Origin of the sequence: Sphingomonas sp. SUN019 (genome assembly GCF_024758705.1) — a bacterium.
GTDB lineage: Bacteria > Pseudomonadota > Alphaproteobacteria > Sphingomonadales > Sphingomonadaceae > Sphingomonas.
Genome location: NZ_CP096971.1, coordinates 341,010 through 396,043, shown reverse-complemented (window position 1 = coordinate 396,043; position 55,034 = coordinate 341,010). Strand labels below are relative to the sequence as shown.

Sequence of the window (55,034 nt, the reverse complement as noted above, 5' to 3'; positions counted from 1 at the left end):
CCGGACCGGTTCGGACGTGATGCTGCTGCGCGAACCGTGCGCGACAAACCCGAAATGGACCGAAATCACCGCGCGGAATTTCAGTCACGCCCGCCGGCACGTTCCTGAATTGCGTAACTGGCGGCGATCATGCAGCCACCGGACGGTTAACGAGACGCCGCTAGAATGGGCTGCATCGGGGCGGCGGCACGGTCCAGCAGTTGTCCTGAAGAAGACCGGTTCGATGCGGACACTCCCATCGCATCGCGCCGACCAGAAGAGCGCCCCGGCGACAGATGGTCCCTTTCGCCGGGGCGTTCGCTTATTGGTCGAGGAAGGACCGCATCTTGCGGCTGCGGCTCGGGTGCTTCAGCTTGCGCAGCGCCTTCGCCTCGATTTGCCGGATGCGTTCGCGGGTCACGCTGAACTGCTGGCCGACTTCCTCCAGCGTATGATCGGTGTTCATCCCGATCCCGAAGCGCATCCGCAGCACGCGTTCCTCACGCGGGGTCAGCGACGCCAGGACGCGCGTGACGGTTTCCTTAAGGTTCGCCTGGATCGCGGCGTCGACCGGGATGACCGCATTCTTGTCCTCGATGAAATCGCCAAGGTGGCTGTCCTCCTCATCGCCGATCGGCGTTTCGAGGCTGATCGGTTCCTTGGCGATCTTCATCACCTTGCGGACCTTTTCGAGCGGCATGGATAGGCGCTCGGCCATTTCTTCCGGCGTCGGCTCGCGGCCCTGTTCGTGGAGGAACTGGCGGCTGGTCCGGACCAGCTTGTTGATCGTCTCGATCATGTGGACCGGGATGCGGATCGTCCGCGCCTGATCCGCGATCGACCGCGTGATCGCCTGGCGGATCCACCAGGTCGCATAGGTGCTGAATTTGTAGCCGCGGCGGTACTCGAACTTATCCACCGCCTTCATCAAGCCGATGTTGCCTTCCTGGATGAGGTCCAGGAACTGAAGTCCTCGATTCGTGTACTTTTTCGCGATCGAGATCACCAGCCGCAAGTTCGCTTCGACCATTTCCTTCTTGGCGATCCGCGCTTCGCGTTCGCCCTTCTGGACCATGTTGACGATGCGGCGGAACTCGCCCAGCGCCATGCCGGTCTGCTGCGAAATCTCGGCGATTTCCATGCGGATGCGATCGACAGCATCGCCTTCGTTGACCGCAAACGCGGTCCACTTCTTGTCGAGACCCTGCACGGTCGCGATGAACGTGTCGTCCAGTTCGTGACCCATATAGCGGTCGAGGAAATCCTTGCGATTCACCTTATGCCGCTCGGCTAGCCGCAGCATCTGCCCGCCCAGCGCAGTCAGGCGCCGGTTATAGCTGTAAAGCTGATCGACGAGATATTCGATCTTGGCGTTGTGGAACTGGACGCTCTCGACTTCGGCGGTCAGTTCTTCGCGCAGCTTGTGGTATTTGCGCTCGTCGCCCGTCGACAATTCCCCGCCCGCGCTCATCGCGTCGAGGCGTCCCGCCTGCATCTTCGAGAATTTCTTGTAGATCGCGGTGATGTTTGCGAACTTTTCGAGCGCCTGCGGCTTCAGCGTCTCTTCCATCTGCGCGAGGCTGAGGGTGTTGTCCTCCTCCTCGTCATCGGATGGGCGTGGCGTGCGGCGCTCGGTCATGTCGTCGTCGTCTTCGGCGACCGGCGCTTCCTCGGGCTCTTCTTCTTCCTTGAAGCTGGTGCCCGCGGTCTTTTCGCTGATCTCGCCGGTATCGTCCTCGGCGGCGGCGACCTGCTCGGCCGACGGACCCTTCGACAGCATGGCGTCGAGATCGAGAATCTCGCGCAGCTGCATCGTGCCTTCGTTCAGCGCGGTCGACCAGTCGATGATCGCGTTGAACGTGATCGGCGATTCGCACAGGCCCAGGATCATCGTGTCGCGACCGGCCTCGATCCGCTTGGCGATCGCGATCTCGCCCTCGCGGCTCAGTAGCTCGACCGCGCCCATCTCGCGCAGGTACATCCGCACCGGATCGTCGGTGCGATCGATCGTTTCCTTCTTCTTTTCCGGAAGCGGCGAATTGTCGTCGGTAGCGGTGGCGTCGACCGGTTCGGCGTCGTCGTCGTCGGCGCGTTCCTCCGGCTCGCCGTCTTCGCCGGCTTCCTCGTTCTCGACGATGTTGACGCCCATCTCGTTCAGCGCCGCCATCGCATCTTCGAGCTGATCCGAGGTCAGCTGATCCTGCGGCAACGCTTCGTTGAGCTGGTCATAGGTGATGTATCCGCGCTTCTTGGCGCGGGCGAGCATCTTCTTCACGTTCGCGTCGTTGAGATCGATCAGCGGCGCATCCCCGTTTTCGGCCGTTTCGGGGGCTTCCGCCATGTTCGTCTTCGCCATCAATAGTCCTCGGTACCAAGCGCGCGGGCGTCTTCGTTCGCCTGCACGAGATTTGCAAGCCGCTCGTCCAGCGCCCGTTGTTCGTTCAACAACGCCACCTGCCGCGCAAAGGCTTCATCGGTAAAGCGCGCCTGCATGGCGGAAGTTGCCTCCGCCAGCGCCGCGTCCACCTCCGGTCGGGCGACAAGGATCGCGATCGCTTCGTCCAGATCGTCTCTGGCGCGCGCCGCGTCCCCCACCTTTTGCGTGAAACTATATGGCATCGTGTCGGCTCTCAGCAGGTCGGAAGCGACCGTTTCAAAACCGGATTTGGCCAATATGGTGACGAGGCGGCGGCTATCAAGCGCCCCCTTGTCGCGGAGGTCTTCCAGCGCGACGTCCACCACAGCCTCGAATAGCCGCCCGAGCGCGCCGTCCACGAAACGCAGGCCGCCCAGGAGCTCCATATGCCGCGCGATCTCTGCCGGGTGGCGAATCAGCCCGGCGAGTACGGCTTTCGCCAGCACGCGATCGATGCCGCCTGCTGCGCGAACCGCCTTGGCGTCATTGGTGGTGGGGGGCGGGGGCGGGGTCCATTTGCCCTTGGCGTCGCGCTTGCCCATCGGGCCGCGGGGCACGAACGCGGGACGGACGCGGGTGAAGGCGTCGTCGAAGCGGTTGCGGAACTCGGCCTGATATTCGCTGCGCACCGACGGGTCGGCGATCGTCTGCGCCAGGTCGGACAGGCGGCGTTTCAGCCCGGCGCGTTGTTCGGGAGTGACCGCGGGTTCGGCGGCGAGTTCGTGTTTCCACAGCCGATCGACGAGTGGTTCGGCCTCGCGGACCAATGCCTCGAACCCGATCGCGCCCTTCGCCTTGACCAGATCGTCGGGGTCTTGCCCCTGGGGCAGCGTAACGAACGACAGGCTGCGGCCCGGCGCGAGCATGGGCAGCGCGCGGTGGGCGGCGCGCAAGGCGGCCTTCTGTCCCGCCGGGTCGCCATCGAAGCACAGCGTCGGCACATCGACCATCCGCCACAGCCGCTCCAACTGCGCCTCGGTCAGCGCGGTGCCGAGCGGGGCTACCGCTTCGCCCAGGCCCGCCTGCGCCAGCGCGACGACGTCCATATAGCCCTCGACCACGAACACCCGCGCGGTCTTGCGCACCGCGGACGCGGCGCGATCGAGATTGTAGAGGATGCGCCCCTTGTCGAAGAGCGGGGTGTCGGGGGAGTTGAGGTATTTCGGCTCGCCCTCTCCGATGATGCGCCCGCCGAACGCGATGACGCGCCCGCGCGGGTCGCGGATCGGGATCATCAGGCGGCCGCGGAAGCGATCATAGGGTTCCTTGCCCTCCACGCTGATGAGCAATCCGGCTTCGATCAGCATCGGGTCGCCAAATTCCTTCAGCGCGGTGCGCAGTTTTCCCCGGCTGTCGGGCGCGAAGCCGAACTCGAACGCACGCCGCGTCGCTTCGGATACACCGCGCCGGTCGAGCAAGGCGCGGGCCTCGCCCCCGGCCAGCCCATCCAACTGCGCCTCGAACCACGCCGCTGCCGCGGCCATGACGTCGTGCAGGCCCTTCTGCTGCTCTGCCCGTTCCGCCGACTGCCGATCGGGCGCGGGGACGTCTAGCCCCGCGGCGGCGGCGAGTTCCTTCACCGCATCCATGAAAGGAAGCCCGCGCTGGTCGGTCATCCACCGAATCGCGTCGCCATGAGCCGAGCAGCCGAAACAATGGTAGAAACCCTTGTCGTCGTTGACGTAGAACGACGGGGTCTTCTCGTTATGGAACGGGCAGCAGCCTTTGTACTCGCGGCCCGCTTTGGTGAGTTTGGTGGTCTTGCCGATGAGGGTCGACAGCGAGGTGCGGGCACGGAGTTCGTCGAGAAAGGCGGGCGTGAGCGTCACCTTACGCCAGCGCCGCTTTCACCAGCCCGCTCGCCTTGCTCATGTCCAGTTCGCTAGCGTGGCGTGACTTCAGCTCGGCCATGACGCGGCCCATGTCCTTCATGCCGGACGCGCCCAGTTCGGCCTTGATCGCCTCGATTGCGGCCTTCGTGTCGGCTTCGCTCAACTGCGCGGGGAGGAAGCGTTCGATCACGGCGACCTCGGCTGTCTCCGCGTCGGCCAGTTCCTGACGTCCGCCGCTTTCGAACATCGCGATCGATTCGCGACGCTGCTTGACCATTTTCTGCAGCACTTCGACCACCAGCGCGTCGTCGTCCGCCACCGCGCCGCCGGTCCGCGCCTCGATATCGCGGTTCTTGATCGCCGCCTGCATCAGGCTGACGGCGTTCCGGGTTTCCTTGTCGCCGGCCTTCATGGCGGCGATCTGGGCGGCTTTGATGTCGTCTCGAATCATGGGATCTTCTCTTAACAGATTGACGCACCCGAGGGGCAGGTTTAGCGGGCGGGGCTTAGCGACATCGTTGATCCACACAAGGAGTGCCCGCCGATCATGGCCGACGCCAACCCTAGCCATGCGCCCGTTCCGCCGGGCGCAACCGGGTGCCTGGTCCTTGCCAGCGGAGAGGTGGCGTGGGGGCGTGGTTTCGGGGCGGAGGGCCATGCGGTGGGGGAGGTGTGCTTCCACACCGCGATGACCGGCTATCAGGAGATCATGACCGATCCGTCTTTTGCGGGGCAGATCATCACCTTCACCTTTCCGCATATCGGCAACGTCGGCGCGAACCCGGACGACGTGGAGGCGGATACGCCGCACGCGCTGGGCATGATCGTGCGCGAGGACGTGACCGCGCCGTCCAGCTTCCGCAGCGTCGAGCGGCTGGACGGCTGGATGAAGCGGCACACTCGGATCGGGCTGGCGGGCATCGACACGCGGGCGCTGACCCGACGGATCAGGGGCGCGGGCGCACCCAACGGAGTGATCGCGCATAGTGCTGAGGGCGTGTTCGACGTGCCCTTCCTGATCGAGCAGGCGCAGTCGTGGCCGGGGCTGGAGGGGATGGATCTGGCCAAGGAGGTCACGCGCGAGACGCATGGCGGCTGGGACGGCGGCGTCTGGCGGCTGGGCTTCGGATACGGAAAGTTAGCGGAAGGTGAGTCCAAGACGATCAACCGCCCGCATGTCGTCGCGATCGACTATGGCAGCAAACACAATATCTTCCGCAACCTTGTTCAGGCCGGAGCGAAGGTATCGCTAGTTCCCGCTGGCGCGTCTTTCGAGACGATCATGGTGCTGGAGCCGGACGGCATCTTCCTGTCGAACGGCCCCGGCGATCCCGCTGCGACCGGCGAGTATGCCGTTCCGGTGATCCGGCGGCTACTGGAAACGGGAAAGCCGCTGTTCGGCATCTGCCTTGGCCATCAATTGCTGGCGCTGGCGGTCGGCGCAAAGACGACCAAGATGTTCCAGGGCCACCGCGGCGCGAACCACCCGGTCAAGCGGCTGAGCGATGGCGCGGTCGAAATCACCAGCATGAACCACGGTTTTGCGGTCGAGCGCGACAGCCTGCCCGCGGGAGTGACCGAAACGCACGTGTCGTTGTTCGACGGATCAAATGCAGGAATCGAACTGAACGACCGACCGGCATTCTCGGTCCAGTATCATCCCGAGGCGAGCCCGGGGCCGCAGGATAGCTTGTACCTGTTCAAGCGGTTTGTGGGAGGATTGCGGTGATCGCTTCGATGTTCTTGCTCTCTGTATTGCTTGGATTGTCTCAGGCGACGCCGTCGCAGACGACGCCGCAAGGAAAGATGTTTTACATATCACCCGAGCGCTGGTCCTACTCATGTCCCGAGAACGTCCGCGGCGCAGACGGACTGCCGCTATGCAGTGCCCGCTACGACTCCTATCCAGCGCTGATGGTCGCTCGCGTTGACCAAGGTATGACATTGACCATCCCGGCAAAGTGTCGGCGGGCAGTCAATCGATTCGGAGAGGAAGTCGACGTCTACAATGATTTTAGCGTCACGGTATCATTGAAAGCGGATGTAGCCGTTCAGGACATCAGTACTGCGATCGTTAATTATCTTTCGAACTTGCCACACGGCATCAAGCGGGTGTGTGGCAAGGATTACGGAAAGGACAGGTATGAGATCAACGACGATGATTTACAACCGATGATCGAGGCAGTCTTCATTAACAAGAAATCGCCGTTCTAATATGCCCAAACGCACCGACATATCCTCCATTCTCGTCATCGGCGCTGGTCCCATCGTGATCGGTCAGGCGTGCGAATTCGATTATTCGGGTACGCAGGCGATCAAGGCGTTGCGCGAGGAGGGGTATCGCATCGTCCTGGTCAATTCGAACCCCGCGACGATCATGACCGATCCCGAACTGGCCGACGCGACCTATGTCGAGCCGATCACCCCGGAGGTGGTCGCGAAGATCATCGAGAAGGAACGGCCGGACGCCGTTCTGCCGACGATGGGCGGGCAGACCGCGCTGAACACCGCGCTGGCGCTGTTCCGCGACGGTACGCTGGAAAAGTTCGGCGTCACGATGATCGGCGCGGACGCCGATGCGATCGACATGGCCGAGGACCGGCTGAAGTTCCGCGATGCGATGGACCGGATCGGGCTGGAATCCGCGCGTTCGGCGATCGCGCACAACGAGGCGGAGGCGCTGGAGGGGCTGGAGAAGGTCGGCCTGCCCGCGATCATCCGTCCCAGCTTCACGATGGGCGGATCGGGCGGCGGCATCGCGTACAATCGCGAGGAGTTCATCGCGATCGTTCGCAACGGGCTGGACCTGTCGCCGACCACCGAAGTGCTGATCGAGGAATCGCTGCTCGGGTGGAAGGAATATGAGATGGAGGTGGTCCGCGACCGTGCGGACAACGCCATCATCATCTGTTCGATCGAGAACATCGACCCGATGGGCGTCCATACCGGCGACAGCATCACGGTCGCGCCCGCGCTGACGCTGACCGACAAGGAATATCAGATCATGCGCAACGCAAGCATCGCGGTGTTGCGTGAAATCGGTGTCGAAACAGGCGGTTCCAACGTCCAATTCGCGGTCAACCCGAAGGACGGGCGGCTGATCGTGATCGAGATGAACCCGCGGGTATCACGGTCGTCGGCGCTGGCGTCCAAGGCGACGGGCTTTCCGATCGCCAAGGTCGCGGCGAAGCTGGCGGTTGGATATACGCTCGACGAGATCACCAACGACATCACCGGCGCAACCCCGGCCTCGTTCGAACCGACGATCGATTACGTCGTGACGAAGATACCGCGCTTCGCATTCGAAAAGTTCAAGGGTGCCGAAGCGGTTCTCGGGACCGCGATGAAGAGCGTCGGCGAAGTCATGGCGATCGGGCGCAATATCCATGAATCGCTGCAGAAGGCGCTGCGCGGGCTGGAGACCGGATTGTCGGGCTTCAACACCGTCGACCGCCTTGTCGACGCACCGCGCGCCGAGATCGAGGCCGCACTGGCGGTCGCGACGCCCGACCGGTTGCTGGTCGCGGCGCAGGCGCTGCGCGAGGGGTTCACCGTCGCGGAGGTCCATGCCATCGCGAAATACGATCCGTGGTTTCTGGAGCGGATCGCGGAGATCATCGCGGCCGAGGCCGAGGTGATGAAGGACGGCCTGCCGATCGATGCACCCGGGATGCGGCGATTGAAGGGCATGGGGTTCAGCGACAAAAGGCTCGCGTATCTGGCGCTGCAATCGGCCAATTTGCGCGGAATGCGGCGCGGGATCGCGCGCGGATCGGGGCTGATCCATGAGGCGGTGAAGGCGATGACCGGCGGCGTGACCGAGGACGAGGTGCGCGAACACCGGCTGAAGCTGGGCGTGCGGCCGGCGTTCAAGCGGATCGACACCTGCGCAGCCGAGTTCGATGCAAAGACGCCGTATATGTATTCGACCTACGAAGCGCCGATGTTCGGTGAGCCGGAAAACGAGGCGATGCCGAGCGATCGGCGGAAGATCGTCATCCTGGGCGGCGGGCCGAACCGGATCGGGCAGGGGATCGAGTTCGATTATTGCTGCTGCCACGCTTGCTTCGCGCTGGCGGACGCGGGCTATGAAACGATCATGGTCAATTGCAATCCGGAGACGGTGAGCACGGATTACGACACCTCCGATCGGCTGTATTTCGAGCCGCTGACCGCGGAGGATGTGCTGGAAATCCTGCATGTCGAACAGCAGAACGGCGAGCTTGTAGGCGTGATCGTCCAGTTCGGCGGGCAGACGCCGCTGAACCTGGCGAGGGCGCTGGAGGCGGCGGGAATTCCGATCCTTGGCACCAGCCCCGACGCGATCGATCTGGCGGAGGATCGCGAGCGCTTCGCGGCGCTGGTCAGCAAGCTGAAATTGCTCCAGCCTTCGAACGGCATCGCGCGCAGCCGCGAAGAGGCGCTGATCGTCGCCGAACGCGTCGGCTATCCGGTGCTGATGCGCCCCAGCTACGTGCTGGGTGGGCGTGCGATGGAGATCGTCGACGGACCGGCGCAGTTGGAAAACTATATCCAGACCGCGGTGCAGGTGTCGGGCGACGCGCCGGTGTTGATCGACCAGTATCTGCGCGATGCGATCGAGGTCGATGTCGATGCGATCTGCGACGGCGAGGACGTCGTCGTCGCGGGCGTACTGCAGCATATCGAGGAAGCGGGCGTCCATTCGGGCGACAGCGCGTGTTCGATCCCGCCCTACAGCCTGTCCGACGAGACGATCGCGGAGATAGAACGCCAAACGCGCGCGCTGGCGCACGGCCTGTCGGTGAAGGGGCTGATGAACATCCAGTTCGCGGTGAAGGACGGGCTGGTATACCTGATCGAGGTCAATCCGCGCGCATCGCGGACGGTGCCGTTCGTCGCCAAGGCGATCGGCGCGCCAATCGCGAAGATCGCAGCGCGCGTGATGGCGGGGGAGAAACTGAAGGATCTGCCGGCGATCGACCGCCATATCGATTATTATGCGGTGAAGGAGGCGGTGTTTCCGTTCTCGCGCTTCCCCGGCGTCGATCCGGTACTGTCACCGGAGATGAAGTCCACCGGCGAAGTAATGGGGATCGATCGTGACTTCACGATCGCCTTCGCCAAGTCGCAGCTGGGCGCGGGAACGATCCTGCCCCAGACCGGTGCGGCGTTCATCAGCGTGAAGGACGGCGACAAGGCGTCGATTGCGATTGCCGCACGCACCCTGATCGATGCGGGCTGGACGATCGTCGCAACCGGCGGGACCGCGGATCATCTGGAGCGTGCGGGGCTGGCCGTGGAGCGCGTGAACAAGGTGGCGCAAGGCCGGCCGCACATCGTCGACCGGATCAAGGACGGCGGGATCGACCTGATCTTCAACACGACGGAGGGCTGGCAGAGTTTGAAGGACTCCCAGCCGATCCGTGCATCCGCTTTGGGACAGCGTATTCCGTACTTCACCACGGCTCCGGCAAGTCTTGAGGCGGCAAAGGCAATTGCGGCTTCGGCGACACAGAACCTTGAAGTCAGGCCGCTTCAATCCTATTATTCGCACCCGCACAATTGATCCCCGGACAATCTGTTGGTGTGCGGGCGACCTTATCAGGGGGTCGCTCGGGAATGGGGCTTTGACGAAGGACTAAGCATGGCGACCGTCGAGAAGATGCCGATGCTGCAGGAAGGCTATGAAACGCTGAATGCGGACCTGAAACGCCTGAAGGCCGAACGCCCGACGATCGTCGATGCGATCGAGGAAGCGCGCGCGCACGGCGACCTTTCTGAGAACGCCGAATATCACGCCGCCAAAGAACGGCAGGGTCAGGTCGAGGCGTCGATTTCGGACATCGAGGACAAATTGAGCCGCGCGCAGATCATCGATCCGAAGGAGCTGTCGGGCGACAAGATCGTGTTCGGCGCGACGGTCACGCTGAAGGACGAAGACGACAAGCCGGTAAAGTATCAGATTGTCGGGCAGACCGAAGCGAATGCCAAGTCCGGTCGAATCAGCTACAATTCGCCGCTGGGCCGCGCGCTGATCGGGCGCAATCTGGACGACGAGGTCGAGGTGACGGTGCCGTCGGGCGATCGTTATTACGTCGTGTCGAAGATCGAGTTCATCTGACCGAGCAACTGACCGCGTTCATGCCCGCGATGCCGAGGGCGCTGGGCGAGTTGATCGCGGGTCATGACGCGGCGGCGCAAGCGGGCGGCTAATCGGGATGCGCCGTCCTGCTGCTCACCGCACGTGATCGTGAACGTTTGTACCTGAAGCATGGCGCGGGCCGCTTCGCCGCCGACGTCATGGACGAGGCGGCGCGGCTTGCGTGGCTGGCGGGCCGTATTCCGGTTCCCATCATTCGTCAGTTCGTGGCGGAGGCGGATGTCGCATGGCTGCTGACGACTGCGCTGCCGGGGCGCACGGCCGATCAATGGCTGGAGGACGATCCGGACGCGCTGGGTGAAATCGTCGTATTGTCCGCTGATTTCCTAAAGACGCTGCACGCGCTGCCGGTCGATGACTGTCCGTTCGACGCGGGCCATCGCGTGCGGATGGCGGCGGCTCGGCGCAATATCGACGCGGGGCTGGTCGACGAGAATGATTTCGACGACGATCATGCGGGTTGGAGCGCCCTGAAGGTCTGGGACGAACTGGTCGCGATGTTGCCGATCGCCGCCGACCGGGTGGTCACGCATGGCGATTTTTCGATGGGCAACCTGCTGTTCGATGATGGTCGCGTGACCGGGTGCATCGACGTCGGCCGCGTTGGCGTCGCGGATCGCTATCAGGATCTTGCGATCTTCTGGCAGAATCTTGCGGAGCACGGGACCGAGTTCCAGTCCGCTTTCCTGCGCGCCTACGGGATCGATACCATCGACCCCGACAGACTGCGCTTTCATTGCTGCCTCGACGAACTGTTCTGATCGCTTACTCAGCCTTCTTGATCAAATCGGGTTCGAGCAGGCGGTGGAGGTGCACGACGACGTATTTCATTTCGGCGTCGTCGACGGTGCGCTGCGCTGCGCCGCGCCACGCCTTTTCGGCGCTGGCGTAATCGGGAAAGACGCCGACGATCTCGATCGAGTTGAGATCGTCGAAGTCGAGCGTGCGCGGGTCGCGCACGCGGCCGCCGAAGACGAGGTGAAGTTTGCTCATGCGGGTTTCCTGTAGGGGTCGGCGCCGCCCTTAGCGCGACCGCTGCACGGATTGAACCCGGCAGAGCATAGTTACTTCGTTTTTGCGGCGTCCTTCCCGGCCTGCGTCGCCGCGGTGCCAGCGCTGCTGGCAGCCTTTACGACGCCATCGAACAGCGACTTCACCTGATTCTTCGCTGCCGAGCGCGTCAGGCCAAGTCCGTCCAGTTCTTCCTTGCCCGCGGCCTTTGCCGCCGCGATCGCCGCGGTCGCTGAAGCCGCAACGCGCTTGCCGACCGGCGCGAGCAATTCTTTTTCGCGGCGTCCGCGCGGGATGACCGCCGCGATCAGCGCGCCGAGCGCGAGGCCGCCGACGAGCACGCCCATCGGATTGGTCTCGATCGTCTCGGCGGTCTGGCGCGCCGCTTCACGAGCCTTGTCGCGCGACAGATCGACCGCGTCGTTGGCCTTAGTGCGCGCGGACTCATAGGCATGCGAAGCCTTGTCACGGGCGTGATCGATGCCGTCGCGCAGTTTCTCGCGGGTGGTGTCGTGGGCTTCGGTCATGACGGTTTCCTTTTCACCGGCAAGGGCCGGGGTCTTGTCGTTCGAACGCGTGAATGGGTTGCGGGTTTCGGCGTTGTCGCACGTTTCGGCAGCACATCGGCGACCAGCGCCTTCACCTTGTCGCGCGCCAGCCACAGGCCGACCAGCGCGGCGGTCCCGGCGATGATGCCGGGATTGCGTCGCGCGGTGTCGACGCCACTGCGAAGCGCGCGTTCGCTGCTGTCGGCGATGCTTTCGACCGTGTCGCGCGCGATCGTGCGCGGGTCGAGCCGGGTTTGAAGCGTTTCCACCGTGCCCGACAGACGCGCGCGCGCCGCGGCGACGCGGGCTTCGGCGGCGGTGACGTCATTCATTCACGGCACTCCGGGAGGCGAGTTTGGATTTGCCGATAAGGCCCAGGATCGCCGCGACGACGATCACAACGCCGACGACGATTAGCGTGGCGATTCCGGGGCCGGTGTGCGGTGTAAGGGTCAAAATCAGGCCAATCAGCAACGCGATGAAGCCGCCAAACCCCAACGCGCCAGCCGCGCCGAAAAAGATCGCCGCGCCACGGTAGCGCCCGACCGTCTCACCCGCGCGCGCCTTCAGGACGCCGACTTCGGCGACCGCCAGTTCGCGCGCGTCGCCGACCAACTGGCCGATCAGCGTCGTGATGCCCGTCTCTGTTTCCCCCGGAGTCATGCGTCAGGCGTCGCGCTGGTCCAGACCGGCCGTGAGCAGGCGCGCCACCACGAAACCGACGGCTGCAGCGGCACCGATCGCTACCGCCGGGCTCTTTCGCACCAGTTCGCGGGCGCTTTCCACCAATTCGTCGACTGATTTCTGGTCTAGCGTGGAGGAGAAACCCTGCACGCGATCGGCGGCGGACCGGGCGTACTGGCCGTATTGCGCGCCAAGCTTTTCGTCGACCTGACCCGCGGCGTCGGTCAGCAGCTTCGACAATTCGGTCAGCGCGCCGGTCGCCTTCGCCTTGCCGTCGTCGGCCAGCGTGCGCGCCTTGTCGCCCGCCTGCTCGCGGAATTTGGCGGTATTGTCGGCCAGCGTCTGCTTTGCACCCGCGAAGGTGCCAACGGTTCCGCCTTCTGCGCCCTCAAACGAAACGCCGGCGTTCTTCAGCGGCGCGGCGGGTCTGAACTCCGTACCCGCGGGTGGCGGAATGATGTCTGCATCGGTCATCGGCTTCGGCGTATCGGCCATCGCAAGATCCTTCCCTTGATCGTTCCAAGAACCGTCACGCCATGACGCTGGTTCCATCGCGATTTGCCGCGGCGCACCCTAATCGTTAGGGGCCGCGGCACATTCTTCGAAATCCAGATCGTAGGGGGTTCGTTTCGTGACCGCAATCATCGACATCCACGGCCGCATGATCCTCGACAGCCGCGGCAATCCCACGGTCGAGGTCGAGGTGATGCTGGAGGACGGCAGCGTAGGCCGCGCCGCGGTGCCATCGGGCGCATCGACCGGCGCGCATGAGGCGATGGAAAAGCGCGACGGCGACAAGACGCGCTGGATGGGCAAGGGCGTCGACGCCGCGATCACCGCGGTCAATGGCGAGATCGCCGATGCGGTGATGGGGCACGATGCCGAGGACCAGATCGAACTCGACCAGATGCTGATCGATCTCGACGGGACCGAGAACAAGAGCCGGCTGGGTGCGAACGCGATCCTCGGCGTCAGCCTTGCCGCCGCCAAGGCCGCGGCGGATGCGCGCGGGTTGCCACTGTACCGCTATATCGGCGGGGTAGGGGCGCACGTCCTGCCGGTGCCGATGATGAACATCATCAACGGCGGCGAACACGCCGACAACCCGATCGATTTCCAGGAATTCATGGTGATGCCGGTCGGCGCGCCGACGCTGCTGGAGGCGGTGCGGTGTGGATCGGAGATTTTCCACACGCTGAAGAAGGGCCTGAGCGAGAAGGGCCTGGCGACGTCGGTCGGCGATGAGGGCGGCTTTGCGCCGAACCTGGCCAGCACCACCGACGCGCTGGATTTCATCATGACCTCGATCGAACGTGCGGGATATCGGCCCGGCGACGACGTGATGCTGGCGCTGGACTGCGCGGCGACCGAATTCTTCAAGGACGGCAAATACGACATATCGGGTGAGAACAGGATCCTCGAACCCGCTGCGATGGCGGAATATCTTGCCGACCTCGTCGCGCGCTATCCGATCCTGTCGATCGAGGACGGGATGGCCGAGGATGATTTCGAGGGCTGGAAAGCGCTGACCGACCTGATCGGCGACAAGGTGCAATTGGTCGGCGACGATCTGTTCGTCACCAACCCTAAGCGGCTGCGGCAGGGGATCAAGGACGGTCTCGCCAATTCGCTGCTGGTCAAGGTCAACCAGATCGGCACGTTGTCGGAGACGCTGGAGGCAATCCGCATCGCCGAACGCGCGGGTTATACCGCGGTGATGAGCCATCGGTCGGGCGAAACCGAGGATGCGACGATCGCCGATCTGGCGGTTGCGACGAACTGCGGACAAATCAAGACCGGCAGTCTGGCGCGGTCGGATCGGTTGGCGAAATACAACCAGCTGATCCGGATCGAGGAAGAGTTGGGCGACGTCGCGCAATATGCCGGGCGCGATGTGCTGCGGAACCGCTGAAATCGCTTGATCGGGACGGGGGTTTGCGCGAGATCGTTAGTTAATGCGCCGCAAACCCTCCACCTTGCTGACCACGCTTCGGCGGGCGTTGTTGCCTGCTGCTGCACTGACGGTGATGGCGTTCTTCGGGGCCTACGCGGTGCTGGGGCCTAACGGCGTACTGGCGCTGGGCGATTACAAGAAGCAGCTTGAAAAGCGCGAACGCGCTTATGCCTCGCTGGACCACCGGCGCGAGGTATTGCGGAACAAGGTTGCGCTGCTCGATCCGCGCCATGCCAACCCGGACATGGTGGATGAACTGGTGCGCCGGGAACTGAACGTCGCGCATCCGGACGAGGTGATCGTGCCGCTGCGGTGAGTTCGGATTTGCGGACGTCGTTTTCAGTATTTTCCGCACACAGCGCCACCCCGGCGAAGGCCGGGGCCCAGTTGCACGCGAATAGTTAGCTTGTGCAGTACTCTCCATGACGACCTGTGTAACTGGGCCCCGGCCTTCGCCGGGGTGGTAGACGGGCCATTACCTCCCGCCCAGAAACGTCAGCAGATCCTGCGTCAGCCGGTTGCTTTCCGTCACCGTCAGCCCGTGCGGCGCGTCGTCATATTCGACCAACTGGCTCTGCGTGATCCCCTCCGCTGCGGCGCGGCCCGAGGTGTCGATCGGCACTGTCTTGTCGGCCGTGCCGTGGATCACCAGTGTCGGCACGCGAAACGCGGGCAGATCGGGGCGGAAATCGGTGTGGCCGAAGCTTTCGGCGCACGCGAGCGTGGAGCGCAGCGAGGCCTGCATCGCGGTGCTCCACGCCCAGTCGAGCGTCGCTTCGCTCACCGGGCTGGTAACGTAGCCGACGCCGTAGAAATCCTTGAAGAACGACCGGAAAAAATCGGCGCGATCCTTCCTGATTCCGTCGCCAATGCCCTTCAACGCTTCTTCGGGCACGCCGTGCGGATTGTCTTCGGTCTTCAGCATATAGGGCACGATCGAGCCGACCAGCACCGCGGCGTTGACGCCCTTGCCATCATGGCGGCTCATGTAGCGCGCGACTTCGCCGCCGCCCATCGAGAAGCCGACCAGCGCCGCGTCTTGCGTCACGCCGGTCGCCTCCATCACGTCGGCCAGATCGTCGGTGAGTGTATCGTAGTCGTAGCCGCTCCACGGCTGGCCTGAGCGGCCAAACCCGCGGCGGTCATAGGCGATCGCGCGATAGCCCGCCTCGGCGAGCGCCATCGCCTGCGCGTCCCAGCTGTCGGCCGACAGCGGCCAGCCATGGATCAGGACGACCGGGCGACCACTGCCCCAATCCTTGACGTAAATATCTGTGCCGTCGCGGGTTTTGACGTAGGGCATCGCGCACTCCTGAAGCATCCGGGGAATGCGGCGATCAACCGTCCGGGGGGCGGCGCGTTCCGTTCAGCGCGAAACTTGCGTCGTCGTAACTTCCGTTTCCGCTTCTTCGGCTGGAGGATTGCGGATCGAGGGGCGCAAGCGGGCGATGCTGCATAGTCCGGCGATAAGCGCGAGCCCGGCGGCGATCAACGCCGGCGTCATGCCGGTGCCGAGGCCGAACGACAGCAAGGCGGCGACCAATGTCGCGCCGCTGGTCTGTCCCGCCAGGCGCACTGTCGAAACCAGCCCGCCCGCGGCCGCGGCCCGCTCGCGCGGAGCCGAACCCACGATCAGGCGCGCATTGGGGGGCAGGAACATCCCGAACCCCGATCCGCACAGTGCCATGCGCCACGCAATGTCGAAATAGGTCGGCTCGGCGGGCATGAAGCCGATCAGCAGCAACGCCGCGATCGAGACGGTCATGCCGATCCCGCCGAGCAATCCGGCGGGAATGCGGTCGGAGAGGAACCCCGATAGCGGTGCGACGACCATGTTCGTGAGCGGCCACGGCGCGATGGCAGCGCCGATTGCGGCGGCGGACCAGCCCATCGCCTGCAGCCGGAAAGGGGTTGAGACGAGCAAGGTCATCGATGCGGTAAAGGCGACGAACCCGCCGAACGCCGACAGCGCAAGGACCGGGCGGGAAAGCAGGTCGATCGGCAGGATCGGGTTTGCCTCGCCGCGTTCCCGCCGCACGAAATAAATGCCGACGACGATGCCGACGATCACGATCGCGGCGGAGATGACCGGGCTGTCGCCGTGGACCGCGCTTTCCAGCCCGCCGATGATCAGGCCGAACATCGCCGCGCACAGGATCGCCCCTGGCACGTCGAAGGTGGTGAGGCTCGGCTTCGGGTTCGGGATCGCGCGGCCGAGCAGCAGGCTTATCAGCGCGAACGGCACCGCGCTGGCGAACACCCACGGCCACGGCGCGACCGCCAGCACCAGGCCGCCGATCGTCGGCGCGATCGCCGCCGAGCTGGTGACCACGACCGAATTGATGCCCAGCCCGCGCCCGAGCTGGCTGGCCGGATAGATCTGCCGGATCAGCGCCGATGAGACGCTCAGCACCCCCGCCGCGCCCAGCGCCTGCGCCGCGCGGACGATCAGCAGGAAGGGCAGGCTGCGCGCGAAGAAGCATAGCACGGTCGCGATAGTGAAGATCGCGAGGCCCGCCTGATATGTCCGCTTCAACCCGATCCGTTCGCCCAGCCCTGCGAACGGCAGCAGCAACATGACCAGCATCACCTGATAGACGGTGACCACCGACACGATCGAACTTTGCGCGACGTCCAGATCGCGCGCGATCGTCGGCAATGCGACGTTCGCCACGCCGCCGTCGATGATGACCAACGCCGATCCGAACGACATCGCGCCGATCGCGACATAGCGGCGGGGTGTGGGAAGACCGTCCATCATTATGGCCCCGCATAACGATTTTTTCGCTCCGCGCGACGGCCTTGCCGTCTCCCGATGCAGCGGGCATGAGAGTTACATTATATCAAGAACGGAGCGGGTTATGCGGCGATTGGGTGTGGTGTTGATGGCGGCGAGCATACTTGCGAGCGGGGTTGTGTGCTCCGGGGCGGTCGCCCAAGGCGCGGCGATGACCGATTCGAACGATCCGTATATCTGGCTGGAGGACAAGGACGGCGCGAAGCCGCTGGCGTGGGTCGAGGCCGAGAATGCGAAGACGCTGCCGCGGCTGCAGAACGATCCGCGCTACAAGACCTTCTATGCCGAGGCGCTGGCGATCGCGGCGGCGAAGGATCGCATTCCGATGCCGACCCAGCAATATGGCCGCATCCTGAACTTCTGGCGCGACGCCGACCATCCGCAGGGCATATGGCGCTGGACGACGCCGGCCGATTACGCGACCGCGAACCCGACGTGGAAGACGCTGATCGACGTCGACGCGCTGTCAAAGGCCGAGGGCAAGAAATGGGTGTGGGAGGGAAGCACCTGCCTCCAGCCCGAGGAACGGCTCTGCCTGGTATCGCTGTCCGAAGGCGGCGAGGATGCGGCCAGCTATCGCGAGTTCGATCTGGAGACTGGGCAGTTCGTCGCGAACGGTTTCGACCTGCCGAAATCGAAGCAGGGCGCGACGTGGGTCGACAAGGACAGCCTGCTGGTCAGCCGCGACTGGGGGGCGGGGACGATGACCGACTCGAGCTACCCGTTCGTCGTGAAGCTACTGAAACGCGGGCAGCCGCTGTCGGCCGCGACCGAAGTGTACCGCGGTGCGCCGGGTGATCAGCTCGGCACTTATGCCGGGACATTGGTCGACGCGAAGGGCAATCGCGCGGTCGTCATCGAGCGGCGCGACACATTCTTCGGTGGCGAGAAGTATCTCTGGACGTCGAAGGGCACGCGCAAACTGGACCTTCCGTCGCGCACGTTCGCGACCGGGATGGTCGACGGACGCGTGATCTTCGAGACGAGCGAGCCGTGGCGAGATGTGCCCGCCGGCGCGGTGGCGTGGGCGCCGCTCGCCGAGGTCAAAAGCGGCAAGATGAATCCGCGCATGCTGTTCGTGCCGAACGAGCGGCAGGCGGTGCAGGGCGTGTCGACGACCAGGGACCGGGTGCTGGTCAGCTATATCGACAACGTCCGCGGACGGATGAGCGCGTTTGCGCCGTCGGCGAAGGGCTGGACCGCCACGCCCGTACCGGTGCCCGAGAACATGAGCGTCGCGGTTGCCAGCACCACTGATCGCAGCGACCAGGCGTTCGTGTCGATCAGCGGCTTTGCGACGCCGACGACGCTGGCTACGCTCGACGCCGCTAAGCCCGCTGCGCCGACGACAATCAAGACGCTTCCGGCGCGATTCGATGCGTCCGGCGTGATAGTCGATCAGTTCGAAGCGACCTCCAGCGACGGGACGAAAGTGCCGTATTTCGTCGTCCGTCCGAAGGGTGCGAAGCTGGACGGGACGACGCCGACGTTGATGACCGCATATGGCGGGTTCGAGCTTTCGCGGCTGCCGACCTATCTCGGCGCGACGGGCAAGGTATGGATCGAGCGGGGCGGGGCGTATGTGCTGGCCAACATCCGTGGCGGGGGCGAGTTCGGGCCGAAATGGCACGACGCGGGGCGCAAGACGAAGCGGCAGGTGATCTACGACGATTTCGCCGCGGTGGCGCAGGATCTGTTCGCGCGGAAAGTAACCAGCGCGAAGAAGCTCGGCATCTATGGCGGGTCGAATGGCGGCTTGCTGATGGGGGTCGAATTCAATCAGCACCCCGAATTGTGGGGCGCGGTGGCGATCCAGGTGCCATTGCTCGACATGCTCCGCTACGAAGGGATTGCGGCGGGCGCATCGTGGGTCGACGAATATGGCAGTGTGAAGGTGCCCGAGGAACGCGCCTTCCTCGCGAAGATTTCGCCTTATCATAACATCCGCAAAGGTGCGGCCTATCCCGAACCTTATATCTGGACGACGACGAAGGACGATCGCGTCGGCCCGCAGCACGCGCGCAAATTCGCCTCGCGGCTGAAGGAATATGGGCTGCCGTATCTGTTCTATGAGGATACGACGGGTGGCCATTCGGGCGACGCCGATATCGAACAGGGCGCGCGGCTGCAGGCGCTGCAGATGACGTATTTCGCGCAGAAGCTGATGGATTCCGGCAGCGCGACAGCAGCGGCCAAATAATCCGGCGCGGCGGGGAACGAGATGAGTTGTGGAAGGTTCTTGCTGCAATGCAGCAGAGTTGTCTATGGGTGACGGAATGAAGCTGAACACCGACACCGACCGAGTCTCGGCCCCGCCCGCCGGAACGCCCGTCGTCTTCGAGGCGATCGTGAAGCAGCAGGCGCTGGCGGCGACATATAACCGCGGCGCGGTCACGATCGCGCCGCACGTCGTCTATACCAAGCACGGCGAAATCTACGTCGACGCGCTGACGATCGAGCGTGACGGAAAGCCGCCGCGCGAGGCGAAGATCAGCGCGTTCAAGGTTGCCGGTCTAAGCGGGCTGCGCGTCACCCCACGCCGTTTCGAACCGAGCGAATTGTTTGACGCGAACGACGCGCGATACGACGGCGTGACGCTTCTGGCGGTCGACCGCTAGGGCTTCCAGCCGGGCGGGGCCAGTTCGAACCCGGCGAAATCGAACCCCGGCGTCACGACGCAACTGACCAACGCCCATGGTTCTTCGGTCCGCGCCGATTGCCAGACGTGCGCCGGAACCAGCACCTGCGGCGATTCCGCGTTTAGCCGGTGCGTGGCGGTCGCGGCATCGTCCGCGATCGAGAGCGACAGCGCCGCGCCCTCATGCCACAGCCACAATTCGGCCGCGTCGACGCGGTGCCAGTGCGACACTTCGCCTGCCGCGAGCAGATAGAGGATCGCGGTCATCGGCGATCGTCCGCCCGCCGCGACCGGCGGCAGGCGGACGGTTTCGCGATAGTGGCCGCCCTCCGGATGCGGCTGCAACTGCAAGCGCGCGATCACGGCGGCGGCGTCGGTCATCGGCAGCGGATCTGGGAATTGTTCTGGTCGACCGCGCGCCCCGCGAGCGCGCCCGCCGCGCCACCCAGCAGCGTGCCGACGATGCGGCTGCGCCCGCCGTCGATGACATTGCCCAAAAGGCCGCCCGCGGCACCGCCAACGATCAGCCCGGTCGTGCCGTCGCTGCGCTTGCAATAATAACGGCCGTCGTTGCCTGAATAGACGCGCTCGTTCGAGCTTAGCGTGCGTTCCTGATAGTTCGAGCCGGAACGATAATCGCGCGCGGGATCATAACCGCGCTCATCCTGCCAGCCGGCATATTCGTCGTCCTGATAGCCACGCCCATCGTAGCGCGGGTCGGGCAGGCGCGGCGCATTGCGATCATCATAACGCGGATCGGTATAGCCGCGCGGCAGGCGGCGTGCGGTCTGGTAGCGATCATATTCCCCGCGAAACAACTGCAGTTCGCGGTCGAACCGCTCCTGCGCGGTGCGGAAGCGCGCGTCCTCGGCGGCGCTCTGCGCGGTGGCGGGAACGGCGAGCGCAAGCGTGGCGAGCGCGGCGGTGGTGGCGAGAAGTCGGGTGAGCATCGATACGGATCCTTCACTGGCCACCCTAGCCATCAGCGACTCGGGGGCGTCGCGCAGCATAGCGCGTCCGTGGCTGAGCCGCGCCTGTACCGCGACGCGCGAATTGTTGCCGTGTCGGCCATTTGTCATGCTAACCGTGTCGATCGAGCGGCAGGGGGACAGAATGACGCATCACGAACCGGGCACCGTCGAGCGTGCGTTTCAGCTCGCGCGATCGGGAACGTGCAAGACGCTGGCTGAAATCCGCGCGCAATTGATCAAGGAACGCCATGTCGGCGTGTCCGAACATCTGGTCGGTCCTTCGCTGCGGCGCGACTTGACGCGGTTGTGTGCGGAGGCGCGTCGAGGCGAAGAGCCTGCGCAGGGCTGACGCCTGGATGCGTGGCGACGGGCGCGGCCGGGCGGTTGCACGCTGGCTGCTGATCGCTTTCTACGGCGTTGCGGGCGTGGCGCATCTGATCGTGACCGACGCGATGGTGGCGATCGTGCCGCGGTTGGTGCCGTTCCCGCGCGAGATCGTGATCCTGACCGGACTATGCGAAATGGCCGGGGCGATCGGGCTGATGACGATGCGGTGGCGCGTCGCGGCGGGGTGGGGGCTGGCGGCCTATGCCTTGTGCGTGTGGCCCGCCAACATGCAGCACGCGATCCACGATCTGGGGGCGGGGACGGGCCTGTCGATCTGGTATCACGCCCCCCGGCTGGCGTTGCAGCCGGTGATCATCTGGTGGGCGCTGTGGGCTAGCGGCGCGATCGACTGGCCGTGGCGGTCACAGCACGATGCCAATCCGCGGGGCGAGCGCGGTCAGCGCGAGATATAATCCGATCGTCAGCGCGCAGCCGAGGCCGAACGCGGGCCAGAAACCGATGCCGTGGCGCAGCAACCACGGAATGAGCAGGAACATCGGCAGCGAGGGCAGGACGTACCAGAACGTCGCCTGCGCATGCGCCGCCATGTTCGCCGGATCGGGCCGGTCGCGCCACAGCCACATCATCCCAAGCACCGAGACGAGCGGCAGCGAGGCGATCAGCGCCCCGAAGCCGGGATAGCGTTTCGCCACCTCCGACGCCGCGGCGATGAGGATGCCGGAGATGACCGCCTTGAGTGCGAGGTAGAGCATCGGGTGACGCTAGGCCGTGTCGACGCTGTGGCCAAGAGCCATGCCTAAGCCGTTGGCGACACTGATATTGGCGGTGGCGCTCGCATTGCGATCCCGCTTATGTTGGGTGCGATGAGCGACGCTGCGACCACGCCCGCCACCTGTCCGTTCTGCGACGCGCCGGCGTCGGGGCGGTTCTGTTCTTCGTGCGGCAAGGAGGTGGCGCTGCACGGCACGTCCGCCGCGGTGCTGCGCGATACGTTCGGGCTGAAGCCGCCGCCCGCGCGGGTGCTGGGCCGGACGGCGTGGATGACGATCGCGCAGCCCGCCGAACTGACGCGGCGCTGGATCGAGGGGCGGCGGCAGGGACTGGCGACGCCGATCGCGATGATGTCCACCGTCACCGCGGTGACCGCGATCCTGGGCTTCATCCTGTTGCGGATCAGCGGGGCGGAGGCCCCGGTCGAGCAAAAGGTCAATTTCGCCGATCTGCTGACGGTCGCGCCGTTCCTGCAATCGTCATTTCCGCGCGCGAGCGCCTATGCGGCCGGCAACAGCGATGCGATGCTGGCGCAGTTCAAAGCGACGGGATCGTATCTGGCGGCGTTCTGGCCCGCGTTGTTCATTCTGCCGGGCTATCTCGCGCTCGCGCCGTGGCGGCGGCTGAACAACCACAATGCGCTTATCTTGGCCTGCGTCGAATCGGTGTTTCTGCTGATCGTGACGGGCGTGTGGTCGTGCCTGAAGCTGGTTGCGCCGGGGATGGCGAGCGCGGGGCTGACCTCGCTGCTGTTCTGGATCGTCATCTGCGCGCACGGCGCGATGCACGTGCGGCAGGTGGCGAACACGGGCTGGGGCTATGCGATCAGCCGCCCGTTCATCGCGGCGGTGATCTTTCCGATCGTAGGGTATTTTTTCGTCGTGCTGATCATGGCGCTGACGCTGATGTTCGCAAATACCTGATCGGAGTGGCCGAATGACGCTTTCCCGTACCGTCTCGTTGATGCTGGTCGTGGCGACGATCCCCGTCGGTACGAGCGCGCAGGTGCCCAACCGGCAGGTGTATCTGCCGCCGACGCCGGGCTTCGTTCCCGGCTATTCGGCGCGACAGGGGCGGCAGACGTTGGTCGAGCTGGTGCCGAAGGGGCAGACGGTGAAGAACTTCACCCGCATGATCACGCTGCAGACCGCGCCCGTCCCACGCGGGATGACCGAACAGAATTACATCGCCGCCTTCGCCAAGGGATATGTCACGCGCTGCCCGCGCGCGAGAGCGATCGTCGTGCCACTGTTGAACCGCGCCGCGGGCGTCCGCATCGACTGCCCCCGCCACCCCGCGACCGGCCAAAGCGAAACCGTCTTCGCTCGCGCGATCGCGATGCCGCCGGAAATGGCGATCGTGCACTATACGAGCAAGGCGTTCGTGCTGCCGAAGGAAGCGGGCTGGGCGCGGGACTATCTGGGGCGAGTGGCGGTGCGGTGAATATACGATCGAGACCGAACGGCGGTTGCGCGATACTCTGAAAAGAGATTGCCTTATCAAATGCTTTGTCTACGATCAGCTTCGCTGAGCGACTATCTGGAAAACTAAAAAATGCCTGACTTGCGGAACTTTGTTTCCTCGACTTGTTTTGATCTAGGTGCCCAGCGCTCTCAACTGAGAAGTTTGCTAGCGGGGATGGGCTATGATCCAGTTATGAGTGATCATTGTGACGTTTTATACGACGCTAGGCTCCACACACATACGAGCTGTGTGAAGGAGGTCAGTGACTCAGATATGCTAATACTATTGGTAGGAAGCCGTTATGGAGGAGCGGCTGTACCTGAGGCTCTGTCCGAGGTTGATTTCGAGAAAATTGCCAATTCTTCTGCAAAATCGGATTTTTTCAAAAAAGAGGGATTTTCTCTTTCTATAACTCAGCTAGAAGTAGCAAGAGCTATCGAGTTAAATATTCCTATATATGCTTTTGTCGACTCCAGAGTACACTCAGATCATCACTTATATCAGAAAAACAAAGATAAAGTATTTGCGGATCAGATCGATTATCCTTCAATTGATAAACCTGAGTCAGCAAAGTTTATATTTGAGTTTATCAATTTAATTAGTCACCGTTTTTCTAATAATGCGATTGTACCTTTCTCGGGATTTTCTGATATTGAAGAATATCTAGTGAAGCAATGGTCGATGATGTTCCAAAGATTAATTCGCGAGGAAAGGGAAAGAGGACTTGAGGGTCGAAAGGCAGATGCGATCTTCGAGCAAATTCAAGATCTTAAAGCTGCTGTTTTGCAATCGATTAATACTGGCGATGCCCGAGAAATTGCGCGAAGTGTAATTAAGTATCGTAGGCTTGCGGATTTCTTGCTAGAATTACGAGCGTTCGATGCGAGTATTGATATTGTCGATTATTCGGGTGATTTTGAGTCGTTATTGAAGAATTTTGGAATTCTGGGGATGCGCCCGATGAGCACATCCGGTGGCATTTCATCGCGGACGATGCTGATTAAGGATGATGGGTCACGTTTGCGCGTTCGGGTGCCTGATCGTCGTTTTATGGAATTCTATGTTCAGTGGAAAGACTTCGCTCAACTTGATCGAGATACGCGGGTAGCTGTTTTAGATGGAGTATCGGACTCCGAAAGCTTTGGTCCGATTATCATACCGATTGGCTCAGAGGATGGGGAGAACGATCGGTCCGTCAGTATCAAATTCGACGATCAATCTATTGGTCGCGCGGTATCAGAAAACGCTGCAATATCGGGTTGGACTGACGAGCAACTCGACACACTCAAAGAACTCTGGAAGGCAGGGCGAACAGCATCGGAAATTGCTGAAACGCTTGGCGGCGTCTCGCGCAATGCCATTATTGGAAAAGCTCATAGGTTGGGACTTCCTTCTCGACCGAGCCCCGTCGTAGAAGAATGAATAGTCCTCACTCAACCGTCACAAACGAGTCCATCACGCGCTTCCGCCCGGCTTTCTCGAAGTCAATTTCCAGCTTGTTGCCTTCGATCTCGGCGATGTCGCCGTAGCCGAACTTCTGGTGGAACACGCGCATGCCGACCGACAGATCACCGCGGCCCTTGTTGCCGAGGCTGATCGCGCTCGCGCGGCTTTCGACGACGCGGGCAGGTTCGCGGGTGAAGGTGCGGGGGGTGTAGCCGCCGCCGGGCGATTTGAGATCGACGCCAGCCGCGCGTTGCCAGCCGGGGCCGCGGCCCGCGCCGCGCGCCACGTCGGCGAACGGGTCGGCGCGTTCGGACCAGTTGGCGCGCCACAGGCTCTCGCCGCCCGACATCGTCGTCTCGCTGTCGATATGGTCGGCGGGCAATTCGCCGACGAAGCGTGACGGGATGCTCGACGTCCATTGGCCGTAGATGCGACGGTTCGCGGCGTGGAGGATCGTGGCGCGGCGGCGGGCGCGGGTGATCGCGACATAGGCGAGGCGGCGTTCCTCCTCGAGGCTCCGCGCGCCGCCTTCGTCGATCGCGCGTTGTGAGGGGAACAGCCCTTCCTCCCAGCCGACCAGGAACACGGTGTCGAATTCGAGCCCCTTCGCACCGTGGATGGTCATGATCGTGACCTTCGGATCGTCGCGCGCGCCTTCGTTCTCCATCACGAGGCTGACGTGTTCGAGGAACGCGCCGAGGTTCTCATATTCCTCCATCGCGCGGACGAGTTCGGACAGGTTTTCCAGCCTTCCTGCCGCCTCGACCGATTTCTCGGCCTGGTACATCGCGGTATAGCCGCTTTCGTCGAGCATCTGCCGGGCGAGTTCGGGGTGCGGCAGTTCGGTCGCCATCTGACGCCAGCGTGCGATGTCGCCGACGAGGTTGCCGAGCGCGCGGCGCGCCTGCGGGGTGAGTTCGTCGGTGTCGAGGATGCGCGCGGCGGCGGTGGTCAGCGACAGGCTTTCGGCGCGGGCGAGCTGATGGACCTTCGCCACAGCCTTGTCGCCCAGCCCGCGTTTCGGCACGTTGACGATGCGTTCGAAGGCGAGGTCGTCGGCGGGCTGATTGACGACGCGCAGATAGGCCAGCGCATCGCGGATTTCGGCGCGTTCGTAGAAGCGGAAGCCGCCGACGATCTTGTACGGCACGCCGGTGGCGATGAAGCGGTCCTCGAACTCGCGCGTCTGGTGCTGCGCGCGGACGAGGATCGCGATGTCGTCCAGGCTGGTGCCGGACGTTCTCGCGCTCTCGATTTCGTCACCGACGCGGCGGGCTTCCTCGGGGCCGTCCCATACGCCGATGACGCGGACCTTTTCGCCCGCGTCCAGTTCGGTCCACAATTGCTTGCCGAGCCGGCCGCTGTTCTTCGCGATCACGCCGCCCGCCGCGCCCAGGATGTGCGGGGTGGAGCGGTAATTCTGTTCGAGCCGGATGACCTTCGCGCCCGGAAAATCCTTTTCGAACTTCAGGATATTCTCGACCTGCGCGCCGCGCCACGAATAGATCGACTGGTCGTCGTCGCCGACGCAGCACAGATTGCGGCGTTCCTGCGCGAGCAGGCGGAGCCATAGATACTGGACCGAATTGGTGTCCTGATATTCGTCGACCATGATGTAGCGGAAACGGCGCTGGTAATCGGCGAGCACGTCGCGGTCGGTCTTCAGGATCGTCAGGACGTGGAGCAACAGGTCGCTGAAATCGCAGGCGTTCACCGCCCGCAACCGCGCCTGATATTGTTCGTACAATTCCCCGCCGCGGCCGTTCGCGTAGCGTTCGCTCTCCCCCGCATCGATCTCGCGCGGGGTCAGGCCCTTGTTCTTCCATTCGTCGATCAGCCCGCCGAGCGATTTTGCGGGAAAGCGCTTCTCGTCGATGTCGGCGGCCGAGATCAGCTGCTTCATCAGGCGCAACTGGTCGTCGGTATCGAGAATCGTGAAGTTCGATTGCAGCCCGACCAGTTCGGCATGGCGCCTGAGCATCTTCGCGCCGATCGCGTGGAAGGTGCCGAGCCAGGGCATCCCCTCCACCATGTCGCCCACCAGCCGCCCGACGCGTTCGCGCATCTCGCGCGCGGCCTTGTTGGTGAAGGTGACGCTCAGGATTTCGCTCGGGTACGCCTTACGCGTGTAGAGCAGGTGCGCGAGGCGTGCGGTGAGCGCGGCGGTCTTGCCCGTGCCCGCGCCGGCGAGGACAAGGACCGGGCCGTCGGTGATCAGCACCGCCTCGCGCTGCGGCGGGTTGAGGCCGCGGAGGTAGGGCGGGTCTTGCAGAGTTTGAGCGGTGTCGGTCACCATCGAACAGGTAGGGAACGTGGGCCGTCAGGGCAACCGCGTTAGGCGACCCGGTCCCCGCCCCTGAGCCGCGCCCACGGCCGCCCGTCGATCGCTGCGAGGCCCAGCGCGATCAGCGCCATGCCGATAAAATGCTTGGCCATCAGCGTTTCGCCCAGCACGGCGACCCCCAACAGGATGGCGACGACGGGGATCGTGAAGGTCACCAGCAACGAATTGCTCGCGCCCGCCCGCTCGACCAGCCGGAAATAGAGGACATAGGCGAATACGGTCGAGACCAGCACCATGCCGGCGACCGCGCCCCACACCGCCGGGCCGGGCATCGCCATCGTCCACGGCCGATCGACGATCGCGGCGAGCGGGATCATCACGATCGCGGCGGCGGTGAGCTGGCCCGTCGCTACGCTCAGCGGTTTGACCCCCGCCGCCGCGAACCGCCGCGACCAGACCGCGGCGAAGGCGTAGCTCAAGGTCGCGGCGAGGCACGCGGCCTGCGCTAGCGTATTACCGCCGAGCCTGCCGAGCGCGTCGCCGCCGATCATCGTCACGACGCCCGCGAAGCCGAGCAATACGCCGACGATCTTAGCCGACGTCGCACGCTCGTCGCGGGTGAACAAATGCGCGACGAGCACGCCCCATAAAGGCGTCGTCGCGTTCAGGATTCCGGCGAGCGCACTCGCGATATGCTGTTGCGCAAAACCATAGAGCGCGAAAGGAACCACGTTGTTGAGCAACGCCAGCACCAGAAACGCGGGCCACAGCTTCGGTCCGGGGAGGCTCATTCGCGTCACCGCCGCCCAACCGAGCAGCAGCAGCGCGGCCAGTCCGACGCGGAGCAGCACGATGGTGAACGGCGGCAGTTCGCGAAGTTGGATCGCGAGGAAGAAGAAGGCGCACCCCCACATGACCGACAATATCGCGAGATTGGTCCAGTCGACGGCGTCCATGCGGCGTTGGGCCGGGGCTTGGAACTTACTCATGACTACGACGTAGCCTAGTGCGGTGGTGGACGCACCCCGCCGCTTGCCGTGAAAGCTGGGCGACTTTTGCAGGGTCGCTTGCGAGCGAACGATTTTTGTGAGAACAAAGGAGAAACGAACGGGAGAGACTCGACATGGCGACCACCGGAAAATGTCATTGCGGCGCAATTTCCTACTCGGCGGAGGGTGCGCCCGAGCATCATGCCTTGTGTCATTGCGGCGATTGCCGGTCGTGGTCGGGCGCACCGATGGTCGGGTGGATCGCGTGGAAGGAGGATCAGGTGACGGTCACCGGCGAACCCGCGACCTATCATTCGTCCGAACACGGTGCCCGTGATTTCTGCGCGAAATGCGGGACCGGGCTGTTCTATCGCAATCCGCAATTCCTGCCGGGGATCGTCGACATCCAGTCGGGCACGCTGGACGACATGGAGGGCAATCCACCGGGCGCGCAGATCATGGTCAAGGATCGCGTGTCGTGGGCGAAGGGCATGACCGAGTTGCCGGAGTTCCAGACCTATCCGGGCATGGATTGATGCCCGACCCAGTCGCGGCGTGGCACGCCTATATGCGCGCGCCGACGCCCGCCGCGCTGGAGGCGCTGATCGCGGACGATTGCGTGTTCCAGTCGCCCGCGGTGCACACGCCGCAGGTCGGGAAAGCGGTGACGCTGAAATAACTGACCGCGGCGGCCGACGTGCTGGGCGGGGCGAGCTTTCGCTATATCGGCGAGTGGCGGGCAGAGGCGTCGGCGGTGCTCGAATTCGAATGCGAAATCGCTGGCGCGATCAAGGTCAACGGCGTCGACATCGTGCATTGGGGCGACGACGGCCGGATCATCAATTTCAAGGTGATGATCCGCCCGATGAAGGCGCTGAACGCGGTGGTGCCGCTGATGGCGGCGGCTCTGATGGGGTGATCCGGCTGGTCAAATGCTAATCGAGCCGCGAGGGCTATTGCCAAATAGACCAAATAGAAACGCCGAATTGCTCGAATTAAATTTGCGGGATTGGGCTCTTGCCCAAACACGACGGCAACGCATTCATCAATCTTTCGATTCGTCACGCTTCATCTGGCCGCGGATCGAAGAACGCTGCACTTCGGCGTCAACCGCATTCTTGCTGCGATAGAGCGCCTGGAGAAAGCTGTTGTCTTGGTCCGTCAGGCGCGGCGGTCCGCGTTCGCCGCGGTCGCGGGTTGCGAAGATAGAAAGGATCGTGTCTTTTCCGAAATCGCCGTCGATCTTCGGCTGAGCAAACGCCACCAGCGCCAGATAGTCGGCAAGTTGACGCCAAGTGATCCGGTCCAGTCGCTTCGTGTCGACGATTTCGAGTGATAGGATCGCGCTTTCCACCGATGTTTTCGTCAAGCGCGACGCCGATTGATAGTCGCTGTTACCCATCCGACTCGCCGAAATCCACCTTACCGGACGAGGTTGTCGCAGCCGATCGGTATCTATGCGCGTTGCGGGACCGGAGCGCGGATCGCGGAACAGTTTCGGGTGACGTCTGATGAGGCTGGTCGCAAAGCCATCGGCGTCATCAGTCGCCACTACAACGATATTGGCCGCGCACCGGCCTCGCGCGACCGGCGTACCGACTGATCGGGCGATTTCGGCAATTCGTTTTTCAATAAATGCCGCATCCGCGGTCGGCAATCCGATCACCCGCGGACACACGTGATTGTTCCAGCGTGCGATCTGCCGCCCGCGTTCGGCTTGAGTCAGCGCGGCGACAAAACGATCGACGGCCTGTTCGGTTCGTGCCCGAACTACGACGTCTGGCGTCGGCGGTTGGGTCAACGTCGGAGGCGGCTGAACCTGCGCGGCACCACCCAACATCATCAAGAAGACCATCGACAAGAGCAGACCGCGTCGTTGCATTAGAAGTTTCTGACAGAAACTCATATCGTTAGCAAACGAGCGTCTGACTTCGTCGGCGGTTCAGAGCGGCGGTACCGAAACCACTCTGAGGTATTGTCATCAAACCGTCATGGAAGCGCGCGAAGGCGATCGCATCATGGCAAGCAGTGTTCTGACCGCCGACGAGTCGGTCTCGCGCGCGTCCGGTCCGCGGCTCGATCGGCCGCATCATCCGGCTGCGCGCTGGGCGTTTTTCATATTGATGGCTGGCGTGCTGGTCTATGCCGGCGTCAGCGTCGTCGCGGATACCGCGCAGGTCGGTGAGGAACTGGCGTTCGGGGTCTTCGCGTTCCTTGGCCTCGCGCTGCTGATCGCGCTGGGCTTCGAATTCGTGAACGGGTTTCACGATACCGCCAATGCGGTCGCGACCGTCATCTACACCAATGCGATGCCCGCGCATCTGGCGGTCGTGTGGTCGGGATTCTTCAATTTCCTGGGCGTGATGCTGTCGAGCGGCGCGGTCGCCTATGCGATCATTACCTTGCTGCCGGTCGAACTGATCGTGAACGTCGGGTCGGGCGCGGGGTTCGCGATGATCTTTGCGCTGCTGCTGGCGGCGGTGATCTGGAACTTGGCGACGTGGTATGTCGGGCTGCCGAATAGTTCGAGCCACACGCTGATCGGATCGGTGCTGGGCGTCGGTTTCGCCAATCAGCTGCTGTCGTCCGGTGCGACCGGGGGCACGTCGGGCGTCGACTGGAGCCAGGCGACAAAGGTGCTGACCGGGCTGTGGATGGCGCCGCTGATCGGTTTCTTTGCGGCGTTGCTGCTGTTGCTGGTCATGAAGGCGGTGCTGCGTAACCCGAAATTATTCAAGGCGCCGGAGAGCGACGCGCCGCCGACGAAGGGCATCCGCGCGCTGTTGATCTTCACCTGTACCGCGGTGTCGTTCAGCCACGGCAGCAACGACGGGCAGAAGGGGATGGGGCTGATCATGCTCATCCTGATCGGCTGTGCGCCCACCGCTTATGCGCTAAACCGGACGTTGCCCGCGAGTGAGACGCCCGCCTTCGTCGCCAGCGCGAACGCCGCGGCGGCGACGCTGGTGGACAAGGGCGCGGTCACGATCGCGCCGGAGCAGGCCCGGGCCGTGCTGACCCGCGCGCTGGAGCGCCGCGAACCGAACACGCCGCAGGCGTATGGCGCGATCGTCGCGGTTTCGCGCAATCTGGCGACGCAGGTCGACGGCTATGGTTCGCTGAGCAAGGTTCCGGCCGAGGCGACGCCGAACATCCGCAACGACATGTATCTGGTGCTCGACGCGACCCGGTTGATCGTGAAGGCCGAACCACCGCGCTTCGCCAAGACGGACCTGACGGCGCTGAAGGACTACCAGGGGCGCCTTGAGGCAGGAACCCGCTTCATTCCTTTGTGGGTAAAGGTCGCGGTGGCCATCGCTCTCGGCCTCGGCACGATGATCGGCTGGAAACGGATCGTCGTCACGGTCGGCGAGAAGATCGGCAAGCAGCACATGACGTACGGCATGGGCGCGTCGGCCGAACTGGTCGCGGCGGGGACAATCCTGATGGCGGACCGGTTCGGGTTGCCGGTGTCGACGACGCATATCCTGTCGTCGGGCGTCGCCGGCGCATCGGTCGCGAGCGGGATGGGTCTGCAGCGGCGTACCGTGCTGAACCTGGCGGCGGCGTGGTTGCTGACCTTGCCGGTCGCGATGGCGCTGTCGGGCGCGCTTTATTGGCTGCTGCTGACGCTTGTGAGAGCGGGCGGGCTCTGAGCAAAAAAAGGGGCGGCCCGGCTGGACCGCCCCGTAGTTCAGGGAATGACCGGGCGAGGGGGGATTCGACCCGGCCGGTCGGGGCCCAGGGGAAGACCGCCGACGGACCTTTGCTAAAGCCGAGATGTGTCGCGATTGTGTCGCTTTCGTCCAATTTTCGTATCGCGCGTGAAATATTGACCTGCGCGCGGTCAGCGGAGATGGATCGGGCATGACCGCGCCCACATCCAACCGCCGCATCCTGATCGCCAGCCTAGTCGGCACGACGGTCGAATTCTACGATTTCTATATCTATGCGACCGCCGCGGCGCTGGTGTTCGGGCCGTTGTTCTTCCCCGCAACCAGCGCGTCGGCGCAATTGCTCGCGGCCTATGCGAGCCTCGCGGTGGCTTTCATCGCGCGGCCGGTGGGGGCGTGGGTGTTCGGCCATTACGGCGATCGGATCGGGCGCAAGTCGACTCTGGTCGCGTCGCTGATGCTGATGGGCGGATCGACGCTCGCGATTGCGTTCCTGCCGACATACCAGACCGCGGGGTATTGGGCGCCGTTGCTGCTGTGCATGCTGCGTTTTGGGCAGGGCTTCGGGCTGGGCGGCGAGTGGGGCGGGGCGGCGTTGCTGGCGGTGGAGAATGCGCCGCCGGGATGGCGCGGGCGGTTCGGGATGGTGCCGCAGCTTGGCGCGCCGCTGGGGTTCATCGCGGCGAACGGGCTTTTCCTGTTGCTCGGCGCGCTGATGACGCAGGAGGATTTCCTCGCCTGGGGCTGGCGATTGCCGTTCCTGTTGTCGATTGTGCTGGTCGGGCTGGGGTTGTGGGTGCGGCTGAAAGTCGCGGAGACGCCGGCGTTCGCGCGGATGATCGAGGAAGGCCCGCCGCCCGCGGTGCCGATGGGCGAATTGCTGCGCGGTCATTGGCGCGTCGCGCTGGGCGGGACGTTCGGGGCGGTTGCGTGTTTCGCGGTCTATTATCTCGCGACGGCCTTTGCGCTGGGGTATGCGACGACGACGCTGGGGATCGACCGTCAGGTGTTCCTGGCGCTGCAGCTGGGCGCGATCCTGTTCATGGGCGTAGGCATCGCGCTGTCGGGGGTGTGGGCGGACCGGACCTCGCCAGCGCATGTGCTGACCTGGGGCTGCGTCGGGGCGATCGTCGCGGGGTTGTTGCTCGCGCCGGGGCTGGGATCGGGATCGCTGGCGATCATCTTCGCCAGCCTGTCGTTCGCATTGCTGGTGATGGGGTTCGTTTACGGCCCGCTCGGCGCGTGGCTGCCGTCGCTGTTCCCGGCGCGCGTGCGCTACACGGGCGTGAGCCTGGCGTTCAACATGGCGGGGATCATCGGCGGCGGGCTGACGCCGGTCGCGGCGCAGGCGCTCGCCACGCGCGGCGGGCTGATGCTGGTCGGGCTCTATCTGGCGGCGATGTCGACGATGAGCCTGATCGCGCTGTTCATGCTGCGCCCGCGCAGGGACGCAGCGCCGATCAGTTCGCCCGTAGCCCCTCCCGCAGCAATGTGAGCCGCGCCTTGCCGTGGACGCGCGTCGCGTCGACGGTGAAGCCCGCTACCGCGATCTCCTCCGGCTTGCTGCTTTCGATGCTGATCCAGGTCGCAGGCCCGGTCCAGCCGAGGCGCGCGAGCCGTTCCAGCGCCACCACACCCGCGCCGGTGCCATAGGGCGGGTCCATCATGATCAGGTCGAGGGGGGCGGGCGCGGGGCCGAGCGTCATGACCGACGCGGCGCGGATGTCGGGCCGGACGCCGAATTTGGCCGCGTTGGCGCGGAGCGAATCGAGCGCGGGCTTGTCGTGTTCGACGAACAGGCAGGTCTTGGCGCCGCGCGACAACGCCTCCAGCCCGAGCGCGCCCGATCCCGCGAACAGGTCGGCGACCGCCAGATCGTCGAAACTGCCGAGACGGCTGGCGAGCATCGAGAACAACGCCTCGCGCGTGCGGTCTGCGGTCGGGCGCGTGGCTTCTCCCTTCGGCGCGACGATCGCGCGGCCGCGCCATTGCCCGGCGATGATCCTCACTTGCGTTTACCCTTGTCGCGACCCTTGGGCTTGGGTTTTGCCCAACCGGCCTTGCGTTCGATTTTCGCGGGACGGGGGGCGAGCGTGACGTCGGGTTCTGGCGCTGCGTCGCGGGCAGCCGGCGCGCGGGGTGGCCGGGGGACGCGGACGGCCTCCTTCTCAGCGCGACTGGTCCGCACCGGCTGACGGGCGGAGCGGCCGCCTTCGCCCACCGGCCTGGCCGCGCGATCCGGACCCGGTCCCGCGGGCCGCTGTGGTCGCGCGGGACGCGCATCCTTCCGTGCGGCCGGATCATAAGGCGCGCGATCGCCGGTCGGCGCTGCGCGTGGTCGGGGCGCGGCCCGCGCGCCGGTTCCGCTGACGGAAATCGGCATCATCGGATCGATCCCGCGCTTCACGCCAAGCGTCTGACGGAACGCGATCAGATCGTTCTGGGCGACCTCGCCGATCGCGCCAGGCGGCAGGTCACCCAGCACGAACGGGCCATAGCGCGTGCGGATCAGGCGGCTGACGCGCAGCCCGAGATATTCCAGCACGTTGCGGACTTCGCGGTTCTTGCCCTCGGTCAGCACCATTTCGATCCACACGTTCGCACCCGTGCGGCGTTCGAGGTTGGCGTCGATCGAGCCGTAGCGGACGCCCTCGATCTCCACGCCCTCCATCAGATCTTCGAGCTGCGTCTGCGTGACCTGACCGTATGCCCGCGCGCGATAGGCGCGCTCGACGCCGGTCGCGGGCAGTTCCAGTTGCCGCTTCAGCCCGCCGTCGGTGGTCATCAGCAACAGCCCCTCCGTATTCAGGTCGAGCCGCCCCACCGGCACCAGCCGCGGCAGATCCTTCGGCAATTTGTCGTAGATCGTCGGACGCCCGGAGAAATCGCGCTCGGCGGTCAGCGTGCCTGTGGGCTTGTGGAACAGGAACAGCCGCGCGGGTTCGGGCGCGGCGACGGGTTCGCCGTCCACCGTGATGCCGCGAAGGGAGGTCAGCACGGTTGCGGGCGTGTCCAGCGGCACCCCGTCGCGCGCGATCCGCCCTTCCTGGATCATCCGTTCCACCTCGCGGCGGGAGGCGATTCCGGCGCGGGCGAGCAGCTTGGCGATACGTTCGCCGCCTTTGGCTTCGGGGCGTTGGTCTGGTTTGTCGGTCGGCATGGCGCGGCTGATACATCCGTTGCGGGTCCGCCGTCATTTTATTTGCGTCCGAAGCCGCCGACGCGCGTTAAGGACCACGGGTGTAACGACCCTTGTCGCGGGGAAACTAGAGTTCGATGTTGTTCGGAAAGAAGAAGCGCCGGATCGTGCGGCTGTTGCTCGTCGAGGACGAGCCGCTGATCGCGTTCGACACCGAACACCTGCTGCGCGAACAGGATTACGAGATCGTCGCGACGGTCGATTGCGTGGCCGATGCGGTCGCGGTGATCGGGGATGTGGCGGATATCCATCTGGTGCTGGTCGACGTACGGCTAGCCGACGGCAGCGGCGTGGACGTGGCGCGCGCCGCGCAGGGTCGCGCGATCCCGGTCATCTTCGCATCCGGTGATTGCCCGGTAGAGGCAGAGTCGGTCGGGACGGGGCATCTGGCGAAACCCTATACCCCGCGCGGTCTGCTCGGCGCGATCAACGCGATCGAAGCGACGCTGGAGGGTAAATCTCCCCGGCGGTTGCCGACCGGGTTCCGTCTGTTCGAGCGGGTTTCGCCGGGCTGACAATATCCCATTCGCCCTGACCGAAGTCGAAGGGCATGGCGCTCATTTGCTTCGACTTCGCTCAGGGCGAACGGGTTACATCCTAAAGCCGCGCTTCCACCTGGTCATGGAAGTTGCGGATGCCCGCCTCCAGCGTCCCCAGCGTGATTCGGTCGATCGCCCCTGACGACAGCCCCTGCTGCCCCAACGCCGCGGCGCGGAAATCCTCCGACCCGAAGACGCCGCCGTCGAGCAGGTTCCAGCTTTTTTCCCAATGATGCAGCGCCTTGTCGGTCGCTGGCGGTTCGGGGATCAGCATGAAATCCTCGACCAATACGCGGTCGTGCGCCTGCGGCATCAGCACCATCAAATTCACGTAATCGGGGCTGACGATCAGCACGGTGCCGGGAAACATCTGATAGGTGTAGGTGATCGCCCGGCGCAGCGTCGGCCAATCGGCGGCGCGAACCGCCGCCTCATCGACATCGCGTCCCACCGCGCTGCGCTGATGCGGGCCGATCATGTCGCCGGTCGACACGCCGTCCTTGAAGAACGGGCCGATCGTCTCCGAATGAAGCCGCAGGACATGATAGCTCTCCAGGAACGCGTCCATGATCAGCTTCCAGTTCGCGGGAACATCATGCGTATGCCGCTTGAACAGGTGCAGCCCGTACAGGCCGAAGGCGTCGAAATCGTGGCCGAGCGCGTCGGCCTCGGCGAAATCCGCGGCCTCGTCGAAACTGAACCAGATCAGGCCGCCCGCCTCGCGCGTCGGCAGCCGTTTCAGCCCAAAATCGGCCTTGTCGAGGCCCGGAAAGGCGTCGGTCCGCGGCAGGCCGACCAGCTTTCCGTCGAGCGCATAACTCCACGCGTGGTACGGACACACCAGCCGCGGCGCGCAAACCGCCTCGCTCCCTTCGACCAGCCGCGTCCCACGATGCTGGCAGACGTTCAGGAAGACGTGCGCCGTGCCGGTCTTGTCGCGCGCGATCAGCAGCGGTTTGCCGAAACCGTCGTGCGGCACCGCCATGTTGGGCTCGGGTAGCAGTGCGGACGGGGCGATCACCAAAGGCGCCTTGGTGAAGATCCGCGCCTGTTCGGCGGCATGCCGCGCCGGATCGGTATAGGCCGACGCGTCGACGTGGGTGATCCCCGCCTGCCGCTTCGACCCGCCGTCCGCTAGCAACGAGGCGAGCGCGAGTTGCCCGGACGTGGGTTCAAGGCGAGCGCCAAGATTCAGGACGGGCGCGTTCATGGCTTTCCTCTCCGTGTTCTGCCGCTAGTGTCTCCACTTTGTGGGTTAGGGGCAAGTGCGGATGGCATCGGTGGCGGGTGAGCGGACGTGGTGGGATGGCGTTCGCCCGTATCTGGAACGCGCGCCGCTGGCCGCGCTGGCGTTGGGCGTGTCCTCGGGTTTTCCCTATGCGATGATCGGCGCGACGCTGACGACACGGCTGGCGCAGGACGGCATCGACAAGAAGACGGTCACCGCGTTCAGCCTGGCGTTCCTCGTGTACAATCTGAAATTCCTGTGGGCGTGGATCGTCGACGGCGTGCGGCTGCCGATCATCGGGCGGCTGGGACAACGCGTCTCGTGGCTGATCGTCACGGGCCTGCTGGTGATCGCGGCGGTGTGGAATCTGGCGCTGGTCGATCCAGCGGCGGACATCTTCGCGACCGCGACCGCGGCGATCCTGGTCGGCGTCGCGGGGGCGACGTTCGACATCGTCATTGATGCGTACCGAATCGAAATCCTCGAGCCGCGCCAATTGGGTGTCGGTTCGGGGATGAGCCAGTACGGCTGGCGGATCGGATCGGCTGGCGCTGGCGCGCTGGCGCTGGTGATCGCCACGCGCGGGGGGTGGGAGCTCGCGTACATGGTGTGCGCATCGTTCGCGCTCCCGGCGATGATCGCGGGGCTGGTGGTCGGAGAGCCCGAGCGGCGGCGCGAGCCCACCGAGCGCAAGGGACTGTCGGCGGCGGTCGAGGCGGTGTGGCGGCCGTTCGTGCAATTCTTCGCGCGGAAAGGTGCGCTGTTGGTCCTGCTGTTCATCCTGGTCCACAAGGTCGGCGACACGCTGGCCAACCTGACGTTTCGGCTATTGTTCGACGACCTGGGATTCACTGGCGACGAGATCGCGTTTTACGACGTCGGCATCGGCTTTGCGGCCTATCTGGTCGGCATATTCATTGGCGGCGTGTTGTACGCGCGGATGGGGATGAAGAAATCGGTGCTGCTGGCGCTGGTGCTGATGGCGGTCTCGAACCTGTCGTTCGCGTTGCTCGCCGCGGCGGGCCATTCGAACCTCGGCATGGCGGCGGCGATCGGGTTCGAGAATGCCGCGAGCGGGTTCGGCGGCGTGGTCGTGATCGCGTATTTCTCCGCGCTATGCGACCTGCGCTTCACCGCGGCGCAATTCGCGCTGATCTCGGCCGCCGCCAGCATCGTCGGGCGCGTCGCGACCGGCACGACCGCGGGCGCGCTGATCGAATGGATGGGGTACGTCGATTTCTACTTGCTGACCACGCTGCTCGCGCTGCCCGGAGTCGCGTTGTTCTGGTGGATGAGCCGCAGCGGACTGATCGATCAATCGATCGGGTCGGCGGGGACGGAAGGCGAGGGGGACGCGCGAGCGGAGGCCTAACGCGTCACCGGCCGCCCTGCATCCGCAAACGCGGCAGCGACGGCCGCGGCGCTGGCCAGCACACCGTCCACGCGACGGATGCCGAGCAGGTCGGCCATCAGGAACCGCGCGGTCTCCGGCGCGGTTTCGACCCGCGCGAGGATCGTGACCAGCGCGAATTCGGCCGGCGTCATCCGCGCGCAGCAGCAGTGCGCGATCGCGATCTGACCCGCCGAGGCGCTAGCCAAGTCGGCCATCAACGCGCGCATCAGGACCAGCGGGCGGCGGAAATCCTCGCCGAACGCAGTGAACATCGTGTGCGAGGCGCGCGCATCGCCCAGCCCGTGCGCGCCCATCCGTCGCATCGCGAACAGCGCGATCCGCGCATTGCCGCAGGTCGGGAGCGCGTGGGGCAAGGCCTGCAAAACGGTGGTGGCTTCGGTCATCGAACGCGACTCCTTGGGTGTCGCCGTCAACGTCGCGTGTCCGTTATTGCAAGTCAATATCAATAAATGTCAGTCCGGTATCTCGTCGTTCAGGCGGAGCACTTCACCGGCGAGGTACAGCGACCCCGCGATCAGCACCGTCTCTTTCACGCTACGGAGCGCCGCGGAAACATCCGGAAAGGCGGCAAAAGCGATGCCATGCCGGGCTGCGACCGCCGCAAACGCATCGGCCGATTGGCAGCCGTGCGACGGCACCGGGACTGCCCGGATTGATCTGAGGCGCGGACCGAGCGCCATCGCCAGCGGCCCGATGATCGCCTCGGGATCTTTGTTGGCCAGCATCCCGATGACGAGGTGCAGCGGCGCGCCACTGCCCGCGAAATGCTGCGCGATGCGGTGGCCAGCGTCGGGATTGTGCCCGCCGTCGAGCCACACTGGCGCGTCGCTCAATACGATCGGACCGGGGGAAAGCCGCTGGAGCCGGGCAGGCCAATGCGCGGTGCGGATGCCCTCAGCCATCGCGTTGGTCGAGACACTGATCGCCGTTTGATGCCGCAACATCGCGACCGCCAGCGCGGCATTGTCAGCCTGATGCGATCCCGCCAACGCAGGGAGCGGCAGGTCTAGCGCGCCGGCACGATCGTCGTACCGCAACCGTTCCTGCTCGATCGCTGCGCGCCATGCGTGGTCGCGCGCGATCAGCGTTGCGCCGGTCCGCTCAGCAACCGCGGCGATCTCCTCCGCAACCGGAGTTGGATAGGTTTGCGTGACGAGCGGAACGCCGGACTTGGCAATCCCCGCCTTCTCGAATCCGATCCGCACGATCGGGTCGTCGGGCGTGCCCGCTTCGGGGGCGAGCAGGAAACCTTCATGGTCGATTCCGAGGCTGGCGATGCCGGTTACCGCGGGGTTCGGGATGATGTTCGTCGCATCGAGCCGACCGCCAAGCCCGACCTCGACGATACACGCATCCGCGGGCGTCCGCGCAAACGCCAGGAACGCCGCGGCGGTCGTCACCTCGAAAAAACTCGCCCCGATATCGCCGCCCGCGTCGAGCACCTCGGCCAGCAACACCGCGAGCGTAGCGTCGTCGATCAGCTTTCCCGCCAGCCGGATTCGCTCATTGAAGCGGACAAGATGCGGGCTGGAATAGACGTGGGCCGTCAGCCCCGCCGCTTCGATACTCGCGCGCAAGAAGGCGCAGGTCGATCCCTTGCCGTTCGTCCCCGCAACATGGAACACCGGCGGCAGGCGCAGATGCGGATCGCCGACCCGCGCCAGCAATTGCGTGATCCGCCCAAGCCCCAGCACATCCGCGCCGGGCGACAACGCCCACAACCGGTCGAGTTGCGCCTGCACCGCGGGGTCAGCCGACTTCGCGTGATCGGCCACGCCGCTAACCCTCAAGCCGCCTTACGCGCCCCGCAGAGATAGCCGATCACCGTCGCCAGCCGATCGCGCAATTCCTTGCGGTGGACGATCATGTCGATCATTCCGTGGTCGAGGTAATATTCGCTCGTCTGGAAATCGTCGGGCAGTTTCTCGCGGATCGTGCTCTCGATCACGCGACGCCCGGTGAACGCCAGCGTCGCGCGCGGTTCGGCGATGTGGATGTCGCCCAGCATCGCATACGCCGCCATGACGCCGCCGCTCGTCGGATCGGTCAGCACGACGATATAGGGCAGGCCCGCATCGTGCAGCATCTGGATCGCCACGGTGCTGCGCGGCATTTGCATCAGGCTGAGGATGCCCTCCTGCATCCGCGCCCCACCACTGGCGGTGAAGACGATATACGGCGCCTTGTCCGCGATCGCGGCCTCGACGCCCTGAATGAACGCTTCGCCCACCGCCTGGCCCATCGATCCGCCCATGAAGGCGAAGTCCTGCACGCCGATCACAACCTTGTGCCCGTCGATCGTGCCGCGCGCATTGACGAACGCATCCTGTTCGCCGGTGTCGGTGCGCGCCGCCTTCAGGCGATCGATATAACGTTTCGAATCGCGGAATTTCAGCGGGTCTTCGGGCGCGCGTGGGGGCGTCAGGACGTCGGTGCTGCCGTCGTCGAGAAGATATTCGAACCGCGCCTGCGGCCCGATGCGGTCATGGTGATCGCATTGCGGGCAGACGTAGAGGTTCTCCTCCAGCTCCTTGGTGAAGATCATCTGTCCGCACCCCTTGCACTTGTGCCAGAGGTTGTCGGGCGTGTCCTTCTTGACCGGAACGACGAAGGAAAGCGCGTTGCGGACGTTTGTGAGCCAGCTCATGCGGGGATCCGTGTAGCGCCGCGGACGGCGGCGGAGAGGGTTTCGATATAGGCGCGGACCGCGGCGGGCGCATCCACGCCGTCGCGCCCGACGATCTCGACGATCGCCGACCCGACGACCACGCCGTCCGCGACGCGCGCGATCGCCGCGGCCTGTTCGGGGGTGCGGATGCCGAAACCGACCGCGACGGGCAGGTCGGTCGCCGCCTTCAGTCGTGCGACCGCTGCGTCGATCGACGCCTGCTGCGCCCGTTGCAGGCCGGTGATGCCAGCGACCGAGACGTAATAGAGGAACCCGCCCGCGCCGTTCAGCACCTGCGGCAGGCGCGCGGCGTCGGTGGTTGGGGTCGCGAGCCGGATCGGTGCGATTCCGGCTGCGCGCAGCGCAGGGCCGAGCGCGTCGTCCTCCTCGGGCGGAATGTCGACGCAGATCACGCCATCGACGCCAGCGTCTGCAGCGGCGGCGGCGAACCAGTCGGGGCCGCGACGGAGCATCGGGTTGGCGTAGCCCATCAGGACGATCGGAACGTCCGGATGGCGTTCGCGAAAACCCTTGGCGATCGACAAGATGTCGGCGGTCGTCGTGCCTGCGGCGAGGCTGCGCAGATTCGCCGCCTGGATCGCGGGGCCGTCAGCCATCGGATCGGTGAACGGCATCCCCAGTTCGATCACGTCCGCCCCGCCCGCGACCAACGCGTCGAGGATCGCGGGTGTCGCGGCGGGGGTCGGATCGCCCGCGGTGACGAAGGCGATGAGGGCAGGGCGGTTTTGCGCGAAGGCGGCGGCGAGGCGGGTCATTGCGCCAGCACCGTGGCGTCGCTTCCCAGAACCGTCACCCCAGCGAAAGCTGGGGTCTCCATGGGGCGTGCATTTCGCTCTCCAACTGTGAGACCCCAGCCTTCGCTGGGGTGACGGAGCGGGGTAGGGGGCGGCTTCATATTGCCACCCCGAGCGCATCGGCGACGGTGAAGATGTCCTTGTCCCCACGCCCGCACAGATTCGCCAGAATGATCTGATCTTCGCGCATCTCTCGTGCCTTGCGTGCCACAGCTGCGATGGCGTGCGAGGGTTCCAGCGCGGGGATGATGCCCTCGGTGCGGCACAGCAACTGGAACGCGTCGAGCGCCTCTTGGTCGGTCGCGCTTTCGTATTGCACGCGCCCGATGTCCTTCAGCCACGAATGCTCCGGCCCGATGCCCGGATAATCCAGCCCTGCGGAGATCGAATGCGCTTCGGCGATCTGGCCGTCGTCGTCCTGCAGCAGATAGGTCTTGTTGCCGTGCAGCACGCCAGGAAAGCCGCCCGCAAGGCTCGCGGCGTGTTTCCGGCCGAGCCCTTCGCCCGCTGCCTCGACCCCCAGCATCGCCACGTCCGCATCGTCGAGAAAGGGATGGAACAGCCCGATCGCATTCGATCCGCCACCGATCGCCGCGACCAGCAGGTCGGGCAGCTTGCCGGTGCGGGCCAGCATCTGCGCCCGCGCCTCGCGCCCGATCACGCTCTGGAAATCGCGGACGAGTTCGGGGTACGGATGCGGCCCCGCCGCCGTGCCGATGATGTAGAAGGTGTCGTGCACGTTCGCGACCCAATCGCGCAACGCCTCGTTCATCGCATCCTTCAGCGTGTTCGCTCCCGAGGTCACGCTGCGAACTTCGGCCCCCAACAGCTTCATCCGAAAGACATTCGGCGCCTGTCGCTCGACGTCCTTCGCGCCCATGTAGATGACGCATGGCAGCCCGAAGCGCGCGCAGACCGTGGCGGTCGCGACGCCGTGCTGGCCCGCGCCGGTCTCCGCGATGATCCGCGTCTTGCCCATGCGGATCGCGAGCAGGATCTGCCCGACGCAATTGTTGATCTTGTGTGCGCCCGTGTGGTTCAGCTCGTCGCGCTTGAACCAGACCTGAGCGCCCATGCCCTCCGGTGCGCCCTCGCGCAGTGCTTCGGTCATCCTCGGCGCGTAGTAGAGCGGGCTGGGGCGGCCGACATAATGTTCGAGCAGATCGTCAAATTCGGCCTGGAACGCCGGGTCTGCCTTCACCCGCTTATACTCCGCCTCCAGTTCGAGGATGAGCGGCATCAGCGTCTCGGCAACGTAGCGGCCGCCGTAATCGCCGAAATGCCCGCGTTCGTCGGGTTGCGTGCGGAAAGAATTGGGGGCGTTCATGCGCGCGCTTTAGCAGGTCACGAGCGGATGCAAAGTGGAACGGGGGCGTCAGGCGTCGGCGACCGCGCGCAGGAACATACCGATCTTGTCCACGTCCTTCACGCCGGGTTCGTGTTCGACGCCCGATGACACGTCGACGATCGCCGCACGGGTGCGCCGGATCGCCTCACCGACGTTCGCCGCATCCAGCCCGCCCGACAGCGCCCACGGCAAAGGATGGCGGTGCCCATCGAGCAACCCCCAGTCGAACCGCACGCCCATCCCCCCCGGCAGTCCGCCGTCGGGAGTCTTGGCGTCATACAGGATCAGGTCGGCAGCCTGCGTGAAGCCGTGCGCCCCCGTCAGGTCGGCGCGCGTCTTCACCGCGACCGTCGCCCACACTTTGCGCCCGGTGCGCGTCCGGATCGCCGCCGCGCGTTCCGGCGAGGTCTTGTGCAGTTGGAGCACGTCCAGCCGGCCCGCCGCCACCGCCGCCTCGACCAACGTCTCATCAGGATCGACGAACACGCCAACCCGCTCGACGTGCGTCGGCACCTGCGTCGCCAGCCCACGCAGCCGGTCGAACGTCACATACCGCGGGGAGGGCGGGTAGATCATGAAGCCGACGTGGCTCGCCCCATGACGCAGCGCGGCGTCGAGCGTTTCGGGAGTGGATAGCCCGCAGATCTTGGCGGTGGTCATGGGCCGAGGCCCTTCACCAGCACCGGGGAGATTACAAGGTGCCGCCGATCGCGCGCGCCGCTGCGTCCGGGTCTTCGGCCTGCGTGATCGGGCGGCCGACCACCAGGATCGACGCGCCCGCATCGAGCGCCTCGCGCGGGGTCACGACGCGCTTCTGGTCCCCGATCACGCCATCGGCAGGACGAACGCCGGGGACCACGAAGAAGCCCTTCGGCCAGATCGCCCGCGCCGCCTTCACCTCCGCGCCCGAACAGACGATGCCGTCGATACCCGACGCCTTCGCGAGCTCGGTCAGCCGAACGACCTGATCGTGCGCGCTGCCCTCGACGCCGGTCGCGCGCAGGTCGTCTTCGTCCAGGCTGGTCAGCATCGTCACCGCGACCACCTTCGTGCCCGTCGGCGCCGCCGCCTTGGCGTCCTCCAGCATCGCCCGGCCGCCGCTGGCGTGGACGGTCAGGATCGTGGGCTCCAGCGCGCGGAGCGACTGGATCGCCTTCGCGACCGTGTTGGGAATGTCGTGCAGTTTCAGGTCGAGGAAGACGGGCAGGCCAAGGTCGGCCATTTCACGCACCCCCGTGCGTCCGTTCGCGGCGAAGAACTCCAGCCCGAGCTTGATCCCGCCGACATGGCGACGCACCTTCTCCGCGATCACCTTCGCACGCGCCAGGTCGGGCGTGTCGAGCGCGACGTAGATCGGGTTGGTCATCACGACACTCCCGGCGGGACGGCGCTCGGCACCGCGGCGGGAGGCATTTTCGGTTCGGGCGCGAAGATCGGCTCTGCCGGCGTCGCATTGGCGCGCAGCGTCGCGAGAGACTGTTCCGCCTGCGTCAGCCGCTGCTTCAACCGCCACCGCGCGGCGCGTTGGTAGATCAGCGTCGGCAGGAAGCCGAGCAGGAACATCGCGACCATCAGCAACGGCAAGTTCACGTCCGCCACAAGATTGCCGAACAGCTGGATCGGCACCCATTTCCAATTGCCGAAGGTGAATACCGCCGCGACGAAGGCGAGCAGGCACCAGAAGAGGATTTTCAGGAACTGCATCGCGTTCTCCGGTTGGCCGGGAAGGCTATCCGCTCGATGCCGGTTTGGCCAGCCTTCAGCCGATCTCCCGGCGCAGCGATGCGATCAGCGCGGCGGCGGTCTTCAGTCGCGGTTCCTCCTCGTCCAAAATCGCGATGAACGCCTGCCGCTTGATCGCCGCGATGCGCCCCGCGCGCAGGCGCTCCTTGCCCGACAGCGTCGACACCGCGATGTCGATCATCCGCTCCGCCCCGTGCAGGCGGCCCCACAGGTAATCGTTCTCGCGGTACGCGCGGCTGAAGAATGCGCCGAAGCTGTTGAACTGGATGCCTTTCAGCGTCGCCTCCGCTCCGCCGCCACGGATCGACCGCGCATCGTCGGGGCTGATCCGGTCGACCTTGATTGGATCATATTCGTCGATCCCCTCGCCCTGCAGCAGCGGTAAGGTCGCGACATCGGCATAAGGAAAGCCGAGATAGCTGAGCAGCATCGTCCGGCGCAGATCGCGTGGCAGGGCGGTCAGCGCGTCGGACAGCCGCGCATCGGTCTCAGCATCGCGGCGCGTCAGGTCGAGCGAAACGCCAAGCTGATCGAGCAACGGCCCGGCGTCGCCGCGCAGATCGCGGACCGATTGGCGCAATCCTTCGTGAGTCAGTGCCAGTTGGCAATCCAGATAGCTGGAAAGCGATTCGTAGATGGCGTCGCGGATCGGGGCCAGCGTGGCGTCGTCGGCCTCGCTCTCTATCTCGCTCAGCCGCCGCGACAACAATCGCAGGCGGCGGATGCGGAAGCCAAGGTCGAAATGCCGCAGGAAATCGACCGTCGCGGCGCTGCCCGGGTTGCTGGCGTCGTCATAGCCGCGCGCCACCAGCGCGGCCTCGATCCGGCGGCGGATGCGCGTCCACCGCTGCGGGCCGGGTTCGCCGCCGACGCGGTACAGCAGTTCGGTGATCGCAGCGACCACGCCCGCCAATTTCAGATTGGCATAGCCGGCATAGGCGTAACCCGCCTGCGTCGCTGCGGCCTGCTGCGCGCGCCGCCGCCATGCGACGATCCGGGCAGGGGTGGGGCGATCGAGGAAGAAGGTGCGGCCGAACAAGCCCTCCACCTGCCGCTCCACCTCTGGCCGGACGGCGATCAGGATCGCGCGCATTCGTTCGATCCGTTGCGATCGGCCCGCGATCGCGTCGAGATTGTCGCGGATAGGCTGGTGCCGCGGCAATTCGCTGACCGCGCCGAGGATCGTCTGGAAAAACCCCGGCGGGCCTTCCCTGACGGCGTCGCGCCCAAGACGGAATTTGTTGCCGGGCGCAGGGTCGACATAGACGAAGCGCCGGTCGACCTGCCGCCGCGCCGGCCGTTCGCGCAGCGCGTCGATCGCGGGACGGAAGGGGGCGTTGGCCAGCACCGAACCATCGATCAACACCGCCGATTCCGCGGTATTCGCCGCCGCCTGTCGCGGCAGGATGCGTTCGAGAAAACCGGCGCGCGTCGGCCAGTCGCGTTTGCGGATTTTCAGAACGCCATCCAGTTCGGCCACCGTGAATGGCGGAAACGCGCCGGGAAAGCTCGACGTCGCGCGCGCTGCGAAGGCGAGTTCTGGGGCGGGGGCGAAGCTGTCTCCGGGGACGCCGTGGTCGCTGAACGCGAACACCAAGCGGTGCTCGGTCTCCATCACCTCGGGTGGCGAGTGCAGCGTCAGCGGTTCGGGATGGCCGGTGAAATCGGTGACCGTCACGAACAGGTCGAGCGGCTGTCCCGGGGGCAGCAGGCGCGGCCCGCGCGGGGCCTTCGCCATCGCGTCGAACGCGTCGAGCAGCATGCCCGTAAAGCCCGGCCCGCCGAACGGCGGCTCGAACCAGCGCGAGCGGACGAAATGCGACAGCTTCGCACGCACCTCGTCGCGGGTTGTTGGGTCCAACTCCTCGAGTTTGTCCGCGCTGCGCCCCGCCGCCATCCACGCCAGCGGCAACGCCCACGCCTTGGAAAAACGCGAGGATGGCGCGGCGGTCTCGTCGATCAGCGCCTCGACATCGGCGCGTTCCAGCCACAGATCGGTCAGCGGATCGAGCGATTGCCCCGCGCCGATCGCTTGCGCCAGGAATATGCCGTTGATCCCGCCCGCACTCGCGCCCGCGACGATATCGGCCAGGATGCGCAGTCGCGCGCCGCCGACCTCCGCGATCTCGTCAAGCAGCGCGACGTAGACCGCGGCACTTCCGCTCAGCGGCTCCCCGTCGTGCGCGGCGCGGCTGGCGCGCGCCATGTGCCACACCTCCTTGGTGATGCCGTGCATATAAACGGCCAAGCTGATCCCGCCGTAGCAGACCAGCGCCAGCCGCAACTCGCGTTCACGGGGGTGGGAATCGGGGCGCGTTGGCGTCATGCGGTCGTCAGGTCGGCCCAGATCGGCAGATGGTCGCTCGCCTTCCGTGACGCGGCCGATGAATGCACGCCACATTCGACCACGCGGAACCCGTTCGATACCATGATCCGGTCGAGCCGCCCGACCGGACGCCGCGCATGAAAGCTGGGGCCGGTTTCGGCGAATGCATAGTGATGCGCGAAATCGCGCAGACACCCCGCCGCGCGGGTCCATTCGTTCAGGTCGCCCATCAGCACCGTCGGGTGACGGCGCTTGCACGCGTCGATATGGCCCATGACGGCGGCCGCCTGTTTCCGCCGCCACAGGCCCGACAGGTCGAGGTGCATCCCGATGACGCGGATGGTGTCCGTGCCGACCATGACTTCGGCGGCGACCGCCCCGCGCGGTTCCAGCGCGGGCAGGTGAATGACCTCGCAATCGATGACCTTCGCCGATTTGCGCACCAGCAGCGCATTGCCGTGCCAACCCATCGATCCGGTGCGAACGCCGAATCCCACCGCTTTGAAATCACTATGTTCGTCCAGCAGATGCGGCGTGATCACCGCGGCCTTCGCGCCGAACCTGCGATCGGCCTCCTGCAACGCGACGACGTCGGCGGCGATCTCGCGCAACACTTCCAGGATCCGTTCGGGATTGCGGCGGCGATCGGTTCCGATCCCCTTGCGCATATTGTAGCTGGCGACTCTGATCATGCGCCGTTCGTAACGAAGCGATGGCGGCGGCGGTTGCATGACACAGGTTCAGCCCGCGGATGTTCCACGGATGCGGCCCAGGCTCATTGACCGCCCGTCAAAGTCCGGCCTTTTCGAGCGCGGAAGAAATCTCATCGCCACGCGATTCGGCCTTTTTCGGCATCAGCCGATTCAAGGCGGTTTCGACCCGTCGCTGCGCCACCTGCAAGGTCTTGTGACGCACGGCGCGGGTCGCGTTGGTGCGCCACGCCTGACTTTCGCCGAGCAGCGCCGACCATTTCGCTTCCTCTGCTGCAAGGATCGCCAATGCGAGGCGCAATCCGTCCCGCCGGCCGTGCGCATAATCCTCTGACATCGGATATCCCTTGCGCGTCGCTGAACCCGGGCTTGAATGCCGGACGTCCACGAACGTCACCCTCATCCTTTGGCGAAACGCGTCGGCAATGAAAAGGCGGCGGCCGCATGGAGACTGGGCAGCCGCCCGAGAGGCAAATGGTCAGAAAAAGAGGATAGCGCCTGCCGCCAGCGCGTTCGACGTGGCGTCGTTGCCGTTGTGCGCCTCCGACCGAGTGTGGGTATATTCGCCGATCAGCGTGACCCAGCCGGTCAGGCCGTAACGTAACTGCCCGACGTAGCTTTCGTTGCTGCGCACGAGGTTGGACACCAGTTCGCCATCCGCAAGATCGAGGTTGGACCGCCCATAACTGCCGCCGACAGTGAATTTCCCGAACCCGGCGGTACCCTGGATGTAGTAACCGTCGCTGTCGCGCTTGCCGCCCAGTCCGTCGGTCGACAGCAGGAACAGCCCGATCGTGCCGACCCCGCTGCCGGTGTAATAATAACCGGTCAGCCCGAAGTTGGCGTAGCTGAGCTTTGCGCCGAAATCGATCGCCTTGCCGGTATATTCGGGCAGGATGCCGTCCGAATCGTGCTTCTGGATCAGCCCGCTGACCCAGGCATGCGCGCCGAATCCGCCGTCGACCGGGACCATGTCATAGGTGACCTTCGCCTGGAAACCGGGCGAACTGTTCACCTCGCTGCGACCGATCGTGGTGAGCGGCTGGAAGATGCCCGCCGCGAACTGCAGCCCGCCGAACTTGGGCGACGAATAGGTGATCTGCGGCTGAAAATCGGTGTAGATATAGCCGAGCCCGATCCGGCCGAGCGATGTGTTCGACGGCGCGGCGTTGCCCGCCGCGGTGCCGACCGCCAGCAACGTGATATCGTTCAGGATCGCGTCCGACGCGAACAGTCCGATGTCGCGACCGATTTTGATCTCGCCGAAATTTGGTTTGCCGAAGGTGATATAGGTCTGGCGTGCGTCGATCCCCGCGGTCTGCAACGCCTGCGGGGAGCCCGCGCCGTTCGCGCCCGAATTGCCCAGGTTGCTGTTGATGCCGGGATACAGTCCGAAGTGCGCGCCGACATCCCACCCGCCCTGGTTGGTCGTGACATCGACCTTGATGAAACCGGGCAACAGGCCGTTGCGCACCGACGAGGTCTGATTGCCGACCGTCGCCAGGCCGCCCGCGACTGTATTGGCCGCGGTCGCCGCATCGCCGTCGTCATGAACGTAGAAACCGTTGATCGACCCCGACAGCTTCACCGCGACGTCGCCGATCATCAGCCCGACGCCCGAATCCATCGTCCGCACCAGCTTCTTGTCATCCAGCCGTTCGGCCGCCGCCTGCTGCGGGGCCTTCGCCGAATTGGTGGCGGCGACGGTGTTCGTCGACGTCGATTTGCGCGCGAGCAACGCCTCATATTCTTCGTCGCTCAGGATGCCCTTTTCCTTCAGCTTCAGCAGCAGCGCATCGGTCGCGTCCTGTGCGAAGGCCGGTGTGGCGGTGGCGCAGAGCAATGCGCCCGCGGCGGTGGCGCTGAGCAGCTTGCCGAATCGCGTCATATTATCCTCCCCTTTGGTCTGGTCCACGCTTCGCGCGGCCGTGGACAAAAGCTGGGGGAAGCGGGGTCGGCAGGAAATTGGACTTTCGGACCCGGTGGCGACCGGGCGATTCTAAGGCGCGATCGCGACGCCCCAAGGCGCGGTGCCGACCGGAATCGTCGCGACGACCTTCGCCGCGGCGATATCGATCACGGAAACGTCGTTCGAAAGTCCATTGGCCGCGAACGCGCGCTTTCCGTCCGGCGTGATCGCGAGATGCCAGACGCGGCGGCCGACGGGAACGTAGGCGATCACCTTGCGCGTCGCCACGTCGACGATCGCGATGCTGTTGGCGCGGCCGAGCGCCACCAGCGCGAGCTTCTGGTCGGGGGTGAAGCGCACGCCTACCGGAAGGATCTGCGCTTCGCTGGCGCCCGGTGGCGCGAAGCGGATCGTTTCGGTCACCTTGCGGGTCGCGGGGTCGACGATCTGGAGCGTCCCCCCGATCTCCGCGGTGGCCCACAGCGCCTTGCCGTCGGCAGTGAATTCAGCGTGGCGCGGACGATCGTCGACCGGCGTCACGCCGACCTCCTTATGCGTGGCGATGTCGATCCAGTGCAGCGCATTGTCGGTTTCCGCGGTCGACACTGCGAAGCGTCCGTCCGGGCTGACCGCCATCCCTTCGGGCTCCACCCCAACGACGACCTGGAACGCGACCGTGCGCGCGACGACGTCGATCGCGGTGACGGTCGCGTCGCGTTCGTTCGACGCGAACAACAGCCTCCCGTCGGGCGACAGCGCGAAGGTTTCGGGGTCTTCTCCCGACGGCAGGTCGGCGACGACCTTGCCCGTCGCGCGGTCTATCACCTGCACCGCATTTTCGTCGCTGGCGCAGACGTACAACTGCTTGCCGTCGCGCGACAGGATGATGCCACGCGGACGCTTCCCGACCGGCCACGTCGCGGTCACCTTCATCGTACGCCCGTCGATCACGCTGATCGTATTGGCCTTTTCGTTCGAAACATAGACGGTCTGGGCGGCGGCGGGGGCCGCCAGCCCGATTAGCAGCGGAGCTATCAAGGTGCGCATGACGGCACGTTACCCCCAATCGGCGGCGGCCGCCCGTCATACCAAAGTTCAATAGGCCCGCCCGCGCCGCCCTCTACGGTTTCGCTCGATTGCCGATGCGTCGGCGTGTGAGAGGGTATCGTCGATGTCGGGTACAGTAACGCGGCTGGTGTTCGCCGCTTCGGTCGCCATTGCGGGGGCCGCGATCACCTCCAACGTGCTTGCGCACGGTAACGTCACGCCGCAGGCCGTCAACACCAGCGCATTGCCCGATATTCAGCCTAACAACGAAACTTGGGTGAAGGTGAATCCGTACCGCGCCGATCCGAAGGTTTATGCCGTCGCGCAGAAGATCGGCGAGAGCGCCTATGGCCAGAATTGCGCGCGATGCCACGGGCTGGAGGCGATCTCGGGCGGGATCGCGCCCGATTTGCGGTATCTCGACGTCGGCGAGGCTGGGGACGAATGGTATATGGAACGCTTCCACAAGGGCGCGGTGCGCGACGGCAAGGTCTATATGCCCGCTATGGGCGATACGCTGGGGCAGAAGGCCGGCTGGGCGATCCGCTCGTGGCTCGACACGAAGCACGAAGAGTGAGCACCAGCCGCCGAAGCTTATTGGGCGGCGCACTGGCGCTGGCCTGCTTTCCGGGCGCGGCGCGTGCGCGGACGATCGAAAAACTGAAGGCTGACGGCGTGCTGCGCGTCGCGGTCTATCGCGATTTCGAACCGTGGTCGTGGCGCGACGCGTCGAGCAAGCTCATCGGCATTGATGTCGAGATCGGCGAACTGATCGCGAAGACGTTGGGCCTGCGCGCCGAGACGGTCGATTTCCTGGCCGACGAGGATGTCGGCGACGACTTGCGCAACATGATCTGGCGCGGGTCGCTGGTCGGCGGCACGGTTTCCGACATCATGATGCACGTGCCCGTGGATCGCCAGTTCGCGCTCGCCAACGACCGCGCGGTGATCGGCGGACCATATTACCGCGAAGGCTTCATGATGGCATGCGCGCTCGACACCGATTGCGAGGTGCCTCCGCCGCAGTTCAAGGGCCGCAAGCTGGCTGCAGAACTGGACAGCATTCCCGATTTCTATCTGTCGGGCGGGTTCGGCGGCGTGCTGCGCAGCGACGTGACGCACGTGTTGAGCGGCGCGGCGGCGATCGATTCGGTGAAGCAGGGTAAGGCCGACGTAGCGCTGGCGACGCGCGCGCAGGTAGAACACGCGATGCAGGCCGGCGCGGAACGGCTGAAGGTGCGCAAGGGGCCTCTGCCCGCGCTGCCGAGCCCCGGTTGGGACGTGGGCGTCGCGGTGAAGGACGATGCGCGTGACCTGGCCGACCTGCTCGACCAGATGATCGCCGGTTTCCGCAAGGATGGGCAGATCGACGCGATCCTGGCGAAGCACGGCGTCACGCCGCACGCGCCCCTATCGGTCTGAGTGCAAAGCATCGGTGTTGATCGAAGGTCCAATTCAGGCGCGACGATCCTGAGCTTAGTCTCAGGCGACAATCGAATGGTCGGCAGGGCGCGACCGCACACAGGGGAGTGAACACGATGACGTTTCGCATCACGCGTACCGCAGGGCTGCTGGCGGGGGCCTCGCTTGCGTTCGCCGCACCATCGTTCGCCGCCGGCGATCAGGTGACCCCGGCCGCGGCGACCGCCGCCGCTGCCGCCGCTGCTACCGCCGCCGGACCGACCGATGCCGACCTGATGAACGACGAAAAGACGCCCGGCGACATCCTGACCTATGGCATGGGTCCGCGCGGGCAGCGGTTCAGCCCGCTGACCACGATCAATGCCGGCAACGTGTCGAACATGGTCCCCGCTTTCTCCGCATCGCTGGGTGGCGAGAAACAGCGCGGGCAGGAGGCGCAGCCGATCGTCTATGACGGGATGATCTACGTCACCGGCAGCTACAGCCGCCTGTTCGCGTTCGACGCCAAGACCGGCGAAGAAATGTGGCAGTATGACGCCCGCCTGCCCGACGGCATCATGCCCTGCTGCGACGTCGTCAATCGCGGCGCCGCGATCTATGGAGACAAGATCATCTTCGGCACGCTCGACGCGCACATGGTTGCGCTGAACCGCAAGACCGGGAAGGTCATCTGGAACAAGACGCTGGCGCCGTTCGACGCCGGATACAGCTTCACCGCCGCGCCGATGATCGTGAAGGGCAAGGTGATCTACGGCAATTCGGGTGGCGAATTCGGCGTGATCGGCAAGGTGGAGGCGCGCGACGTCAACACCGGTGAGCTGATCTGGTCGCGCCCGACGATCGAAGGCAACATGGGAGTCGGCGCGGGCGGCAAGCCGACCACCATGACCGGAAAGCTGAACGCGTCGTGGGAGGGCGATCAGTGGAAGACCGGCGGCGGCGCGACATGGCTCGGCGGCACCTATGATCCCGACACCAATCTGGTGTTCATCGGAACGGGCAACCCGTCCCCGTGGAACAGCCACCTGCGGCCCGGCGACAACCTGTACACCGCCTCCACGCTCGCGATCGATCCGGATTCAGGCGAGATCAAATGGCATTATCAGACGACCCCGCACGATGGCTGGGACTATGACGGGGTGAACGAATTCATCCCGTTCGACATGGATGGCAAGAAACTGGGCGCGAAGGCCGATCGCAACGGCTTCTTCTTCGTGCTGGATCGAACCAACGGCAAGTTCGTGTCCGCCAAGCCGTTCGTGTCGAAGACGACGTGGGCGAAGGGCTTCGACGCCAAGGGCAAACCGATGTTCGATCCCGCCAACCGCCCCGGCGCGCCGTCCACCGAAAAAGGCACAACGGTATTCTCGGCGCCATCCTTTCTCGGCGGCAAGAACTGGATGCCGATGAGCTACAGTCAGCAGACCAACATGTTCTACATTCCGTCGAACGAATGGGGCATGGATATCTGGAACGAGCCGATCGCCTATAAAAAGGGCGCGGCGTATCTGGGCGCGGGCTTCACGATCAAGCCGCTGTACGACGACCATATCGGCGTACTGCGCGCGATGGACCCCAAGACCGGCAAGATCGCGTGGGAATATAAGAACAAGGCTCCGTTGTGGGGCGGTGTCCTGTCGACCGCGGGAAATCTGGTCTTCACCGGCACGCCCGAGGGGTATCTGAAGGCGTTCGATGCGAAGACCGGCAAGGAATTGTGGAAGTTCAATACCGGATCGGGCGTGGTCGGATCGCCCGTCACCTGGGAAGACGGCGGCGAGCAATATGTCGCGGTGATGTCCGGCTGGGGCGGCGCGGTGCCGCTGTGGGGCGGCGAAGTCGCAAAGGCGGTGCAGCACATCAACCAGGGCGGTGCGTTGTGGGTGTTCAAGCTGCCCAAGTCGTGATCGCGCACGGAGGGGCGTCGGCGACGACGCCCCTTCCCGTCGCGGGCCTTCCCGCACTACATCCGCCGCCGGGGGAGGGCGACAGCGTGGAAAGAGTCTTGATCGTCGACGATCATCCATTGGTGCGCGACGGATTACGCACCGTGATCGCCGTCGCCTTCGATCGCACCGAATTGTTCGAGGCGTCGTCGATCGCCGAGGCGGTCGTGATCCTGGATCGGGAGGGCGACTTCGATATCGTGCTGCTCGACCTGAACATGCCCGATGCGGAAGGGTTTTCTGGTCTGCGGACCTTGCGTGACCGTTTTCCATCGGTGCCGATCGCGATGGTGTCCGGCGCTGTCGAAAGCGGGCTGGTCAGCGCCGCGATCGCCAACGGTGCGGCTGGCTTTATCCCCAAATCGATGAAGCGCGGCGCGATAGTCGGCGCAATCCAGGCGGTGCTGGTCGGTGATATCTACATCCCCGAGGAGTTCCGGCTGGGAGAGGGCGCAAGTTCGGAAAGCGACGACATCTCGCGCCGCATCGCGACGCTGACGCCGCAGCAGACGGTCGTGCTGGGGCTGGTCGTTGCGGGCAAGCTGAACAAGCAGATCGCATATGAACTCGACGTGTCGATGACGACGGTGAAGGCGCACGTCTCGGCGATCCTGGCGAAACTGAACGTCTATAGCCGCACGCAGGCGGTGATCCTTGCCAACAAGGTTCATTTCACCGGCCCGGTCGCGCCGCGACCGTGATGGCTAGCCGCTAGTCAAACTCGCGAGTAGCGCCCGTAGCTGGGCGGGCTTCACCGGCTTTTGCAGAACAT

General features: G+C 64.9%; 56 protein-coding genes and 3 pseudogenes (1 of these 59 only partly in view). 26 read left to right on the top strand and 33 right to left on the bottom strand.

Annotated elements, in window-relative coordinates; translation table 11 throughout:
* Positions 1–301: 301 nt before the first annotated feature.
* The 3 genes from rpoD to M0208_RS01965 are packed head-to-tail and all read right to left on the bottom strand — an operon-like array spanning position 302 to position 4,678.
* A complete protein-coding gene (rpoD, locus tag M0208_RS01975; protein WP_258890066.1) occupies positions 302–2,335 on the bottom strand; it encodes an RNA polymerase sigma factor RpoD in 2,034 nt (677 codons plus the stop codon).
* Positions 2,335–4,224, bottom strand: a complete 1,890-nt coding sequence (gene dnaG, locus M0208_RS01970; protein WP_258890065.1) for a DNA primase — start codon at positions 4,222–4,224, stop codon at positions 2,335–2,337. The genes rpoD and dnaG overlap by 1 nt, the downstream gene beginning before the upstream one ends.
* Position 4,225: 1 nt before the next feature.
* The gene (locus M0208_RS01965) at positions 4,226–4,678 is read right to left on the bottom strand and encodes a GatB/YqeY domain-containing protein (RefSeq protein WP_258890064.1); all 453 of its coding nucleotides are present in this window, start codon (positions 4,676–4,678) and stop codon (positions 4,226–4,228) included.
* A gap of 96 nt (positions 4,679–4,774) precedes the next feature.
* Here M0208_RS01965 and carA point away from each other — a divergent pair, with 96 nt between their 5' ends.
* From carA to M0208_RS01940, 5 genes and pseudogenes are all read left to right on the top strand, one after another.
* Positions 4,775–5,956, top strand: coding sequence for a glutamine-hydrolyzing carbamoyl-phosphate synthase small subunit (carA, locus tag M0208_RS01960; RefSeq protein ID WP_258890063.1), 1,182 nt, complete (start codon positions 4,775–4,777; stop codon positions 5,954–5,956).
* Positions 5,953–6,441: a hypothetical protein gene (locus tag M0208_RS01955; protein ID WP_258890062.1), complete on the top strand. Its 489-nt coding sequence runs from the start codon at positions 5,953–5,955 to the stop codon at positions 6,439–6,441. Before carA ends, M0208_RS01955 begins: the two co-directional genes overlap by 4 nt.
* Position 6,442: 1 nt before the next feature.
* Positions 6,443–9,775, top strand: coding sequence for a carbamoyl-phosphate synthase large subunit (gene carB, locus M0208_RS01950; protein ID WP_258890061.1), 3,333 nt, complete (start codon positions 6,443–6,445; stop codon positions 9,773–9,775).
* 78 nt (positions 9,776–9,853) lie between these two features.
* The gene (greA, locus tag M0208_RS01945; RefSeq protein WP_258890060.1) at positions 9,854–10,330 is read left to right on the top strand and encodes a transcription elongation factor GreA; all 477 of its coding nucleotides are present in this window, start codon (positions 9,854–9,856) and stop codon (positions 10,328–10,330) included.
* Positions 10,331–10,434: 104 nt separating this feature from the next.
* Positions 10,435–11,130: pseudogene (locus M0208_RS01940) on the top strand (APH(3') family aminoglycoside O-phosphotransferase); the annotation flags it as partial.
* Positions 11,131–11,134: 4 nt separating this feature from the next.
* Here M0208_RS01940 and M0208_RS01935 read toward each other — a convergent pair.
* The 5 genes from M0208_RS01935 to M0208_RS01915 all read right to left on the bottom strand — a co-directional run bounded on the left by M0208_RS01935 (position 11,135) and on the right by M0208_RS01915 (position 13,107).
* On the bottom strand, positions 11,135–11,362 hold the full coding sequence (locus M0208_RS01935) for a DUF4170 domain-containing protein (protein WP_258890059.1): 228 nt from the start codon (positions 11,360–11,362) through the stop codon (positions 11,135–11,137).
* A gap of 71 nt (positions 11,363–11,433) precedes the next feature.
* Complete coding sequence (locus M0208_RS01930) at positions 11,434–11,907, bottom strand: YqjD family protein (RefSeq protein ID WP_258890058.1); 474 nt, start codon at positions 11,905–11,907, stop codon at positions 11,434–11,436.
* A complete protein-coding gene (locus M0208_RS01925; protein WP_258890057.1) occupies positions 11,904–12,260 on the bottom strand; it encodes a DUF3618 domain-containing protein in 357 nt (118 codons plus the stop codon). The genes M0208_RS01930 and M0208_RS01925 overlap by 4 nt, the downstream gene beginning before the upstream one ends.
* Positions 12,253–12,591, bottom strand: coding sequence for a phage holin family protein (locus M0208_RS01920; RefSeq protein ID WP_258890056.1), 339 nt, complete (start codon positions 12,589–12,591; stop codon positions 12,253–12,255). The genes M0208_RS01925 and M0208_RS01920 overlap by 8 nt, the downstream gene beginning before the upstream one ends.
* Positions 12,592–12,594: 3 nt before the next feature.
* Positions 12,595–13,107 (bottom strand): hypothetical protein, encoded by a 513-nt coding sequence (locus tag M0208_RS01915; RefSeq protein ID WP_258890055.1) that lies wholly within the window; start codon positions 13,105–13,107, stop codon positions 12,595–12,597.
* A 136-nt stretch (positions 13,108–13,243) separates the two neighbouring features.
* Here M0208_RS01915 and eno point away from each other — a divergent pair, with 136 nt between their 5' ends.
* Together eno and M0208_RS01905 are read left to right on the top strand one after the other, a co-directional pair.
* Positions 13,244–14,524 carry a phosphopyruvate hydratase gene (eno, locus tag M0208_RS01910; protein WP_258890054.1) on the top strand — a complete coding sequence of 427 codons (1,281 nt, stop codon included), beginning with the start codon at positions 13,244–13,246 and terminating at the stop codon, positions 14,522–14,524.
* 43 nt (positions 14,525–14,567) lie between these two features.
* Positions 14,568–14,882: a septum formation initiator family protein gene (locus M0208_RS01905; RefSeq protein WP_258890053.1), complete on the top strand. Its 315-nt coding sequence runs from the start codon at positions 14,568–14,570 to the stop codon at positions 14,880–14,882.
* 159 nt (positions 14,883–15,041) lie between these two features.
* Here M0208_RS01905 and M0208_RS01900 read toward each other — a convergent pair whose 3' ends face one another.
* The gene (locus M0208_RS01900; RefSeq protein WP_258890052.1) at positions 15,042–15,869 is read right to left on the bottom strand and encodes an alpha/beta fold hydrolase; all 828 of its coding nucleotides are present in this window, start codon (positions 15,867–15,869) and stop codon (positions 15,042–15,044) included.
* A gap of 63 nt (positions 15,870–15,932) precedes the next feature.
* Positions 15,933–17,327 (bottom strand): MFS transporter, encoded by a 1,395-nt coding sequence (locus M0208_RS01895; RefSeq protein WP_258890051.1) that lies wholly within the window; start codon positions 17,325–17,327, stop codon positions 15,933–15,935.
* Between the two features lie 100 nt (positions 17,328–17,427).
* On the opposite strand from M0208_RS01895, the gene M0208_RS01890 reads away from it, so the two are divergent.
* Complete coding sequence (locus M0208_RS01890) at positions 17,428–19,563, top strand: prolyl oligopeptidase family protein (protein WP_258890050.1); 2,136 nt, start codon at positions 17,428–17,430, stop codon at positions 19,561–19,563.
* A gap of 76 nt (positions 19,564–19,639) precedes the next feature.
* Entirely contained in the window at positions 19,640–19,981 is a 342-nt protein-coding gene (locus M0208_RS01885; RefSeq protein ID WP_258890049.1) for a WYL domain-containing protein, read from the top strand.
* Here the strand turns inward: M0208_RS01885 and M0208_RS01880 are convergent.
* Both M0208_RS01880 and M0208_RS01875 read right to left on the bottom strand, forming a co-directional pair.
* Positions 19,978–20,382, bottom strand: a complete 405-nt coding sequence (locus tag M0208_RS01880; RefSeq protein WP_258890048.1) for a cupin domain-containing protein — start codon at positions 20,380–20,382, stop codon at positions 19,978–19,980. The genes M0208_RS01885 and M0208_RS01880 overlap by 4 nt on opposite strands.
* Entirely contained in the window at positions 20,379–20,951 is a 573-nt protein-coding gene (locus M0208_RS01875) for a glycine zipper 2TM domain-containing protein (protein ID WP_258890047.1), read from the bottom strand. The genes M0208_RS01880 and M0208_RS01875 overlap by 4 nt, the downstream gene beginning before the upstream one ends.
* A 163-nt stretch (positions 20,952–21,114) precedes the next feature.
* Between M0208_RS01875 and M0208_RS01870 the strand changes: the two genes are divergently transcribed.
* Positions 21,115–21,321: a hypothetical protein gene (locus M0208_RS01870; protein ID WP_258890046.1), complete on the top strand. Its 207-nt coding sequence runs from the start codon at positions 21,115–21,117 to the stop codon at positions 21,319–21,321.
* A 7-nt stretch (positions 21,322–21,328) separates the two neighbouring features.
* Positions 21,329–21,772, top strand: a complete 444-nt coding sequence (locus M0208_RS01865; RefSeq protein ID WP_258890045.1) for a DoxX family protein — start codon at positions 21,329–21,331, stop codon at positions 21,770–21,772.
* Here the strand turns inward: M0208_RS01865 and M0208_RS01860 are convergent.
* Positions 21,722–22,072: a DUF3147 family protein gene (locus tag M0208_RS01860; protein WP_258890044.1), complete on the bottom strand. Its 351-nt coding sequence runs from the start codon at positions 22,070–22,072 to the stop codon at positions 21,722–21,724. The two genes, M0208_RS01865 and M0208_RS01860, sit on opposite strands and share 51 nt — an antisense overlap.
* A gap of 111 nt (positions 22,073–22,183) precedes the next feature.
* On the opposite strand from M0208_RS01860, the gene M0208_RS01855 reads away from it, so the two are divergent.
* The 4 genes and pseudogenes from M0208_RS01855 to M0208_RS01840 all read left to right on the top strand — a co-directional run.
* The gene (locus tag M0208_RS01855) at positions 22,184–23,014 is read left to right on the top strand and encodes a DUF3667 domain-containing protein (RefSeq protein ID WP_258890043.1); all 831 of its coding nucleotides are present in this window, start codon (positions 22,184–22,186) and stop codon (positions 23,012–23,014) included.
* Positions 23,015–23,027: 13 nt separating this feature from the next.
* Positions 23,028–23,534 carry a hypothetical protein gene (locus M0208_RS01850; RefSeq protein ID WP_258890042.1) on the top strand — a complete coding sequence of 169 codons (507 nt, stop codon included), beginning with the start codon at positions 23,028–23,030 and terminating at the stop codon, positions 23,532–23,534.
* Positions 23,535–23,645: 111 nt separating this feature from the next.
* Positions 23,646–23,876, top strand: a pseudogene (locus tag M0208_RS01845) (DUF4062 domain-containing protein); the annotation flags it as partial.
* 930 nt (positions 23,877–24,806) lie between these two features.
* Positions 24,807–24,965 (top strand): annotated as a pseudogene (locus M0208_RS01840) (GcrA family cell cycle regulator); the annotation flags it as partial.
* Between the two features lie 19 nt (positions 24,966–24,984).
* Here the strand turns inward: M0208_RS01840 and M0208_RS01835 are convergent.
* Positions 24,985–27,294, bottom strand: a complete 2,310-nt coding sequence (locus tag M0208_RS01835) for an ATP-dependent helicase (protein ID WP_408988071.1) — start codon at positions 27,292–27,294, stop codon at positions 24,985–24,987.
* A gap of 41 nt (positions 27,295–27,335) precedes the next feature.
* Complete coding sequence (locus tag M0208_RS01830; protein WP_258890040.1) at positions 27,336–28,274, bottom strand: DMT family transporter; 939 nt, start codon at positions 28,272–28,274, stop codon at positions 27,336–27,338.
* A gap of 134 nt (positions 28,275–28,408) precedes the next feature.
* On the opposite strand from M0208_RS01830, the gene M0208_RS01825 reads away from it, so the two are divergent.
* Genes M0208_RS01825 through M0208_RS01815 form a run of 3 tightly spaced genes read left to right on the top strand, consistent with a single transcriptional unit; the run spans position 28,409 to position 29,193 of the window.
* Positions 28,409–28,810, top strand: a complete 402-nt coding sequence (locus tag M0208_RS01825) for a GFA family protein (RefSeq protein WP_258890039.1) — start codon at positions 28,409–28,411, stop codon at positions 28,808–28,810.
* Entirely contained in the window at positions 28,810–28,953 is a 144-nt protein-coding gene (locus M0208_RS01820; protein WP_258890038.1) for a hypothetical protein, read from the top strand. The genes M0208_RS01825 and M0208_RS01820 overlap by 1 nt, the downstream gene beginning before the upstream one ends.
* An 18-nt stretch (positions 28,954–28,971) precedes the next feature.
* Entirely contained in the window at positions 28,972–29,193 is a 222-nt protein-coding gene (locus M0208_RS01815; protein ID WP_258890037.1) for a hypothetical protein, read from the top strand.
* A 126-nt stretch (positions 29,194–29,319) separates the two neighbouring features.
* On the opposite strand, the gene M0208_RS01810 is transcribed toward M0208_RS01815, so the two are convergent.
* Positions 29,320–30,129: a hypothetical protein gene (locus M0208_RS01810; protein WP_258890036.1), complete on the bottom strand. Its 810-nt coding sequence runs from the start codon at positions 30,127–30,129 to the stop codon at positions 29,320–29,322.
* Positions 30,130–30,292: 163 nt separating this feature from the next.
* Here M0208_RS01810 and M0208_RS01805 point away from each other — a divergent pair, with 163 nt between their 5' ends.
* Positions 30,293–31,930, top strand: a complete 1,638-nt coding sequence (locus tag M0208_RS01805) for an inorganic phosphate transporter (protein ID WP_258890035.1) — start codon at positions 30,293–30,295, stop codon at positions 31,928–31,930.
* Between the two features lie 211 nt (positions 31,931–32,141).
* A complete protein-coding gene (locus M0208_RS01800) occupies positions 32,142–33,443 on the top strand; it encodes an MFS transporter (RefSeq protein WP_258890034.1) in 1,302 nt (433 codons plus the stop codon).
* Here M0208_RS01800 and rsmD read toward each other — a convergent pair.
* Together rsmD and M0208_RS01790 are read right to left on the bottom strand one after the other, a co-directional pair.
* The gene (gene rsmD, locus M0208_RS01795; RefSeq protein WP_258890033.1) at positions 33,409–33,957 is read right to left on the bottom strand and encodes a 16S rRNA (guanine(966)-N(2))-methyltransferase RsmD; all 549 of its coding nucleotides are present in this window, start codon (positions 33,955–33,957) and stop codon (positions 33,409–33,411) included. The genes M0208_RS01800 and rsmD overlap by 35 nt on opposite strands.
* Positions 33,954–35,108 carry a pseudouridine synthase gene (locus M0208_RS01790; RefSeq protein WP_258890032.1) on the bottom strand — a complete coding sequence of 385 codons (1,155 nt, stop codon included), beginning with the start codon at positions 35,106–35,108 and terminating at the stop codon, positions 33,954–33,956. The genes rsmD and M0208_RS01790 overlap by 4 nt, the downstream gene beginning before the upstream one ends.
* 116 nt (positions 35,109–35,224) lie before the next feature.
* On the opposite strand from M0208_RS01790, the gene M0208_RS01785 reads away from it, so the two are divergent.
* A complete protein-coding gene (locus tag M0208_RS01785) occupies positions 35,225–35,662 on the top strand; it encodes a response regulator (RefSeq protein ID WP_258890031.1) in 438 nt (145 codons plus the stop codon).
* A gap of 82 nt (positions 35,663–35,744) precedes the next feature.
* Here M0208_RS01785 and M0208_RS01780 read toward each other — a convergent pair whose 3' ends face one another.
* Entirely contained in the window at positions 35,745–36,896 is a 1,152-nt protein-coding gene (locus tag M0208_RS01780) for an aromatic ring-hydroxylating dioxygenase subunit alpha (RefSeq protein ID WP_258890030.1), read from the bottom strand.
* Positions 36,897–36,957: 61 nt separating this feature from the next.
* Between M0208_RS01780 and M0208_RS01775 the strand changes: the two genes are divergently transcribed.
* The gene (locus M0208_RS01775) at positions 36,958–38,286 is read left to right on the top strand and encodes an AmpG family muropeptide MFS transporter (RefSeq protein WP_258890029.1); all 1,329 of its coding nucleotides are present in this window, start codon (positions 36,958–36,960) and stop codon (positions 38,284–38,286) included.
* Here the strand turns inward: M0208_RS01775 and M0208_RS01770 are convergent.
* The 13 genes from M0208_RS01770 to M0208_RS01710 all read right to left on the bottom strand — a co-directional run bounded on the left by M0208_RS01770 (position 38,283) and on the right by M0208_RS01710 (position 50,894).
* Positions 38,283–38,711 (bottom strand): DUF6628 family protein, encoded by a 429-nt coding sequence (locus M0208_RS01770; protein ID WP_258890028.1) that lies wholly within the window; start codon positions 38,709–38,711, stop codon positions 38,283–38,285. The two genes, M0208_RS01775 and M0208_RS01770, sit on opposite strands and share 4 nt — an antisense overlap.
* A 69-nt stretch (positions 38,712–38,780) precedes the next feature.
* On the bottom strand, positions 38,781–40,103 hold the full coding sequence (locus M0208_RS01765; RefSeq protein WP_258890027.1) for a folylpolyglutamate synthase/dihydrofolate synthase family protein: 1,323 nt from the start codon (positions 40,101–40,103) through the stop codon (positions 38,781–38,783).
* Positions 40,104–40,114: 11 nt separating this feature from the next.
* Entirely contained in the window at positions 40,115–40,975 is an 861-nt protein-coding gene (gene accD / locus M0208_RS01760; RefSeq protein WP_258890026.1) for an acetyl-CoA carboxylase, carboxyltransferase subunit beta, read from the bottom strand.
* Entirely contained in the window at positions 40,972–41,772 is an 801-nt protein-coding gene (trpA, locus tag M0208_RS01755) for a tryptophan synthase subunit alpha (protein ID WP_258890025.1), read from the bottom strand. The genes accD and trpA overlap by 4 nt, the downstream gene beginning before the upstream one ends.
* Positions 41,773–41,908: 136 nt before the next feature.
* On the bottom strand, positions 41,909–43,138 hold the full coding sequence (trpB, locus tag M0208_RS01750) for a tryptophan synthase subunit beta (RefSeq protein WP_258890024.1): 1,230 nt from the start codon (positions 43,136–43,138) through the stop codon (positions 41,909–41,911).
* A 48-nt stretch (positions 43,139–43,186) separates the two neighbouring features.
* Positions 43,187–43,819 (bottom strand): phosphoribosylanthranilate isomerase, encoded by a 633-nt coding sequence (locus M0208_RS01745; protein ID WP_258890023.1) that lies wholly within the window; start codon positions 43,817–43,819, stop codon positions 43,187–43,189.
* Between the two features lie 31 nt (positions 43,820–43,850).
* On the bottom strand, positions 43,851–44,525 hold the full coding sequence (gene pyrF, locus M0208_RS01740; RefSeq protein WP_258890022.1) for an orotidine-5'-phosphate decarboxylase: 675 nt from the start codon (positions 44,523–44,525) through the stop codon (positions 43,851–43,853).
* Positions 44,525–44,863 carry a hypothetical protein gene (locus tag M0208_RS01735; protein WP_258890021.1) on the bottom strand — a complete coding sequence of 113 codons (339 nt, stop codon included), beginning with the start codon at positions 44,861–44,863 and terminating at the stop codon, positions 44,525–44,527. Before M0208_RS01735 ends, pyrF begins: the two co-directional genes overlap by 1 nt.
* 55 nt (positions 44,864–44,918) lie before the next feature.
* The gene (locus M0208_RS01730; RefSeq protein ID WP_258890020.1) at positions 44,919–47,228 is read right to left on the bottom strand and encodes a patatin-like protein; all 2,310 of its coding nucleotides are present in this window, start codon (positions 47,226–47,228) and stop codon (positions 44,919–44,921) included.
* Positions 47,225–47,920, bottom strand: coding sequence for an endonuclease/exonuclease/phosphatase family protein (locus tag M0208_RS01725; RefSeq protein ID WP_258890019.1), 696 nt, complete (start codon positions 47,918–47,920; stop codon positions 47,225–47,227). Before M0208_RS01725 ends, M0208_RS01730 begins: the two co-directional genes overlap by 4 nt.
* Positions 47,921–48,017: 97 nt before the next feature.
* On the bottom strand, positions 48,018–48,275 hold the full coding sequence (locus M0208_RS01720; RefSeq protein ID WP_258890018.1) for a hypothetical protein: 258 nt from the start codon (positions 48,273–48,275) through the stop codon (positions 48,018–48,020).
* A 141-nt stretch (positions 48,276–48,416) separates the two neighbouring features.
* Complete coding sequence (locus tag M0208_RS01715) at positions 48,417–49,826, bottom strand: porin (RefSeq protein ID WP_258890017.1); 1,410 nt, start codon at positions 49,824–49,826, stop codon at positions 48,417–48,419.
* A gap of 111 nt (positions 49,827–49,937) precedes the next feature.
* Positions 49,938–50,894 carry a PQQ-dependent catabolism-associated beta-propeller protein gene (locus M0208_RS01710; protein ID WP_258890016.1) on the bottom strand — a complete coding sequence of 319 codons (957 nt, stop codon included), beginning with the start codon at positions 50,892–50,894 and terminating at the stop codon, positions 49,938–49,940.
* 124 nt (positions 50,895–51,018) lie between these two features.
* Here M0208_RS01710 and pedF point away from each other — a divergent pair, with 124 nt between their 5' ends.
* The 4 genes from pedF (at position 51,019) to M0208_RS01690 (ending at position 54,963) form a co-directional block, all read left to right on the top strand.
* Positions 51,019–51,471 (top strand): cytochrome c-550 PedF, encoded by a 453-nt coding sequence (gene pedF / locus M0208_RS01705; protein WP_258890015.1) that lies wholly within the window; start codon positions 51,019–51,021, stop codon positions 51,469–51,471.
* A complete protein-coding gene (locus M0208_RS01700; RefSeq protein WP_258890014.1) occupies positions 51,468–52,316 on the top strand; it encodes an ABC transporter substrate-binding protein in 849 nt (282 codons plus the stop codon). Before pedF ends, M0208_RS01700 begins: the two co-directional genes overlap by 4 nt.
* A 116-nt stretch (positions 52,317–52,432) precedes the next feature.
* A complete protein-coding gene (locus tag M0208_RS01695; protein ID WP_258890013.1) occupies positions 52,433–54,223 on the top strand; it encodes a methanol/ethanol family PQQ-dependent dehydrogenase in 1,791 nt (596 codons plus the stop codon).
* Between the two features lie 86 nt (positions 54,224–54,309).
* A complete protein-coding gene (locus tag M0208_RS01690) occupies positions 54,310–54,963 on the top strand; it encodes a response regulator transcription factor (protein WP_258890012.1) in 654 nt (217 codons plus the stop codon).
* 3 nt (positions 54,964–54,966) lie between these two features.
* Here M0208_RS01690 and M0208_RS01685 read toward each other — a convergent pair whose 3' ends face one another.
* A protein-coding gene (locus M0208_RS01685) for a NahK/ErcS family hybrid sensor histidine kinase/response regulator (protein ID WP_258890011.1) crosses the window boundary here: on the bottom strand, positions 54,967–55,034 show its 3' end. Its footprint extends 2,158 nt past the window's final position; the window shows 68 of its 2,226 coding nt (coding positions 2,159–2,226); its start codon lies beyond the right edge, outside the window — the gene reads right to left on this strand; the stop codon is at positions 54,967–54,969.

What these genes read in the sequence shown, in the direction of transcription:
- M0208_RS01730 (WP_258890020.1), bottom strand. Translation starts at nt 47,228, where the DNA reads ATGACGCCAACGCGCCCCGATTCCCACCCCCGTGAACGCGAGTTGCGG.
- M0208_RS01965 (WP_258890064.1), bottom strand. Translation starts at nt 4,678, where the DNA reads ATGATTCGAGACGACATCAAAGCCGCCCAGATCGCCGCCATGAAGGCC.
- M0208_RS01875 (WP_258890047.1), bottom strand. Translation starts at nt 20,951, where the DNA reads ATGCTCACCCGACTTCTCGCCACCACCGCCGCGCTCGCCACGCTTGCG.
- M0208_RS01900 (WP_258890052.1), bottom strand. Translation starts at nt 15,869, where the DNA reads ATGCCCTACGTCAAAACCCGCGACGGCACAGATATTTACGTCAAGGAT.
- M0208_RS01775 (WP_258890029.1), top strand. Translation starts at nt 36,958, where the DNA reads ATGGCATCGGTGGCGGGTGAGCGGACGTGGTGGGATGGCGTTCGCCCG.
- M0208_RS01830 (WP_258890040.1), bottom strand. Translation starts at nt 28,274, where the DNA reads ATGAGTAAGTTCCAAGCCCCGGCCCAACGCCGCATGGACGCCGTCGAC.
- M0208_RS01885 (WP_258890049.1), top strand. Translation starts at nt 19,640, where the DNA reads ATGAAGCTGAACACCGACACCGACCGAGTCTCGGCCCCGCCCGCCGGA.
- M0208_RS01810 (WP_258890036.1), bottom strand. Translation starts at nt 30,129, where the DNA reads ATGGTCTTCTTGATGATGTTGGGTGGTGCCGCGCAGGTTCAGCCGCCT.
- M0208_RS01790 (WP_258890032.1), bottom strand. Translation starts at nt 35,108, where the DNA reads ATGCCGACCGACAAACCAGACCAACGCCCCGAAGCCAAAGGCGGCGAA.
- M0208_RS01745 (WP_258890023.1), bottom strand. Translation starts at nt 43,819, where the DNA reads ATGACCACCGCCAAGATCTGCGGGCTATCCACTCCCGAAACGCTCGAC.
- M0208_RS01800 (WP_258890034.1), top strand. Translation starts at nt 32,142, where the DNA reads ATGACCGCGCCCACATCCAACCGCCGCATCCTGATCGCCAGCCTAGTC.
- M0208_RS01880 (WP_258890048.1), bottom strand. Translation starts at nt 20,382, where the DNA reads ATGACCGACGCCGCCGCCGTGATCGCGCGCTTGCAGTTGCAGCCGCAT.
- M0208_RS01720 (WP_258890018.1), bottom strand. Translation starts at nt 48,275, where the DNA reads ATGTCAGAGGATTATGCGCACGGCCGGCGGGACGGATTGCGCCTCGCA.
- pedF (WP_258890015.1), top strand. Translation starts at nt 51,019, where the DNA reads ATGTCGGGTACAGTAACGCGGCTGGTGTTCGCCGCTTCGGTCGCCATT.
- rpoD (WP_258890066.1), bottom strand. Translation starts at nt 2,335, where the DNA reads ATGGCGAAGACGAACATGGCGGAAGCCCCCGAAACGGCCGAAAACGGG.
- M0208_RS01905 (WP_258890053.1), top strand. Translation starts at nt 14,568, where the DNA reads ATGCGCCGCAAACCCTCCACCTTGCTGACCACGCTTCGGCGGGCGTTG.
- M0208_RS01890 (WP_258890050.1), top strand. Translation starts at nt 17,428, where the DNA reads ATGCGGCGATTGGGTGTGGTGTTGATGGCGGCGAGCATACTTGCGAGC.
- M0208_RS01770 (WP_258890028.1), bottom strand. Translation starts at nt 38,711, where the DNA reads ATGACCGAAGCCACCACCGTTTTGCAGGCCTTGCCCCACGCGCTCCCG.
- pyrF (WP_258890022.1), bottom strand. Translation starts at nt 44,525, where the DNA reads ATGACCAACCCGATCTACGTCGCGCTCGACACGCCCGACCTGGCGCGT.
- M0208_RS01805 (WP_258890035.1), top strand. Translation starts at nt 30,293, where the DNA reads ATGGCAAGCAGTGTTCTGACCGCCGACGAGTCGGTCTCGCGCGCGTCC.
- M0208_RS01855 (WP_258890043.1), top strand. Translation starts at nt 22,184, where the DNA reads ATGAGCGACGCTGCGACCACGCCCGCCACCTGTCCGTTCTGCGACGCG.
- M0208_RS01735 (WP_258890021.1), bottom strand. Translation starts at nt 44,863, where the DNA reads ATGCAGTTCCTGAAAATCCTCTTCTGGTGCCTGCTCGCCTTCGTCGCG.
- M0208_RS01935 (WP_258890059.1), bottom strand. Translation starts at nt 11,362, where the DNA reads ATGAGCAAACTTCACCTCGTCTTCGGCGGCCGCGTGCGCGACCCGCGC.
- M0208_RS01780 (WP_258890030.1), bottom strand. Translation starts at nt 36,896, where the DNA reads ATGAACGCGCCCGTCCTGAATCTTGGCGCTCGCCTTGAACCCACGTCC.
- M0208_RS01870 (WP_258890046.1), top strand. Translation starts at nt 21,115, where the DNA reads ATGACGCATCACGAACCGGGCACCGTCGAGCGTGCGTTTCAGCTCGCG.
- M0208_RS01930 (WP_258890058.1), bottom strand. Translation starts at nt 11,907, where the DNA reads ATGACCGAAGCCCACGACACCACCCGCGAGAAACTGCGCGACGGCATC.
- carA (WP_258890063.1), top strand. Translation starts at nt 4,775, where the DNA reads ATGGCCGACGCCAACCCTAGCCATGCGCCCGTTCCGCCGGGCGCAACC.
- M0208_RS01715 (WP_258890017.1), bottom strand. Translation starts at nt 49,826, where the DNA reads ATGACGCGATTCGGCAAGCTGCTCAGCGCCACCGCCGCGGGCGCATTG.
- trpA (WP_258890025.1), bottom strand. Translation starts at nt 41,772, where the DNA reads ATGACCCGCCTCGCCGCCGCCTTCGCGCAAAACCGCCCTGCCCTCATC.
- carB (WP_258890061.1), top strand. Translation starts at nt 6,443, where the DNA reads ATGCCCAAACGCACCGACATATCCTCCATTCTCGTCATCGGCGCTGGT.
- M0208_RS01710 (WP_258890016.1), bottom strand. Translation starts at nt 50,894, where the DNA reads ATGCGCACCTTGATAGCTCCGCTGCTAATCGGGCTGGCGGCCCCCGCC.
- M0208_RS01920 (WP_258890056.1), bottom strand. Translation starts at nt 12,591, where the DNA reads ATGACTCCGGGGGAAACAGAGACGGGCATCACGACGCTGATCGGCCAG.
- accD (WP_258890026.1), bottom strand. Translation starts at nt 40,975, where the DNA reads ATGAGCTGGCTCACAAACGTCCGCAACGCGCTTTCCTTCGTCGTTCCG.
- M0208_RS01865 (WP_258890045.1), top strand. Translation starts at nt 21,329, where the DNA reads ATGCGTGGCGACGGGCGCGGCCGGGCGGTTGCACGCTGGCTGCTGATC.
- M0208_RS01725 (WP_258890019.1), bottom strand. Translation starts at nt 47,920, where the DNA reads ATGATCAGAGTCGCCAGCTACAATATGCGCAAGGGGATCGGAACCGAT.
- M0208_RS01925 (WP_258890057.1), bottom strand. Translation starts at nt 12,260, where the DNA reads ATGAATGACGTCACCGCCGCCGAAGCCCGCGTCGCCGCGGCGCGCGCG.
- M0208_RS01820 (WP_258890038.1), top strand. Translation starts at nt 28,810, where the DNA reads ATGCCCGACCCAGTCGCGGCGTGGCACGCCTATATGCGCGCGCCGACG.
- M0208_RS01695 (WP_258890013.1), top strand. Translation starts at nt 52,433, where the DNA reads ATGACGTTTCGCATCACGCGTACCGCAGGGCTGCTGGCGGGGGCCTCG.
- greA (WP_258890060.1), top strand. Translation starts at nt 9,854, where the DNA reads ATGGCGACCGTCGAGAAGATGCCGATGCTGCAGGAAGGCTATGAAACG.
- M0208_RS01895 (WP_258890051.1), bottom strand. Translation starts at nt 17,327, where the DNA reads ATGATGGACGGTCTTCCCACACCCCGCCGCTATGTCGCGATCGGCGCG.
- M0208_RS01850 (WP_258890042.1), top strand. Translation starts at nt 23,028, where the DNA reads ATGACGCTTTCCCGTACCGTCTCGTTGATGCTGGTCGTGGCGACGATC.
- M0208_RS01825 (WP_258890039.1), top strand. Translation starts at nt 28,409, where the DNA reads ATGGCGACCACCGGAAAATGTCATTGCGGCGCAATTTCCTACTCGGCG.
- M0208_RS01860 (WP_258890044.1), bottom strand. Translation starts at nt 22,072, where the DNA reads ATGCTCTACCTCGCACTCAAGGCGGTCATCTCCGGCATCCTCATCGCC.
- trpB (WP_258890024.1), bottom strand. Translation starts at nt 43,138, where the DNA reads ATGAACGCCCCCAATTCTTTCCGCACGCAACCCGACGAACGCGGGCAT.
- M0208_RS01915 (WP_258890055.1), bottom strand. Translation starts at nt 13,107, where the DNA reads ATGGCCGATACGCCGAAGCCGATGACCGATGCAGACATCATTCCGCCA.
- M0208_RS01785 (WP_258890031.1), top strand. Translation starts at nt 35,225, where the DNA reads ATGTTGTTCGGAAAGAAGAAGCGCCGGATCGTGCGGCTGTTGCTCGTC.